This window comes from Empedobacter sp. UBA5924, assembly GCF_002431085.1.
GTDB classification, from domain to species: Bacteria; Bacteroidota; Bacteroidia; order Flavobacteriales; family Weeksellaceae; genus Empedobacter; species Empedobacter falsenii_B.
In genome coordinates this window covers 1-42,003 of the sequence record NZ_DJDM01000032.1, presented here as the reverse complement: position 1 = coordinate 42,003, position 42,003 = coordinate 1, and the positions used below count along the sequence as shown (strand labels likewise).

Below are 42,003 nucleotides of genomic sequence, written 5' to 3'. Positions count from 1 at the left end.
TTTATTTCTTGAGGCTTTTTTGTATTTATGGATTTCGCTTTAGGCTGAAGGCTGTAAGCTTAATGCATCTTCAAACTATGTTCTATGAAACAAGAAGCTTCCTTTCATCCAACAAGAAGCTTCTAATTAGTCAACGAGAAGCTTCTTCTTTATAAAAAGGAAGCTTCCTTTATAACTTACAACTCATAAATCGAAAAGCCCCTATTTCCCTCAAGTGGATATTTTAACTTCTACTTCTATTCCTGTAAGTCTTAAATCTTACGTCTTATAACTTATTACTCAAAACTCAGAACTTACAACCCGCGTTAGGGATAGTAGTGGAAATCCTTTTGTAGAAATTGGATTTTCCTGTAATCACTTCCAATTTTCTTCTACAAAAGATTGCAACGGATAGCCCGACCGAAGGGAACGCTATAATAATACGCATTTGAATGAAGAATTTTTATATATTTAGGTTTTAAAGTAAACAGGATATGAAACCATTTAATGTGCGTGTATATGCGTTATTGGAACACAAGGGAAAGGTATTGGTGATTCACGAGCCGTTTCAGGGAGAGTTAATTTATAAGTTTCCTGGCGGTGGATTGGAGTTTGGTGAAGGAACAAAAGATTGTATAAGGAGAGAGATAAAAGAGGAATTGAATTTGAAAGTAGAAGTTCATGAACATTTTTATACACAAGATTTTTTTGTGTTGAATGCTTTTGATCCGACAGAACAGGTTTTATTGATTTATTATAAAGCGACAATTACAGAGAAAGCATTGGATAAATTGAAAGTTTTGGATGCGGATATCAACGAATTGTTGTGGTTATCCAAAGAAGAATTGAATGTAGAGAAATTTACGTTAGACGCAGATAAAGTGGTAGTTGATTTGTATAAAAAAGAAAACTTCGAATCTTAAGACTCGAAGTTTATTATTTTTTGATCATCAAAATACTGTATAACGGCGTATTTCATTAACAAGGTTTGTTCATTTGTTTTGAGAGGTGGTAAATCTTCCAACAACTCAAAATGTGGCCAACCATCTGGATCTAATCCATCGAAACGATAAAAACCAAAAGGTTCTAACACGCGACAAACTGCAATGTGTAATAAATTGAGTTTATCATCTTTTTTGAATCGTTTTTTTCCTTGTCCTAATTCTTGAACACCGATCAAAAAAAGAATCGTATCTAAATCTGGTCTTTCACCGTCTGTGAAATTTTGTTGAAAGAATTCTTCAATCAGTTTCCACTTGTTGGTGTTTGATGATGATTCTTCTGTAATTTTTGATATATCCATTTAGAATTTACGTCCTTTGTGACGCATATGTGGGTTTTGTAATTGCGAATTACTTACGTTGAAACGTTTCATTTGATCATTCATCATTTTGATTTGATCTGTAAACATTCCTTTCGAATCGTTTTTCTTCGCTTCTTTAATGTAACCTTCCGCTTCTTTCTTTTTACCTTTTGACATTGCAGCTCCAGCCAAAGATAAATTAGCCATTGCTCTGTCATGATCAAACGATAAACCGTAGTTTAAGGCTTCTTTCATATATTTTTCTGAAACCCCTACATTGTCCTGCGCTTCAGTAATTCCCATCATGTAGTGGTAATATCCCATTTGTTTAGGAATTAATTCTGATGATGGATTTTTGATCTTTTGTAACCATTTTTTCGCTTTTGCCATATCCTCTTTACGTAAAAACCAGAAAGCTAACAAGATGTTTTCGTTTCTGAAATAGAATAAAATTGGAAATACAGTGACTAATAACGAAACAAATCCCCAACCGTATTCGCGAATGGTAAACAAAAAGATTGCTAAAACGATTAATACAGCGGCGATTACTAATTTAATGTATTTGTTCATCGATTATAAATATGATTTGATATTATCTGCAATTTCGATCATTTTCTCGGCAGATAATTGAAGTTTTGGATTTGAGAAATTGATATCTTGCATTGTATTTAGAGGAACCAAATGCACATGTACATGTGGTACCTCTAAACCAACAACAGCTACGCCAACGCGTAAACAAGGTATTGCTTTTTCTATAGCTTGTGCAATTTCGTAAGAAAAGTCCATTAAACCTAAATAGGTTTCTTTGTCTAAATCGAAGATTTTATCGACTTCTTTTTTCGGGATAACCAATACATGACCTTCTACCAAAGGAAAAGCGTCCAAAATAGCGATGTACTTATCGTTTTCGGCAATTTTGTATGATGGTATTTCTCCGTTTATAATTTTAGTGAAAATGCTTGCCATATGTTTTTAATTTTTGAAATCTTAGTCCAAAGATATTTCTAAAATTTCAAAATTTAAAGTCATTCCGTTAGGTAATGTAATTTCTGCAACTTCTCCAAGTGATTTTCCTAACAATCCTTTTGCGATTGGAGTATTCACAGAGATACGCATTTTAGCTAAATCAGCTTCAGATTCAGGTACCAAAGTGTACACTAATTCTTGTCCGTTCGCTGTATTTTTTATTTTAACTTTTGATAATATTGATACTTTAGAATGGTCTAATTTAGATTCATCAATTACGCGTGCATATGCTACAACTTCTTTCAATTTAGCAATTTGCATCTCTAACATTCCTTGAGCCTCTTTTGCAGCATCATATTCTGCATTTTCAGATAAATCTCCTTTATCACGCGCATCAGCAATTTGTTGCGAAATTTTTGGACGCTCAAAAGTTTCTAACTGATGAAGCTCTTCACGCAACTTTTCTAATCCCTCTTTCGTTACATATTGTATATTTGCCATAACAACAATGTTTAATTTTTTATTAAATAGATCTTATAAAATAAATAATCCTACACATATGTAATACTATGCGCAGGACTATTTAGTTATTGTACTACAAAGATAATAAAAAAAATACAGCAAATTAAAAATGAAACAATTTATTAAAACGATTCTAAATAAGGTTATTTTGGTTAGTGTTTTTGCTGGCTTATTTCAAGGCTGCAATTCAGATGATGGTACAGTAAGTTGTGTGCCAAATACAATTGTGAATGTATCAATCAATATCAATTTACCATTATATTCTAATCTTAATAATCCAGGAGGATGGGTATATGTTGAAGGAGCAACAGCAGGTTCTAGAGGTTTGATTGTGGTACGTACAGCTTCTAGTTTCAAAGCTTACGATCGCAATGCGCCGCATATTTGTCCTGGTGCAGAAACCACTCTGTATGTAAAGAATGACATCAGTATTGTGTGTGATGCAGATAATTCTGAATGGATTTTATTGACAGGACAACCTACAAAAGTAGCGAATAGAGCGCCAAGAACATACCAAGTGTATGTAAATGCAAATGGAACCCTTACAATAACAAATTAAATTTTTTATCTAAAGTTTTTTTAATTCACTCAAAAAATAATAATCTTTGCAGGCATCGAAATTATACTTCTTTATTATGCATGCATAAGTTTTTCGAATTGTTTTTGAATTAAATTATTTTTAAAAAAAGATAATTTCGTTGTAAAGATTACTCAAATCCATTATTTTTGGTAAATCAAAATTTTATCAATTAAAAAATATTAATAATGAGCATTATTTCGCATATCCATGCAAGACAAATTTTAGATTCTCGTGGTAACCCAACTGTAGAAGTAGACGTGTATACAGAATCAGGTGTTTTAGGTCGTGCAGCTGTTCCATCAGGAGCATCTACAGGAGAGTATGAAGCAGTAGAATTACGTGATGGTGGAGACTTGTACTTAGGTAAAGGAGTTTTGAAAGCTATCGAGAATGTAAATGAAGTGATTGCTCCAGAATTAATTGGTTTTTCTGTTTTTGAACAAAATTTAATCGATCAAGTAATGATTGATTTAGACGGAACTGAAAACAAAGCTAAATTGGGTGCTAATGCAATTTTGGGTGTTTCTTTGGCGGTTGCAAAAGCTGCAGCAGAAGAATTAGGTTTACCATTGTTTAGATACATCGGTGGAGTTAATGCAAACACATTACCAGTTCCAATGATGAATATCGTAAATGGAGGTTCTCACTCTGATGCGCCTATTGCGTTCCAAGAATTCATGATTATGCCAGTTCAGGCAGCATCTTTTTCTGACGCTTTACGCAAAGGAACAGAAGTTTTTCATGCATTAAAGAAAATTTTACACGACCGTGGTTTATCTACAGCAGTAGGTGACGAAGGTGGATTTGCACCAACTTTTGATGGCACAGAAGATGCTTTAGATACTGTAATTTCTGCAATAGAAAAAGCAGGTTACAAAGCAGGTGAAGAAATTATGATTGCATTAGATTGTGCATCATCAGAGTTTTATCACGATGGAAAATATGACTATACAAAATTTGAAGGAGAGAAAGGAGCTATCCGTACTTCTGCAGAGCAAGCAGCTTATTTAGCAGAATTGACAGAGAAATATCCAATTATTTCTATCGAAGATGGTATGGATGAAAACGATTGGGAAGGTTGGAAAATCTTAACAGATAAAATCGGTAAACGTGTTCAGATTGTTGGAGACGATTTATTGGTAACGAATGTAACTAAATTAGAAAAAGCAATTGATGTTGAAACAGCAAATTCTATCTTAGTAAAATTCAATCAAATTGGTACGTTAACAGAAACGATCAAAGCAGTACAAATGGCGCAAAATGCACGTTATACAGCAGTTATGTCTCACCGTTCTGGAGAAACAGAAGATGCTACAATTGCAGATTTAGCTGTTGCTTTGAACACAGGACAAATTAAAACTGGTTCTGCTTCTCGCTCTGATCGTATGGCGAAATACAACCAATTATTACGTATTGAAGAGATTCTTGGAGAAACTGCAATTTTTCCAGGGCTTAAGGCTTTTAAAGTTAAGCGATAAAATAATTTGAGACTGATATTTATCAGTCTCAAATTAATAAAAAAAGTGTAAATTACGCAATAAATAATATAAACTATAAAATGTCAGATAAGGTAATATTAAATTACAACGGAAATGAGTTGGAGCTACCTGTTACAACTGGTACAATGGATGAAAAATCTATTGATATTTCCAAGTTAAGAAGTGCTACTGGATTAATCACAATGGATCCAGGTTACAAAAATACAGGGGCATGCGAATCTAAAATTACATTTTTAGATGGTGAAGAAGGTAAGTTGATGTACCGTGGATATCCTATTGAACAATTAGCAGAGAAATCTTCTTTCGTAGAAGTAATGTATTTGTTAATCAAAGGAGAATTACCTACACAAGCTGAATTAGATAAATTTATCGCTGATATTAATGAGTATAACTATGTGTCAGAAGATTTAATCAAAATCTTAGATGCATTCCCAAGTTCTGCTCACCCAATGGGAGTATTAACATCTTTAACAGCTGCTTTATCAGCATTCAACCCAAAAGTTGTTGATGTTACTTCTCCAGATGATATGTACAAAGCGGCAGTTACTTTATTAGGTAAATTCCCAGTATTAGCGTCTTGGACACAAAGAAAAATTAAAGGATTACCAGTTAACTACTCTAACGATAAATTATCTTATGTAGAAAACTTTTATCAATTATTATTCAAAAAACCAGGTCAAGAATTAGACTTAGATCCAGTTATTATTGATGCAATTGACAAATTATTAATCTTACACGCAGATCATGAGCAAAACTGTTCTACATCAAGTGTACGTTTAGTAGGTTCTTCTCATGCAGGTTTATTTGCTTCTATCTCTGGAGGTATTTCTGCATTATGGGGACCATTACACGGAGGTGCTAACCAAGCAGTATTAGAAATGTTAGAAGCGATCAAAAATGATGGTGGAGATGTTGAAAAATACTTAGCTAAAGCAAAAGATAAAAACGATCCATTCCGTTTAATGGGATTCGGACACCGTGTTTATAAAAACTTTGACCCTCGTGCGAAAATCATCAAAGTAGCTGCGGATAACGTTTTAGAGAAATTAGGAATCAATGATCCTATTTTAGATATTGCGAAAAAATTAGAACAAGCTGCTTTAGAAGACGAGTATTTCAAATCAAGAAACTTATATCCAAACGTAGATTTCTATTCAGGAATTATCTACAAAGCGTTAGATATCCCAACTGAAATGTTTACAGTTATGTTTGCTGTTGGACGTCTACCAGGATGGATTGCACAATGGATGGAAATGCGCGAAACAAATCAACCAATTGGTCGCCCTCGTCAATTATACACAGGAGCACCATTACGTGATTACGTTGAAATTGAAAACAGATAAGAATTTTCTTATTTATCATATAATCCGAAAATCAAACTTTGATTTTCGGATTTTTTTTAACAATTAATTTTTAGAGATTGTTTGTTTAAAATATGTTAAAACCTTATTTTTAAGTAAATTAAATTTTGTAACCATGAAATTTGAGAAAATACATAATAAAGGTCAAGCGCAAATCTTCGAAAACAAATACCTCGAAATGTTGACAAAAGGTCATCCCGCAGTTATTTGGGGAATGTACATTCCTCTACTTTCCTATTGTATTTATTATGGAATTTCTAGTTACGATTTATCAGTCTTAACAGTTGTCAGTCTATTTTTTGGAGCGATGTTATTTTGGACCTTGTTCGAATATTTTGCGCATCGTTATCTTTTTCATTGGACAGCCGAACAACCAAGTCTAAAACGAATTGTTTACATTTTTCATGGAAATCATCATCATTATCCACGCGATAAACAACGTTTGTTTATGCCTCCAGTTCCAAGTATTCTTTTGGCGTCAATCATTTTCTTGATTCAATATTTAATTTTAGGGAAATACACCTTTGCTTTCTTTCCTGGTTTTATGATTGGCTATTTATTGTATGCGTCTATGCATTATTTGATTCATGCTGTTGCGCCGCCTTTCAAGTTTATGAAACCTCTTTGGCGCAATCATCATTTGCATCATTATAAAGACGAAGAATTAGGTTTTGGCGTTTCCAATACGTTTTGGGATCGTATTTTCGGAACAATGTTCGACCTAAAGAATGAAAAAGAAGACAAAGAAAAAGTAAAAGAATTGATGTTTGAGAAGAAAAGTTAATTTTTCGTATCTTCCGTCAAATTAATCACACATATAAAAATGAAAAAATATACTTTACTTGCAATTGGATTACTTGCTTTCAATCAAGCAAACGCGCAGTATTCTAAAGAAAATCAAAAGAAATATGTCGAAGAATTAGCCTCTGATGCTATGCAGGGTCGAAAATTTGGAACGCCCGAAAATCGATTGGCTGCTGAATTGATTGCTGAAAAATTCAAACAAAATAAATTAAAACCTTGTGTTGGTGATTCATATTTAATCGAATTTGAATATAAAGGCAAAACAGGACAAAATGTTTGCGGAATTAAAGAAGGTAAATCGTCTGATATTTACGCTGTAGGTGCGCATTTTGATCATGTTGGAACAGATGACAAAGGTGAGGATAAAATTTTTAATGGAGCAGATGATAATGCAAGTGGAACTTCGGCTGTAATGGCTTTGTCTGATTATTTCAAAAACAAAAAAGTTAAGCAAACTATGATGTTTATGGCTTTTGATGCTGAAGAAATTGGATTAATTGGCTCTAAAATGTTGGTAGAAAACACAGATTTTCAGTCTTATTTACCAAATATGAAAGTGATGTTGAATTTAGAAATGATTGGAACTGTTTCTGCTTTCGGTGAAGGAAAAGTATATATGACGGGTAGCGATCGTTCGGATTTGATGAATTTGATGAATAATAATTCTACTAAAACATTCAAAGTTGAAAACGACCCTTATTTGCAGCAACAATTATTTTATCGTTCGGATAATGTAAATTTTGTGAATCATAAAGTGGTATCGCATGCGCTTTCTTCTGTAAACATGGAGAATCAACATCATTATCATCAAAAAAACGATGAAGTTTCGGTGATTAATTTCGAAAATCTGTCAGAGATTACACAAGGAATTGGACATTCTTTATACGAAATGATGAAGAAAAATATTCAACCAAAATATAACAACTAATGGATAAAGCAATTAATATTGTTAGTATTGCAGTTATTGTAATTTTATTGTTAGCGTTTTTATCAGAAAAATTTTTCCCAATAAGAGGTCTTGAATTGTTTTATGAGAAAAAGTTTTATCTCGCAATTATCTATTTAATTTTAAGAGTTTCCAGAATTTATATTCTTAGAAAATCAAAATAAATTCTTAAATCCGTTCCAATTTCAGAACGGATTTTTTAGTACCTTTTATTTACTTAAAATAAATGTATGGAAGGTTATTTAGAAATTGTTTTGCGCTGTATTTCGGTGTATTTTTTTATGTTAATTGCACTTAGAATTTTTGGTAAACAGCAATTATCCCAATTAAATACGGCCGATGTAATCTTAATTTTATTAATTAGTAACGCTGTACAAAATGCAATGGTTGGTTCAGATTCGAGTTTGCAAGGAGGATTGATAGCAGCTTTTGTATTGTTTCTTTTAAATTTTATTGTTAAAAAAATAATGTTGAAAAATAAATTTTTAGGAAACTTAATTGAACAAAAATCTGAAATTTTAATCCGTAATGGAAAAGCTGATTTTACAATGTTGAGCAAATTGGGAATTAATTCGGAAGAATTGAATGAAGCAATGCGCGAACATGGGGTGGAACACATTAAAGATGTGAAATTGGCGATGATGGAGATTGATGGAAATATCTCAATAGTGACAACGGATAAAAATAAATTTAAGGAAACGCATTATAAACGCAAGCATAATCACAAAAATTTGCAAGGAACTAATTAACAGAATATGGAAAATAATTTAGTAAACGGGATTATCAAACAATTCCAGTATTATAAACATTTGGGTGAAAAAACATTTTCGCAATTAACGGATGAAGAATTGTTTTGGCAATACAATGAAAACTCAAATAGCATTGCGATTATCGTGAATCATCTTTCAGGAAATATGTTGTCGCGTTGGACTGATTTTTTGACAACAGATGGTGAAAAAGAGCGGCGAAATCGTGATGAAGAATTTGAAGATACAATCAAAACTAAAGAACAACTTTTAGATAAATGGGAGAAAGGTTGGAAGTGTTTGTTTGATGCTTTAGCACAAATCAAAACCGACGAAGATTTACAGCAAATTATTTATATCCGAAATGAAGAACATACAGTAATAGAAGCGATTAATCGTCAATTGGCGCATCATCCGTATCATGTTGGTCAAATTGTTTTTATAGGAAAATTAATAAAGGACAATGAATGGAATTCACTTTCGATTCCAAAAAATAAATCATCGGATTATAATCAAACAAAATTTTCTTCCGATATAAAAACTCAACATTTTACAGATGAGTTTTTGAAATAAATTTTAGTTAAAGTGTTTTTAATTGAATTATTTATCTTAACTTACATAAGAAACTTAGGTATATGAAAGATGTTCAATTTTATAAAGGAACTCTGCAACCGATTATTTTAAAACTATTACAAGATCATAAAAGAATGTATGGTTATGAAATCATTCAAAAAATTAGAATTTTAACGCAAGATGAATTTGAGTTAAAAGAGGGTGCATTGTATCCTATTTTACATAAGCTGGAAGCTGAGAATATAATTGAAGTGGAAGCTGAGCGAGTAGAAGGTCGAATAAGAAAATATTATAAGTTGACTGAGTTTGGAACTAAAGAATCTGTAAAAAGAATTCAATTGTTAACAGAAACAATGCTACAAATCCAAAAATTATTGAACCCTAAATTGATTTAATCATGAGAAAAATTTCTGCTTTTGAAGTTCAAAAATTAATCGATTTTACGCGTCAGCATTATGTTGAGTATTATGATTTGCAATTGGAATTAGCCGATCATTTGGCTTGTGGAATTGAAGAACAATGGGAAACAAATGAAACTATAACTTTTGAAGATGCTTTACAAAATGAATTTAAGAAGTTTGGAATATTTGGTTTTTCTGAAATTGTAGATAAAAGAAGGTTTGCGCTTCAAAAAAAATACAATAATTTAATTTGGAAAGTGATGAAAAGTCATTTACTTACTTTTCAGTATTTTATTTTTGTTATGAGTGGAATATTATTGTTTAATTTGATAGCTTTTAAATATAGTAAAATTGCTATTTTAAGTACGATTGTTTTATTTTTTGGATTATTTATTTATCGATATATAAGGTTACAAAAAAAATATCGTCAAAAATTAAGTGTGAAAAATAGAAAACTGATTTTACAAGAGCTTATTTTTAAAAATCTTTATATCATCTCGTTTGCATTTTCTTTGTTTAATCTAAGTTTGCAGGTTTTGATTCATCTTGATAATAACCAAATTATTTTAAATATTGTATTTTCGATTATATTTAGTTTTATCTTTTTACTTTTTTATGTAACCTGTTATTTTTTACCGAATAAAGAAGAAGAAATACTTAATGAATTTTATCCTGAATATCAGTTAATAAAATAAAAAAAGCTCCATTCGGAGCTTTTAGTTTATGCTTGACTTTCGTCTTTTTGTAATAATAATTTATAAATTAATCCACCTACAATTGCTCCAGCGATTGGTGCTACCCAGAATAACCATAATTGCGTTAAAGGTTCGCCGCCTACAAAAATAGCTTGTGATGTAGAACGGGCAGGATTTACAGATGTGTTAGTGATTGGAATAGAAATTAAATGAATTAATGTTAAAGCCAAACCAATTGCAATTCCAGCAAATTTTCCGTTTGCAAATTTATCTGTAGCACCTAAAATAACAATTAAGAAGAAGGCTGTTAAGACAAATTCAATTAGAAAAGCAGATAACATGCTATAACCATGTGGAGAAAAGGCTCCATATCCATTGGAAGCGAATGCACCAGCTTTGGTATTGTCAATTGCAAAATCTGAGTTTCCAGATGAGATTAAGTATAATACACCAGCTGCAGCAATTGCTCCGAGTACTTGTGAAATAATATAAGGAATAAGTTGTTTTCCATCAAATCGTCCTCCAGCAAATAATCCGAAAGAGACAGCAGGGTTGAAATGTCCTCCAGAAATATGACCAACTGCATAAGCCATTGTTAATACAGTAAGACCAAATGCTAATGCAACACCAGCGTAACCAATTCCTAATTCGGGAATACCAGCTGCAAAGATTGCACTACCACAACCTCCGAAAACTAACCAAAAAGTACCGAAAAACTCGGCAGCATAATTTTTCATAAATGTTTTAATATTAAAAGTTTAGTTAGAATGAATTTTAAAAAAAAATTAAGAAATACAAACATTTTAAACATTTAAATTATTTCAATAAAAAAAATCGCTCCGATTTCTCAGAGCGATTTGTATTTAAAAATATATTCTTTCTAGAATAATTAATCCATATAGGCTTCGATAGGAGCACACGTACAGATTAAGTTACGATCTCCGTAAGCATCATCAATACGAGAAACAGATGCAAAGAATTTACGTTCGCGAACCCATTCTGCTGGATATGCAGCTTTAGAACGAGAGTAAGGATATTCCCACTCGTCTGCTGTAATCAAGTGAATTGGGTGAGGCGCGTTGTGTAATACATTGTTGTCAACTGGATAATCTCCGTTTGCAACTTCGTCGATTTCTTGACGAATGGAAATTAATGCATCACAAAAACGATCTAATTCTGCTTTATTCTCAGATTCTGTTGGCTCAACCATCAATGTTCCAGCAACTGGGAAAGATACTGTTGGTGCGTGGAATCCGTAATCAATCAAACGTTTTGCAATATCAGTTACTTCAATTCCTGCTTTTTTGAATGGACGACAATCTAAGATAAATTCGTGCGCAACTACATTGTTTCCATTTGTATATAAGATATCAAAATGTTTCTCTAAACGAGTTTTCATGTAATTAGCATTCAAGATTGCACCTTGTGTCGCTTTCAATAAACCTTCTGCACCTAACATTAAAATGTAAGAGTAAGAAATAGGTAAAATGAATGCAGAACCATAAGGAGCTGCAGCAAATGTATTTGTCGCTTCTTTTCCTCCAGTTTCGATTAATGGAGAAGATCCTAAGAAAGGAGCTAAATGTGCTTTTACACAAATTGGTCCTACACCAGGTCCTCCACCTCCGTGAGGAATAGCGAATGTTTTGTGTAAGTTTAAGTGACAAACGTCTGCACCAATATTTCCTGGAGAAGTTAATCCAACTTGCGCATTCATGTTTGCACCGTCCATATAAACTTGACCTCCGTATGCGTGAATCATTTCAGTAACTTCTTCGATATTGCTATCAAAAGCGCCATAAGTTGATGGATAAGTAATCATCAATGCAGCTAAGTTATCTTTGTGTTTTTCACATTTTTCTTTCAAATCAACTAAATCTGTTTCACCAGATTCTAAGTTTTTCACAACAACAACTTGCATTCCAGCCATTGCAGCAGAAGCAGGGTTAGTTCCGTGAGCAGATTGTGGAATCAACGCTACATTTCTGTGTCCTTCTCCTTTTGCCTCAAAGTAAGAACGAATAACCATCAATCCTGCATATTCTCCTTGTGCACCAGAATTTGGTTGTAAAGAAGTAGCATCAAAACCTGTGATTACAGCTAAATAATCTTCTAAGTTTTGGATTAATGTTTGGTAACCTTCTACTTGATCTTTTGGAGTGAAAGGGTGAACATTCCCCATTCTTTCCCAAGACATGTGCAATAATTCTGTTGCAGCATTCAATTTCATTGTACAAGAACCTAATGCAATCATCGATTGGTTAAGAGCCAAATCTTTACGCTCTAAACGTTTGATGTAACGCATTAATTCTGTTTCTGTATGATATAAATTGAAGTTTTCGTGTGTTAAGAAATCAGAAGTTCTGATTAAATCTTGAGGTAAATAAGAGTCATCTACTTCAAATTCGAAACCATCTTCTGTATTTTTAATTGTAGCAAAAACACTTAAAATTTCGAAAATATCTTCTTCAGAAGTCATTTCATCAATTGTGATTGAAATTTTTCCGTTCTCGAATCCATTTACATTAATTTCTTCTTCTGCAAAAATCTTTACAATTTCGTCTGAGTTTTCAACTTCAATTTGAATTGTATCGAAGAAATTAGTATTTACTAATTTAAATCCTAAATGCTCTAAACCTCCGTGTAAAACAGCTGCTTTAGTATGAATTTGATCAGCGATATATTGTAAACCGTCTTTTCCGTGGTAAACCGCGTAGAAAGAAGCCATAACCGCTAACAATACTTGTGCAGTACAAATATTAGAAGTCGCTTTTTCACGTTTGATGTGTTGCTCACGTGTTTGTAAAGCCATACGTAATGCATAGTTTCCTAAACGATCTTGAGAAACTCCAATAATACGCCCTGGAATTACACGTTTGTATTCTTCTGTACAAGATAAGAAAGCTGCGTGCGGTCCACCGTATCCCATAGGAACACCAAAACGTTGAGAAGTACCAATTGCGATATCAGCTCCCCATTCACCTGGAGGTGTTAATAATGTTAAAGCTAATAAATCTGTTGCAACAGCAACTTTTACATTAACTGCATTTGCTTTTTCTACAAATGATCTATAATTATTGATTTGTCCTCCTTTCCCGATGTATTGTACAATCGCTCCGAAGAATTCTTCTGTTAATTCAGTTGTTTCAAAGTTTCCAACAACTAATTCAATTCCTAAACCATGTGCTTTAGTTTCTAAAACCGCTACAGATTGAGGGAATAAATTATCTGCTACAAAAAATTTGTTGACATTGTTTTTCTTTTGATCACGAGAACGAGATTCAAATAACATGTGCATTGCTTCACCACATGCAGTACCTTCGTCTAATAGAGAGGCATTTGCAATAGGTAAACCTGTTAAATCAGAAATAACAGTTTGGAAATTTAATAAAGCTTCTAAACGTCCTTGCGCAATTTCCGCTTGGTATGGTGTATAAGCTGTGTACCAACCAGCATTTTCTAATACATTACGTTGAATTGGCGCTGGTAAAATTGTACCATAATATCCATATCCAAGATAATTTTTTACTTTTTTATTTTTTGAAGCGATTTCAGCTAAATGATTAATAGCTTCAAATTCTGATAAAGCTTCTGGTAAATCTAAAGCATTTTTCAATCGAATGTTCTGAGGAACTGTTGCCTCAATTAAAGAATCAATAGAATCTTTCCCAATTACAGAAAGCATTTCAGCTGCTTGCTGCGCATTGTTTCCAATATGTCTAATGGAAAAATCGTTTGTGTTCATTGTGTTTGCGCTATGTTTATTTTCGCGTAAAAATACGTTTTTTTATCTTAAAATAAAAGTGAATAACAATGTTAAAAATTAATTGAATGAATAGATTAGAATTTTATTTTTTTAGAAATAAATGTGAATAAAATCTTTCTTTTTTTTCAAAAAATAGTAATATTGGCAATAGAATTGAGATAAATAATTCGGTAGAATTTCTTAAATTTATTCTACGTTTAAAAAAATCTATGAAAACAAACGATTTTATGGAACTTAATGAAAATACTTCTGAAGTCAAAGAAGAGAAAAAATTTCCATTCTTAAAGAAATTGGAAATAATGATGGAAGAGGCGAAATTAGAGGATGCGAAAAAATCTAAAATGAAACGTGTTCATAAAAAAGGTAATTCGCAAATCGCTAAAAAAATGGGAGAAGAAGCTGTAGAAATGGTTATTGCTTCGGAACAAGATAACGACGAAAACTTTTTGGAAGAATCGGCAGATGTTTTCTTTTATTACCTAATGGCTTTACATGCACGTGGTTTTGAATTGAAAGATGTTTTGGAGATTTTAAAGAAAAGGCACAAAAAATAATTAACACCTTACACTGATATGCAAAAGGGCGGAACGTCGATAAAATTAATAATTGCGACAGCAATTGTTATTTTTTCTGTTATAAAATATTTTTCTTCTTCTGAAGTCAATGAAATTACAGGCGAAAAGCAATATATTTCATTAACCAAAGATGATGAAATAGCGATGGGAATTAATTCGGCTCCGCAAATGGCTCAAGAGTTTGGTGGACTATCTCGCAATGCCCAATACCAAGAACTTGTAAAACGAGTAGGTGCGAAAGTGGTCAATAATAGTGATGCGCATAAAACGAATTATCCATTTCAGTTTTATGTGTTAGCAGATAATCGAACTGTAAATGCTTTTGCTTTGCCTGGTGGACCAATTTTTATTACCGAAGCCTTATTGACTCGTTTGCAAAATGAAGATCAATTGGCTGGCGTTTTGGGACACGAAGTTGGTCACGTTATAGCACGTCATAGTGCTGAACAAATGTCTAAACAAGAGCTTTCTCAAGGAATTGCAGGTGCGGCTGGCGTTGCAGCAGGAGATGCAAATTCGGCTTATTATGCACAAGTTGTGGCGAATATGGTAAATATGAAATATGGTCGTGATGATGAATTGGAGTCGGATGATTTGGGCGTTCGATTTATGATTCAGGCAGGATATAATCCAGAAGCATTGATTGGTGTAATGGATATTTTGGAAGAAGCTTCGGGAGGAAGCCAAGTTCCAGAATTTCAGAGTACGCATCCATCACCATCAAACCGTCGCGAAAAAATAAAAGCTGCTATAGAGAAATATAGAAGTCAGTAGAAATATATATGGTTTTAACTTATAGAGAAGCATCATTATCTGATGTTGAAAATCTTCGTACTCTTGGGATAGATTCTTATCAACAATTCGAACATGTTTTAAACCTTTTGAATTGGAATAAGATGTACTCTTTTTTAAGTGCATAACAATCGTATAGAGATTTACTTTCCAAATCTACTTGTTTTGTTTGCGAATTCGATAATCAGATTATTGGTATGGCTTTTTTAGTTTCGAAAGGAAATCCTACCGAAATATTCGAAAAAGATTGGACTTAATTGAGAATGGTTGGAGTCCATCCTAATTTTTTAGGAAAAGGAATAGGTAGAGAATTAATAAAAATTTGTATTTTATTTGCAAAAGAATCAGATGAAAAAATTATCGCACTTCATACATCAGAATTTATGAATTCAGCTCGACATCTTTATGAAGATTTAGGGTTTGTAATGAACAAAGAACAAAACCAATTTTTGATAAAAAATACTGGCTTTATTTGTTAAAGCTTTAAAATTTAATCTAAAAACTTCGCCTTCAATTCTGGACTAGGAAGCCAGCAACTTTCTTGTTTTCCAAACCAACGATAACGATTTTTCGCAATAAAACTATAAACCACATCGCGTAAAGGTTTTGGAACAATCATAAAAATAGTCAACCACGAAGTTATTCCGTCCAAATATTTCGAAATTTTAAGTGCTGCAGATGATTTGGTATAAAATTTATCATCTTCAATAAAAACGATAGAATCAAATTTTGTCGCATCCAGATTATTTTCTTTCAAGAAATTTTGTCCAAAATCAGATTGTAATGAAGCAAACTGAAATTGATTTTTTTTGTCATGTTCAATCACAAACTGAACAGATTGATTGCATAAATTGCAAATTCCATCAAACAAAATAATTTTCCTCGTTTTCATACAATAAATATACGCTAAAAGTAGCTAAACTCTAAAGGTTATTTTTAAATTAGCCAAAATTAACAATCAATCATGTTTAGCGAATATTTATTCCGAAAAGTTGATAATTCTCCACTTGTAATTTTCCGAATAATCTTTGGTTTATTAATTGTTGCAGAATGTTGGGGAGCCATTTTTACAGGTTGGGTACAAACAAATTTTGTTGAACCGCACATTACATTTTCGTTCATCGGATTCGAGTGGACAAATGTTTTCTTGGGACAAAATATGATTTATTTGTACGTGCTCATGGGAATTTTAGGCTGGTTTATCGTGTTTGGATTTGCTTACCGATTTTCGATTATCGTATTTTCGATCTTATGGTCGTTGACGTATTTCATGCAAAAAACAAGTTACAACAACCATTATTATCTGTTTATGCTAGTTTCTTGGATGATGACAATAATTCCTGCGCATCATTTCTTTTCGATTGATAGTTTGATTTTCCCGAAAATAAAACGTCTAACTATGCGCAATTGGGTGCCAACTTTATTCATTATTCAGTTATTGATTGTATACACTTTTGCTGCTTTCGCGAAGATTTATCCAGATTGGTTTAACGGTGTTTTTTTACAAATGAAATTTCACGAATATGGCGATTTATTAACAACAAAATATAATTTGATTGGATTAGGAAAAGTTGTAAGTAGTTTAGAGTTTGCACAAGTTTTTGCTTGGGGCGGATTCTTTTTCGATTTATTGATTATTCCTGCAATGTTGATGAATAGAACGCGTGGAATCGCTTTCAAATGTGCTGTAGCCTTTCATATTTTCAATTCTGCAGTTTTCGGGATTGGAATATTTCCTTTCTTTGCTTTGGCAATGTTAATTTTCTTTTATGATCCCGTTAAGATTCAGGAAGTTATTTTTCCTAAAAAATCATTTATGATGGATCGTTCAGATGATGATAATTTATTGACAACTCGTCGTGTCATGTTCTCTTATTTGATGTTTTTCTACGTAGTTTGGCAAATATATTTACCTGTTCGCCATTACTTTATTCCCGGAAATGTTTTTTGGACAGAGGAAGGTCATCGCATGGCTTGGCGAATGATGTTGCGTAACAAAGCGGGTGAAGTTGTGGTATATGTTTCGAAACCAGATCCACAGAAAAAAGGTAAATTCTTGAAACGCGAGAAAGTAGATTTGACAAAATATCTAACCTTCAAACAAATGTCAAAAATGGCGGTTAGCCCAGATATGATGTGGCAATTTGCACGTTATGTAAAATATGATTATGCGAAAAATGGTGTGAAAGATGTCAAAGTTTTTGTGGATGCAAAAGTTTCTGTCAATGGTAGCGATTATTATCAATTTACAAATCCAAATTACAATTTAGCTTATACAACTTGGAGTTATTTTGGTCATCAAAAATGGATTCAGCCAACACCAAAAGAGTTGAATTTATCTTATTTTGAATAAATTTATGTAACTTTATAGGACAACAATCAAAGAAATACAATTATGAAATATACATTATTCGCAATAGCTTTTTCGGTTTTATTATTTTCTTGTGGTAACAAAGAAAATGCTGGAGTAGAAGCTTATAAAGGTTTGGATAAGCAAAAGCAAGAACAAAAAGATTTGGATAGTATTGGGAAGGAAGCGCAACAAACGTTTGATGATTTCAAATTGGCGTTGTCGATGAAAGATACAACGACAACTAATTTTATTGTCAAACAAATGTATGATATTCCGAATGCGACACAAAAAGAGCATATTTGGATTCGTGATGTATATTCGGACAACGATCAATTAAAAGGAATTGTGGACAACGTACCTCAATACACAAAATTGGTTAAACACAATGATACAATTGTGATAGATCCAACTAAATTATCAGATTGGATGTATTATAAAGGTGATAAAATGATTGGTGGATTTACAATAAAATATATGCGTAGTAAAATGACTGATGCGCAGAAAAAAGAGTTTGATAAACAATATAAAGTAAAATTTGAGGATTAATTTCTGCTCAGAAAATAATAAAATCAAAAAGGCAATCTTTCGTTAGATTGCCTTTTAATTTTGAAATTATTTTCCTTAATCAATCAAAGACAATTGAATTTTACGTTTTTCTGTATCAATTCCAATTACGGTTACTTCAATTTGTTGACTCAAATGCACTTTTGAATTTACATCTGAAATAAATTCATTCGAAATTTTAGAAATATGAATCAAACCATTTTCTTTGATTCCTATATCTACAAAACAGCCAAAATTGGTAATATTATTAATAATTCCAGGAACTTTCATGCCCAATTGCAAATCTTCGAATTTCTTTAATCGTTGATCAAAACTAAAAACTTTTGCAGTAGAACGCGGATCTAAACCAGGTTTTTCAAGTTCTTTTTTAATATCTTCTAAAGTTGGTAAACCTACTTTTTCGGTAATATATTTGGTTAAATCAAGTTGATTAATCAATTCTTTATTTTGAATCAAATCTTTCAAATCAACTTTCAAATCTTTCGCCATTTTCTCTACAAGAGCATACGATTCTGGGTGAACAGCAGAATTATCTAACGGATTTTTTGCATTTGGAATTCGTAAAAAAGCAGAAGCTTGTAAGAATGCTTTTTCACCCAAACGAGGAACTTTTAGTAACTCTTTTCTCGAATTAAATGCACCATTTTCGCTTCGATATTCTACAATATTTTCAGCCATTTTTTCACCAATTCCTGCAACATAATTTAGTAAATGTTTGCTTGCTGTGTTCAGATTTACACCAACTTTGTTTACACAGAAAGAAACAACATCATCCAACTCATTTTTCAATAAAGTTTGATCGACATCATGTTGATACTGACCAACTCCAATCGATTTTGGCTCTATTTTTACTAATTCTGCCAAAGGATCTTGTAAACGGCGGCCTATAGAAACAGCACCGCGAACGGTAACATCTTTATCCGGAAATTCGTCGCGCGCAATTTTAGAAGCCGAATAAACCGAAGCACCAGCTTCATTTACAACAAAAACTTTTAGTGGACGATCAAATGCAATATTCTGAACCAAATTTTCAGTCTCGCGAGAAGCTGTTCCATTTCCTATCGAAATTGCATCGATATTATAAGCATTGATAAGCGATTTTAGTTTTTTGATGGCTTGTGTTTTTTCATTTTGAGGCGCATGCGGATAGATGTTTTCGTTGTGCAACAAATCACCTTGCTCATCTAATACAACCACTTTACAACCCGATTTGTAACCAGGATCTATCGCTAAAATTCGTTTTTCTCCCAGAGGTGGCGCCAAAAGCAATTGATTTAAGTTTTTCGAAAAAACATTTATTGATGTTTCATCTGCTTTTTGTTTTGCTTCTTTCAACACTTCATTTGAGATTGAAGGAGCTAAAAGTCGTTTGTAAGCATCTTTTATCGCTTCCTCAATAACCCAAGAAACTTCTGGTTGAATAGATTTGATTAAAGTGTATTCTAAAAATTTGAAGGCTTCTTTTTTATCAATTGATACATTTACTTTCAAAAAACCTTCATTTTCGCCGCGTAAAATAGCCAATAATCGGTGAGAAGCAATTTTTTTCAATAATTCTTCGTATTCAAAATAGTTCGAGTATTTAGCCGAATCTTCATCATCTATTTTAGATTTTACTAGTTTACTTTCAATCAAAGCAGATTTTCTGAAAATATCTCGCAATCGATGACGTACATATTCATTTTCATTTATCCATTCTGCAATAATATCTTGTACACCTGCAAAAGCATCTTCGATACTTGTCACATCTTCATTTAGATATTTTTTTGCTAAATCATCCAAATCAGGAATATTATTTTGCTTCATGATGATTTTTGCCAAAGGCTCTAAACCTTTTTCTTTTGCAATGGTTGCACGTGTTTTTTTCTTCTTTTTATAAGGAAGATATAAATCTTCTAATTGAACCAAATCAAAACTTTTCTGAATACGTTGTTGTAATTCATTGCTCAATTGATTCTGCTCTTCCAATGTTTTTAAAATAAATTCTTTTCGAGAAACAATTTCATTGTATTGATTTTGCAGTTTTTTTATAGCAGAAATTTGAACTTCATCAAGATTTCCTGTGACCTCTTTTCTATATCTCGCAATAAAGGGTATGGTATTATCTTCATTCAAACAATTTACTGTATTGTTGATTGATTTTTCTGAAATAGAATTAAGATGTTGATGAATGTATTGAATCAAATTCATGTTAAAAGTTTGGCCTTGCAAATTACTATTTTTCACAAACATAAAAAATAGCATGTTTTATTTATATAGGTCGTATTTAATAGAGTGCTTTTTTTATATAATAATCTAATATTTAGAGTTTTTAATATCAGTCTTATTTTAAATAAAAAAGAATAATAAAAATTTTCTAAAAAGTTTTGGTGTTTATTAAATTATTTCTAAATTTGACCTTAGGTAGTAGAGAGTAAGATTGATTTTTTTTAATGTTAAATTTATACTTACTAGTGTAAGTTTTTTTAAAAATCAATTGGGTTTAAGCTGAGGAGCTTAAACCCGTTTTTTTTTATACAACTTTCTTATCTTTGAGCAAATATATCTACAAAATGGCTCGTATAAAATTAGATTTTTCAGACAAATTTTTATTTTCAACAATAATACCAGTACGCATAACTGATCTCAATTATGGAAATCATTTGGCAAACGATAAAGTATTGTCCATTATACATGAATCGCGAATTCAGTTTTTTCAACATTATGGCTATTCGGAATTAGATTTTGGAGGTGTAAGTGTGATTATGGGTGGATGTTGCGATTGAGTATAAAAATCAAGCTTTTTATGGTGATGAATTGTTGATTGAGATTGGTGTGCAAGATTTTTCGCGTGTTAGTTTTGATGTAATCTATAAAATTTCTACAAAAGATAAATTAATTGCAAAAGCGAAAACAGGAATTGTGACCTTCGATTATCAGCAAAATAAAGTGGTTGAGGTTCCTCAAAAGATAAAAGATCTTTTTGAAGTTGTATAATCTTATAAATTAATTACGCTAATCATTTAAGTCTTTGTAAATTTGCACCGAGTTATGAAGATTTTACCATATAAAAATTTATTTGTCGGAATTACCGACACATTGCAACAAATTTTCTTCGAAGGAAAATATGCAGATAAAGAAGTTGAGCGAACATTGAAATCGAATAAGCAATGGGGAGCGCGCGATCGTGCTTTTATTGCCGAAACGGTTTACGATTTAGTTCGTTGGAAACGTTTGGTTGAAGGGGCAATGAGCCGTCCGCTTTCTCCTGATACAATTTGGGAGTTTGTTGGAACTTGGTTTGCTTTAGATCCAGAGCAAACGTTACCAAAATGGGAAGAATTTCAAAAAATCTATCCAAAAGAAGTCTTGAAAAGACATCACAATTCGTCTAAAAATATTGCGGTTGCAGAATCGTATCCAGATTGGATGTTCGAGTTAGGAGAGAAGTCGTTGGGAAATCGTTGGTTAGATGAAGTGCATGCAATGAACTCGCAAGCACCAACAGTTTTACGTGTGAATTCCTTGAAAACAGACCGTAAAACATTACAAAAAGCGTTGAAGGAGCGTAGAATAAAAACGAAAGTTTTATCGAAATATCAAGATGCTTTAGAGCTTGAAGAGAAAACAAATATTTTCCGTACAGATGAATTTCAGAATGGTTGGTTTGAAGTTCAAGACGCAGGATCGCAATTGATTGCGCCTTATTTACGTGTTCAGCCAGGAATGCGTGTGGTAGATGCTTGTGCTGGTGCCGGAGGAAAAACATTGCATTTAGCTGCTTTGATGGAAAACAAAGGGCAAATTATTGCAATGGATTTGTACGATTGGAAATTGAAAGAATTGAAACGTCGTGCAAAACGTAACAATGTTCAGAATGTACAAACAAAGGTGATTGAAGCAAAAACAATCAAGCGTATGGAGAATTCTGCTGATCGCTTATTGATTGATGCACCTTGTTCTGGAATGGGAGTTTTGAAACGTAATCCTGATGCAAAATGGAAATTAAGACCAGAATTTATTGACGAAATATTAGCAACACAAGAAAAAATATTAGCTGATTATTCTAAAATCATTAAAGTTGGTGGAATGATGGTTTATGCAACTTGTTCTATTTTACCACAAGAAAATGAGCAGCAAGTAGAAAAATTCTTGAAGAATAATCCAAATTATAAAATGGTTTCAGATAAAATGCATTATCCATCTCAAACTAATTATGATGGATTCTACATGGCTTTGATTGAAAGAATTTCTTAAGCTGTTAATTATTATAAGATACAAAAGACTAAGTGAAAGCTTGGTCTTTTTTTGTTACAATAATTATTTTATCTTAAATCTAACTCGTCTATTTTCAAAATTTTTCCAGTCAATACAATTTGCAGCAGGATTGCATTCTTTGTGTTTCAAGTCTGAAAAACCTTTAGCGGAAATTGAAAATCGATTTTTATTTAAGCCTTTTTCTATCAAATAATTCAACACAGCGTTTGCTCTTCGTTGTGATAAATCTATATTGTAAGATTCTGTTCCAACCGCATCTGTATGACCTTCGATAACAAAATGATGTGATGGATTTCGTTTCATAATTGCAACAACTTCATTCAATTTTGGATAATCAATAGCTCTGATTTCAGCTTTATCAAAATCAAATTCGACGGTTTCCATTAAATAATTTGAATAATCTTGAACATAATTTCCAATCTTTTTATCACTCAAATTGCTTTCTGGACAACCATTTCCAAAACGATTTCCTTTTATATACGGACATTCATCTTCGATATCCATCACGCCATCGCCATCTGTATCATAATCATTGTTGTAATTTTCTATATTTCCTTTCTGGATCAATAAATTATAAGGTGTTGAAATGTTAAATTCAGTTCCAATTTTCTCAATTTCTTTTCGATATCGTCCATCTTTTTTGCACATTTCACCGCAACGTTCCTCATCTTTTAAGAGATAATCAATTTTTTGTTTTGCCCAATAAAACTTAATTGCTTCGGTAAATTCACTTGGATTTGGTTGTTTGATTTCAAAATTTTGAGTGAAATTTTGGTTCGATTGATTACCAATAATTTCTATTTTTTTTGGATAACGACGATTACAATCGCGTGAAACAAAATTGACAGAATTTTGAGCTAAATACGTATTGAAATTCTTCGGAAACGTTTCGTTGAGGTTGATTTGGGATGATTGAACTTTAAGATGATAAATAGAAGAATTCAAAACAGCTTGCAGAAATTGTGTTATTTTCTGATTCAATTCTCTTGGTTCATTGACCGTAATCGGAAGCGTTCCTGTTGCTAAACTTATGAAATTCATCGCATGATAGTCCAATTCCTTTCCAATTCCTAATGTTATAAATTGAGTATCTTTTGCATAATTTCGGAGTGAATTGTAAACAGTTTCATTCAAATTCATCGCTCCATCAGAAATAATTGTAATGATTCGTTTATAATTTTTATCAAAAGGATTTTTCTGAATTTGTTTGATTGTTTCATCCAATAATTTTTCGCCAGTTCCATTCAAAGAATTAATTTTTTCTAAAGCTAAATTGATGTTTTCTTTCGTTGGAAATTGAGAAGAATTAAAAATTAATTCATTTTTCGTAGAATAAACCAACATATTAAATTTATCTGTTTCGTTTAGATTTGGAAGAAGTTGATACATCAATTTTTTGGTGGTTTCAATTGGTTGATTCATCATAGAACCAGAAGCATCCAAAACGAACAAAAATTCTCGTGGAGCATTATATTTAGAAGGATTATTTGCAGGTTCAATTGTTCCTAAAATATAATCGCAACCATTTTCAGTAAACGTTTCAATTCCGGTTTGTAGTTCATTTTTTGTATAAGCATATTGAAGAGTTGGAATCTTTTTATCGGAATTTTTTGAAACATAATTTCGATCATCTTCCTTTGAAAATTTTAAATCAGAAACAATTTTTGAAATCGGAAAATTTCCCGAAAGATGAATATCTGAATTTATGTTTTTCGGAAAACCATTCAATTGATTGTTCCAACGATGAATTTGGGTAAAAGATTCTGTTCGTTTCACGATAAATTCTAAAAACGAAACTTGATAATTCAAATTATTTTCTTCAACAATTTTCGAAACTTTTAGCTTAATTTTTAGTGTAGCATGTGCAGGAATTTTTCCTAAATCTAATTGTAAAACTTGATTGTTTTGTTGATTTTTAAAAATAGTTGAAGCATCAATATTTTTTAACTCTTTTCGAATATCTACAATCGATTTGGATTGAATTTCGAAAACTTTATCATTTACAAAAGCTTTTAATTCGTACACATTTTGAGAAGCTTGATAAGGATAAATAAATTTAGCCGAAATATCTTCCGAAGAATTGTTCTGAAAAGTAAAATTATGACTCAAATTACCCAATAAATGATGAAAATTATAGTCATTTTCGAGAGAAATTGCTTCTATTTTTTCAAAATCTTCTTCATTTTGAAGTTCCAAATACGGAAAAATTTGCTGTGCACAACAAAATGTATTCAGTAGAATAAAAAAAATGGAAAAAAATAGATTTTTTGTGTTCAACGAATCGATTTTAAAAATTCAATGTAAAGATAATGAAAGAATTGATGTGTTTTCTATCATCAGTTATAGTAAAGTTCAATGTATATTAAATAAATCATCAAATCAGAAATAATTATTAAATCATATTTAAAAAAGATTGGTTTAATAATTGCTTCTTTCAGATTTAACAAAAAAGTTAAGTAAATTTGCACTTTATTTTACATAAAAGATGAATTTTAATTTCACAGAAGTTGAAAGAGTAGAAAGTATTTCTGCAAAAGATTTTCAGAAATATTACGTTAAACCTCAAAAACCAGTTGTAGTAGAGCGAATTACAGAGGATTGGCCTGCGTACGAAAAGTGGAATTTTGAGTATATAAAACAAGTTGCAGGCAACAAGGTTGTCCCTTTATACAATAATGATCCGGTTGATTATACGAAGAAAGTAAATGAACCAGTAGCAAAGATGAAAATGTCTGAATATGTAGATTTGTTGCAAAGTGAGCCGACAGATTTGCGTATATTTTTGTACAATTTGATGAGTCAAGTTCCGCAATTGCAACAAGATTATAAAATGCCAGATTTGGGTTTGAATCTTTTCAAATCGATGCCAATGTTATTTTTTGGAGGTGAAGGATCGAATGTTTTTATGCATTATGATATCGATTTAGCGAATATTTTGCATTTCCATTTTGCAGGAAAAAAACGTTGTATTATTGTTCCGCCAAAGGATTCGAAATACATGTACAAAATTCCGCATTCGGTAATTTGTAGAGAAGATATTGATTTTGATAATCCTGATTTTGATAAATGGCCAGCGCTGAAAAATATAAATCCGATGGTTGCAGACCTAAAACACGGAGAAATGCTTTATATGCCAGAAGGTTGGTGGCATTATATGAAATATTTGACGCCAGGTTTTTCGATGAGTTTGCGTTCGTTGGCACATAAACCAAAAAATTTGTCCGAAGCGATTTATAACATATTTTTGATGCGTACATACGATAATGTGATGCGAAAAATAAAAGGTAAAACTTGGATTGAAGAAAAAAATGAGCGCGCAATTACACAAACAAATAAATTAATTGCGAAATAAAAATACAGTTTTTAGAAAATTTTTCTAAATGAAGGAATATCTTTCGAAAGATGTTCCTTTTTTTATTCTACTGTCCTAAAAACTTATAAATCAATAAATATTTGATTTTCATGTTTTAAAATTTCGATAGATATTTGCAGAATATTTTTCTGAATTTTTAGTAATATGATCATAAAAAAAGGAAATTTTTGGGCTTTATTGCCTTTAATCATTTTCATACTTGTCTATTTTTCGGCATCTATTTATCTGAACGATTTTTATTCTGTTCCAGCATTGGTTGTTTTCATGTTAGCATTAGTAATTGCATTTGTTCAATTCCCTAAGGTTTCATTTCATACGAAAGCCGAGGCTTTTTGTAAGAATGCGGGTGAAGAAACCATTATGTTGATGATTTTAATTTTTCTTCTCGCTGGAGCGTTTGGAAGTTTAGGATCTACAATTGGTGCTGTAGAATCAACAGTGAATTTATTTTTGAATTATCTTCCTTCTTCCTTTATTGTAGCAGGTTTCTTTTTGTTATCTTGTTTTATTGCGACGGCTTTGGGAACATCGGTTGGAACAATTGTAACTGTTGCGCCGATTGCAGTGCAAATGGATAAAATGATTCCAGGTTCTATGCCAATTTTGTTAGGAGCAGTAGTTGGTGGAGCGATGTTTGGCGATAATTTATCATTTATTTCTGATACAACAATTGCTGCAACACGTACGCAAGAAGTGAGCATGAAATCTAAATTTAAAACTAATTTTCGAATAGTAGTTCCAGCAGCTATTGTTTCGACGATTATATATTTTTCACTTTCTCAACATTTTGACACAACCAATTTTCAAGGAAAACAGTTAGATTTTGACTTGATTTTAATCTTACCTTATCTATTAGTTTTTGGACTAGCAATGTCTGGAATTAATGTGATTTGGGCTTTAATTGTAGGAATTCTTTCGTTTCTTGGAATTGGTTTGTTCTATTCTGGTGTTCCTTTACTAGACTTAGTTTCTTCTATTAATGAAGGTTTTAAAGGAATGTTTGAGTTGAGTATTATTTGTTTAATTATTGGTGGAATTGTTGGAATTATTCGTTTGAATGGTGGATTAGATTTTATCATTTATCATCTAACCAAAAATATTAAAACAAAACGTCAGGCTGAGATGAGTATTGCGTCGCTTACAGCTTTGGCGAATGCTTGTTTGGCAAATAACACGATTACAATTTTGATTTGTGGTAAAATTGCAAAAGATATTTCTGATCATCATGATTTAGAGGGAAAACGTGTGGCAAGTATTTTGGATACGGTTTCGTGTTTTGTACAAGGAATCTTACCTTATGGTGCGCAAGTTTTGGCAGCGGTTGCAGCTGCAAATACAATTTCAAGTGCAACAAAGGTTTCTTCGGTTGATGTGTTATCTAACTTATATTATCCATTTTTAACTGGAATTTGTACGCTTATTTTTATCTTATTTTTTCAGCCAAAATCATTCAAAAAATAGATTGATGTATGATATTCATTCGTCGAATATTATTTTATAACTTTGTAGACTGAAATTTTTTAAGATGAAAAGAGTTGTCGTAGGACTTTCTGGAGGAGTAGATTCAAGTGTTACAGCCTATTTGCTAAAAGAGCAAGGCTATGATGTGATCGGATTATTTATGCGTAATTGGAACGATGCATCGGTAACGTTGGAAGATGAATGCCCATGGATAGAAGATAGTGCAGACGCTTTGTTGGTAGCTAAAAAATTAGATATTCCTTTTCAGGTAATTGATATGTCTGATTCGTACAAAGAACGTATTGTAGATTATATGTTCAATGAATACGAGCAAGGAAGAACACCAAATCCTGATGTGTTGTGTAACCGAGAAATTAAGTTCGATTTGTTTTTGAAAACAGCTTTAGAACTTGGTGCAGATTATGTAGCAACAGGGCATTATGCACGAAAAACTTCTACAATTGATGAAAATGGAAAAGAGATTTTTCAATTGTTAAAAGGTAACGATAACAATAAAGATCAATCGTATTTCTTGTGTCAATTGTCGCAAGATCAATTAAGCAAAGCATTATTCCCAATTGGAGATATAGAAAAACCAGAAGTAAGAAGAATTGCGCAAGAGCAAGGCTTGGTTACAGCGAATAAGAAAGATTCGCAAGGTTTATGTTTTATTGGAAAAGTTAGTTTACCTGAATTTTTGCAACAACAATTAAAACCAAAAGAAGGTGTAATTGTAGAAATAGCCAAAGATTGGAACGGATATAAAAGAGAAATTCCAACTTTTGAAAATAAATATGAAGCATTAGATTTCGAAGCAAAAGGTTTCTCATACAAACAAGAAGACGGAGATATTGTAGGTAAACATCAAGGCGCACATTATTTCACTCGCGGTCAACGAAAAGGATTGGGAGTTGGAGGAAAAGTAGAACCTTTGTTTATTATTGATACAGATGTAGAGACTAATGTTATTTACACAGGTCAAGGCGCTGATCATTCAGGTTTATTGAAGAAAGCATTGTTTATAAAAGAAGAGGAAGTACATTGGGTTCGCGAAGATTTAACTTTGAAAACCGACGAAACAATGGAAGTGATGGCGCGTATTCGTTACCGCCAACCTTTGCAAAGAGCAATTTTACACAAAGCTGAAAACGGAATGTATGTTGAATTTGAAAACCCTCAATCTGCAATCACAGAAGGTCAATTCTGTGCTTGGTATGTTGAAGACGAACTTTTAGGCTCTGGTGTAATTAATAATTAAAAAATATAAACATCATTATTATATTGAACGCTCAAGATTTTCTTGAGCGTTTTATGTTAATATCATTTATAAAAAAAAATCCTTTTACTTTTTGTTGCTTTGGTAAACCATCTTGAAATCTCATCTAAGCATGTGTTCCATCACAAAAAGACTAATTAAAAGATTGTCCACAACGGCAAATTGTTTATCGATTTCCCACTTCGTAATATTCGCCATTCGCACTTTTTAGCGGAATTCCTCCCCATAACGCATAAGGACCGCTCAAATCATTCGCAACATCTTCAATAATTCCAATAGAAGCTGAGGTGTTATCGTTTTCAATTGGTTGATTATTTTCATCCCAAACAATCAATCGTCCAGAAGGACAATGATGCGCCATTTCAATACTCAAATTAACAGAGTTGTGTGTGGAATCTTGGACTTGATTCCAAATACGTTTTCCATTATCACAAAATCGAGCAAAAGCACATAATTTCTCGTCATCAGTAAGTGAAATAACAGGTTCTTCTATAACTTCTGCAGTTAATAATTCGGGATTAAAAGTTGCTCTTTCAGTTAAATCAACATTATTTTCTGCTGCTTTTTTATGCGAACCATCACAATAAGGTTTGTGTTGAGATAATCCACAACGGCAAAGATAAGTTGTATCTTTTGCTTCAAATTTTTCTCCTTCTTGGTAATTGACAGAAATTCCTTGCTGATTTGGAATGATAAACTGCTGAACAATTTTAGGTTTTCCGTGCAAGATATAAGATCCATTTTCTGTGATTTCTATATAGATACCATCTGTATTTTGACTTGTTCCTATTTGAATATTTAACTTGTTTTGATCATCCATAATTGTAGATTTAGACTGATATTTACTACAATTTAAAAACTATTTTGGTTAGAATGAGTTTAAATTTTGTGCAGTAATTGACTATAATTTAATAGATAAAGGTTGTTGTTTTTACATAGGATTTAGAATGTTTTGATTACTTTTATTTGAAAATAATGATTATGCCAACAATTCAACTCAAACATACAGAAATTAAACATCACAATGCTTTGTTATATCATTTACCAGAAGATCAAATTTCTTTTACAGCCTTACCTAGCGAGACTTTTGAGCGTTTGAAATTACGCACAGATGGACATGCAAAACCAATTACAATTTTGTTAGATGATGAACCAATTGGTTTTTTTGTGTTAGACTATGGTGACGATAAATTGGAGATGACGAATAATACGAATTCGTTGTTGTTGCGTTCTTTATCAATAAACCCTGAGTTTCAAGGAAAAGGTTACGGAAAAATTTCGATGAGTTTGATGGATGATTTTGTAAAAGATAATTTTCCAACAATTGATGAATTGGTTTTAGCGGTTAATTTCAAAAATAAATCAGCATATGATTTGTATCTAAAAGTTGGTTATATAGATGATGGTTCTCAACGAGAATGGTTCAATGGAATGCAACATTTATTGAGAAAGAAAATTTAATTGTTAAACTTTATCCTTTTCCAAGCGACAACTTGCACACCTTCTGAATAATGCATTAAATCTGGTCTCGAATCGATGAAAAATAAATACCAGATTTTCCATTTTTTGTGAGATATGTTCTCAAATTAATTTCGTCAAAATCAGAAGTAGGAGAGAATGCAGGAAAAAAGCGAGGTCTAATTTTTTCCATCGTAAAAGCGACAAGCGAAACCCAAGCAGAATCATTTATTTCATCAATTTCTAGATTTTTTGGAACTAATTCTCTCAAAATTTTTTTGTCAATTTTGTAATGAAAAAATAAAGCTTTGTTCCATTCTTGATAATATTTCCACGATTTTGAAGGATATTGCCAAGCACGATGATTTGTTTCGGCTAAAATTTGTTTGATTGTATATTTCACTTAAAACCTTGTTAAACTTATGGTTGAAGGTACAAAATCTATTGCGAAATAAAGAAAATTGTAGTTACTTCGCATACCAATTTTTATCATATGAAAAACTTGTTTTATGTCTTCGTGATTAGTTTTTTAACGTCATGTGCAGCAATACATAATGTGCCAACTTCTCAGAATCCAAATAATTTTATTCAACCGAATACAACAAGTTCTTTTGTGGATCAAAACGGAAATTTTTATCCAGATAATTGGTTGAAATCATATGGTAAACCTCCTAAAAATGCAAGTCGTAGAGATTATTCGTTGATGAAAATTGCGACTGAAAGTAACTTCCAAAATCAATTAACTTCTTATGAAAGTTTGCGTTTGAAAAATATCGAAAAAAGAGTTAAAAATAAGAAACGTGTCATCATTTTTGTGCATGGAATTGACAATGATTATTTGTTTAGCCTAAAAAATTACAATAAAGCCAAAACTTATATGAATATTAATTCTTCGAATGATGAGGTAATTAATTTTTATTGGGATGGATTGGTAAACGAAAGTCTTTTTGGAGCAGCAAAAGTTTGGGTAAGTGCAACGACAAATAGCCAAATGGCGGGCGTTTTTGGACTTCGTAGAATTTTGAATGTCATTCATAACAAAGATGTTTATTTGATTTCGCATAGTCGTGGTGCATCGGTTGTTTTGAGTTCACTTGTGAATCCTTCGTTGCGTGAAAGTGAGATAAAACGTGCTGAAAATGCGCATCATGTCGATTTTACGAATGCAGAAACGTTGTTAGAAAATAATAATAAAATTTACAGTATTATGTTGGCGCCTGCAATTGGAAAAGTTGATTTTACGTTGGATAATAATCAATTAAAAACCTTTACACCTCAGTTAAAACGCATGCATATCACGATAAATGACACGGATTATGTGTTAGGAAAAGGGAAGATCGGGTTTTTATCACGAAGTTTGATTGCGACAGATTTTGGTTACAAAAAAGATTTGTTTGATGAACTTTCTAAAAATTATACGTTTTTAGAAGAAACTGATTTTTCAGGACAAAATTCACACGAATTTAGAGAATATATTACTAATCCGAAGTTTATTACTATTCTGAAAGAATTCAAGTTAGCGAAATAAAACGAAATACGAACTTCGAATCTCGCACTTCGAGATTCGCAAAATCATTTCTTAAATTCAATTACTTCTAAATTCTCGATTCTTCCTTTATTTAATTCAAAACGTAACATCGTACGAACTTTCTGAAAACCGTGTTTACCAACAGCGCCTGGATTCATATGAATTAAACCCAATTGTTTATCAGGCATCACTTTTAGAATGTGTGAATGTCCACAAATAAATAATTTCGGAGGATTTTCTGTGATTTCTTTTCGAATTGCAGGATTATATTTTCCTGGATAACCACCAATATGCGTAATCCAAACATCAACATCTTCCAACGAAAATCTGTTGTTGAGCGGGAATTCTGCGCGCGCTTTATTATCATCAATATTTCCATAAACAGCACGCAAAGGTTTTATTTCAGCCAATTTATCGGTTACAGAAATATCGCCAATATCTCCAGCATGCCAAATTTCGTCTGCTTGTTGTGCATATTCCAAAATTCTATCGTCGATATAAGAATGCGTGTCCGAAAGTAAAAGAATTTTCTTCAAAAGGTTGTATTTTTGTTGCTCAAATTTACAACAATTGCGATATTTTTTAGAATTAGCATACAACGGGAAAAATTATTTTGGTTATCAAATTCAACCCAATCAAATTTCGGTTCAAGAAGTTATTGAAGATAGATTGTCTAAAATCTTAAGAAAAGAAATTTCGATTGTCGGTGCAGGGCGCACAGATTCTGGTGTTCATGCGAAAAAGATGTTTATTCATTTTGATTATGAAGATGAATTATCGATTGATTTAATCAAAAAATTAAATTCTTTTTTACCAAAAGACATCGCTGCTTATCGTTTATTTTTGATGGATGATGAAGCGCATGCGCGTTTTGATGCGACTTCGCGTTCGTACAATTATTTTATTTCACCTTTCAAAGATCCTTTTGCGTTTGATAGCGCTTGGATTTTTAATAGAGAATTGAATATTGAAAAAATGAATGAAGCAGCAAAATTGTTAATTAAGCAAGGAGATTTCGGAAGTTTTGCTAAATTACATACCGATGTGAAAACAAATATTTGCGATGTAAGAGAGGCGTTTTGGCGCAAAAATGAAAACGGACAATTGATTTTTCAAATCACTGCCGATCGTTTTTTGCGAAATATGGTGCGCGCAATTGTTGGAACATTGGTTGAGGTTGGATTAGGAAGAATTTCTATCCACGATTTTGAAGAAATTATTGAACAAAAACAACGTTCATCGGCAGGAGCTTCGGCTCCAGCGCAAGGATTATATTTGGTAGATGTTCAATATCCAAAAGAATTATTTAAAAATGAGTTCAAATAACGAAAATACATCGTTTGATTTTAATGGATTAAAACGTGTTTTACAAATCGGGGCGCAAAGCAAAGTGATGTTTTGGTCGGTGGTTTTTGTAGCAGTTTTTAGTGCGTGTTTTTCTGTATATCGTCCGTATTTAACGGGAAATATCATCGATGATTATATTCAGACAAAAGATTTACCAGGACTTCAAATGCAAATCGTGAAACTATCTTTGGTATTAGTTTTCGAAGGAATTTTGTCCTTTTTTATGGTTTACTTAGCGAATGTTGTTGCACAGCGAGTTATCCGTTTGTTGCGCGTTCGTTTGTATAATCATTTAATCAAATTCAAACTTGGTTATTTCGATAAAACGCCAAATGGAGTTTTGGTAACGCGTTCAGTTTCTGATATTGAAACGATTGCAGAGGTTTTCAACGACGGAATTTTAGTGATGTTAGGCGATGTATTGAAAATCGTTTTCATCGTTTTTGTGATGTATTGGATGAACTGGGTTTTGGCAACGGTTGTGATTGTGATTCTTCCGTTGATGATGATTATTACACGATTATTCCAAAAAGCATTGAAAAATGTATACCAAGAAGAACGTACAATTGTGGCGAAATTAAATACGTTTGTGCAAGAACGATTAACAGGAATGAATATTATTCAGGTTTTTAATCGTCAGCAAGCAGAATATGACAAATTCGTTTCGATTAATAATGATTTAAAGAAAAACTATCTAAAAACAGTTTTCTATTTTTCATTAATGTTTCCTGTTGTCGATATTATTTCGGCTTTAGCAACGGGAAGTTTGATTTGGTTTGGAGGGCTTAGAACTGCTGTTTATGGAGATGTTTCTGTCGGAGATTTGATTGCTTTTACACAATATGTTACGTTGTTAACTGCTCCAATGCGTGCAATAGCAGAGCGTTTCAATACGATTCAGCGTGGTTTGGTAGGAGCGGATCGTGTGTTCAAAATTATTGATGATGATCAAACTTTACCAGATAATGGAACAATAAAATTAGATCATGTAAAAGGTAAAATCGATTTTGAAAATGTGAAGTTTTCTTATGTTCCGAATAATTTGGTTTTGAAAGGAATTTCTTTTTCGACAAAACCAGGTGAAAAAATTGCAATTGTAGGTGCCACAGGTGCAGGAAAATCTACTATAATTAATTTATTGAGTCGTTTTTATGACATAGATTCTGGAACAATTAAAATAGATGATGTAAATATTCATGATATGGAATTGAAGAATTTACGTCAACACGTTGCAGTTGTTTTGCAGGATGTTTTCTTGTTTAATACAACGATTTATGACAATATTGTTTTAGGTAATAAAGATATTTCGTTGGAAGAAGTACAAAATGCTGCGAAAATTATTGGAATTGATAATTTTATCATGTCATTACCAAAAGGCTATTACAGTGAGGTAAGCGAGCGTGGTTCGACACTTTCTGTAGGTCAACGTCAATTGATTTCATTTTTGAGAGCATATATTTATAATCCAGAGATTTTGGTGTTGGACGAGGCTACTTCTTCTATTGATACAGAGTCGGAAGAATTGATACAAAAAGCAACGGATAAGCTAACACAAGGTAGAACTTCTATCATTATTGCACATCGTTTGGCGACGATTCAAAATGCAGATAAAATTATTGTGATGGATAATGGAATGATTGTTGAGCAAGGTACACATAGCGAATTGTTGGCTCAGAAAGGTTATTATGCCAATTTATATGAAGTCCAATTCTCGAAAGAAAATTAAAAATTTAACAGAAATAAATCGTTAGATTTGTTTAACTTGAACAATCAATAATATTAACTTTAAAACTCTAATTAAAAATGAAAAAATTATTTTTAGCTGCTGCAGTATTAGGTGTAGTTTCTTTATCTTCTTGTAAATCTGAAAAAGAAAAAGTAGATGCAAAAGTAGAAAATACGCAAGAAAATGTAGCAAATACAGTAGAAGAGCAAGTAGAAGCTGGAAAAGAGACAATGGATAAAGTTGCTGATGTAGCAAAAGATTTACCAACTTTCTCTGATCCAAAAATTACTGAATTTGTTGGAAAATACAACAAATGGGCTGCTGACATGAAATTAGCTGCAACTGCTGGTGATGCAAATAAATTAGCTGAATTGACAAAACAATCAGTAGATTTTCAAAAAGAATTACAAGGTTTTACTCAAACTTTGAAACCAGAAGATGCTAAAAAATTACAAGATTGGACAGCTGAAATTCAGAAACAATTAAACAAATAATTAAATTTATATTTAATGATAAGCTCGAATTTATTCGGGCTTTTTTTATGGATTAAATTATGATTTAAGATATAGATTGATAATATAATAATGTATATCTTTATCACAAAAATTTATAGATATCAATTTTTATATATGACATTAGTACAATTACAATATGTGCTGGCAGTGGCTGAGCATAAGAACTTTACAATTGCTGCTGATAAATCCTTTGTAACTCAACCAACATTGAGTATGCAGATTCAGAAATTGGAAAAAGAATTGAATATTGATATTTTCGATAGAACATCGCATCCAATCAAAATCACTCAAATTGGAGAGAAAATTGTTGCGCAAGCAAAAACAATTTTAATGGAAGCTAACCGAATGAAACACTTGGTAAACGAAGAAAAAGGTTTGTTAGAAGGTGATTTCATTATTGGTGTTATTCCTACTGTTTTACCTTCTTTGGTACCATTATTTTATAAAACATTTCAGAAAAATAATCCGAAATCGAATCTTATTATCAAAGAATTGCAAACGGATAAAATTATAAAAGGAATAAAAGATGGTTGGTTGGATTTTGGTATTGTGGTTTCGCCACTTTTCGAAGATCAAATTATCGAAAAACCTCTTTATTATGAACCATTGGTGGCTTATGTACCAAACGGGCATCGCTTATCTGACAAAGATAAAATCAATGAAGATGATCTAAACACTTCTGATTTATTAATCTTGCAAGAAGGACATTGTTTCAGAAATAATGTGTTGGCTTTATGTGATACTTCTAATCTGAAAAATCGTCCGATTAAGTTAGATTCAGGAAGTTTTGAAGCCTTAGTTAAATTAGCAAATGATGGATATGGAATGACCTTGTTGCCTGCTTTGGTTGCAGATGATTTGCCACAAGAGTATAAGAAATTTGTTAAAAACTTTGAGTCGCCAGTTCCAACACGAGAAGTTTCGTTAATTTTTCATCAATCTCAATTAAGAGATTCTTTCGAGAAAGAATTAATCAATACAATTCAAAGTATTTTGAGAGGAAAAATATTCTTAGAAAAAGATCAAAAGTTAGATTCGAATATGGTTTCTTTACCAAAAAAATAATAAAAAACGACTCAAAATTTAATTTTGAGTCGTTTTTTTATGTCTTTAAATTTCCTTTAAGGAACTATTGTTGTAAATAAATACGTAGCAAAAAGTGTTAATAAAACAATTCCTTGCTGAATATTTGTTCGACCAGAATTTAATGATAAATAAACAGTGAATAAGGATAATACTAATAAGATAGATGATTTTGCATCTATTCCTAATGTTACTTCTAGTCCTGTAAAATAACATACGATTGCTACAGCAGGAATTGTTAATCCAATTGATGCTAAAGCAGAGCCTAAAGCCAAGTTAAGGCTTGTTTGTAAACGGTCTTGTTTTGCGGCTTTATATGCGGCTAAACCTTCTGGTAATAAGATAACTACGGCAATTATAATTCCCACCAATGATTTTGGAGCACCTAAATCCATCACAATTGTTTCGATGGTTGGCGATAATTTTTTTGATAATAAAACAACTGCACACAAAGCAACTAATAATAAAACTAAACTCGAGATTGTAGTCAATAAATTTGGTTTTTCGACATGTAATTCTGATGTCACATTATCTTTGCTAGTTTGCGGTAAGAAATAATCGCGATGACGAATGGTTTGGACAGAAATAAATCCGCCATATAAAATAAGAGAAATAATTGCGACAAAGATTAACTGGGAAGAAGAGAATTCACCTCCTTTTTCTGATGTCAAAAAATTTGGTAAAACCAAGGTCAATATAGATATTGCAACTAAAGTAATTAAAGCAGTTGAAACACCTTGTTTGATAAAGTTCTGTTCTCTATAACGAACTCCTCCAGCCAATAAACAGATTCCGATAATTCCGGTAAGAATAATCATTACAGCAGCAAAAACGGTATCTCTTGCCAAAACAGAAGGGAAGCCGGTAGGTTCGGACATCATCAACGAAACAATAAGTGAAACTTCTATAACTGTAATGGCCAATGCTAAAATAATTGTTCCAAAAGGCTCTCCAACTTTGTGTGCAACAACTTCTGCGTGATGTACAGCAGCTAATACAGCAAAAATTAATATGGCTCCTAAAACACTTGAAAGCCATATTTGTTCTTTAAAATTATCGGCAAGTCCTAATGAAATTATGGCAAGAATTGGGCAAATAATTGTCCAATATGGTAATGCTAAATTGAATTTTTTTGAAATAAAATTGTCTACGTGCATTCAATATATGGTTTTAGATTAAGTACAAAAATAATAAGTATTATTGATAATTAATATGTTTAATTATCATAATTATTAATAATCAAGGTGTTTTTTATGTTAAAATAAAACATTTAGCTAATGGTTGTCATAAGTTCACTGTCAATAAAAAATTAAATTTGCAAAATGTTAAACGTATCTGACGAAAAGTTGAAAAAATGGTTTAGCACATCATGTGTGTGGGAAACGATAAGTTGTACGCTCTTATTTTTGGTCGCAATGCCAATAAAATATCAATTTGATTATGTGCTGCCAATGCCATTTGCTGGTTGTTTTCACGGTTTTTGGTTTACAGCTTATTTGATTTTACTTTTTAGAGTCAGAAGAATATATAAATGGGACGACGAAGACTTTATCATTTATGTGATGTACGCATTTATTCCGTTTGCAACTTTAGCGGTACATAAAGTAATAAAAGAGGATAAAAATAATAGATAAATAAAAAAAACGGTTTCTTTTTGAAACCGTTTTTTAATACCCATATATTTTACGCCATTTAGCTACAGTATTTCGACTGATTTTAAACTTATCAGCAGTAAAAGTATTGGTGTAATTATTTTTTTGCTGAATTTTTAAAATCTCTAAAACAGAATTCAAATCATAAGATTTAATTTTTTGGTAGGTATTTTTTATTCAATTATGAATAGTGTTTTAGGGATATTGTATTCATTCAAAATTTCTTAAATTTTCTTTTTTTTCTTCAGTGTATAAATTCAATACAAAATCTATAATCTCTTTTGTATACACACTTTTGCGATAATTTGTTAAAACATAGCTTTTAGAGGATGTTGAAGTTGTGGCGTTTTTTCCAACAGGAGCAACTAAAATAATTTGCTGCGTATAAATTCTAAAAAAAATCATATTTCAACAACTTCGACCATTTAATAAATCGTCTGTTTGTATACTTTTACTTAAATATTGAGCATTAATTTCTTTTTCAGAATAAGTTTTAAAGAAACCTTTGATACGGGATATATCAATTACAAGTTCGTCGACTTTTTTGATTAAAGAGCCTATCTGAATATCTTTCATAGGTTAGTAGGTTTTGAGTAATCGTAAATATAGGAAATTGAAATCAGTTTTCCTATTAATTATCTCAAAAATAGAATGATTTTATGTACAAAAAGATCGTTTCGTTATATAGAATTTATTTTATAAATTTATGCGACTAAATTAAGTATAATGATTATTCAACCAAGAACAAGAGGTTTTATTTGCATTACGACTCATCCTGAGGGAACTGCAAAAAATGTTCACAATCAAATTGAGTACGTAAAATCAAAAAATATTTCAGCCGAAGGACCAAAAAAAGTATTGGTAATTGGAGCTTCGACAGGTTTTGGTCTGTCATCTCGTATTACAGCTGCTTTTGGATATAATGCTGCAACAATAGGTGTTTTCTTTGAAAAACCTGCTGCGCCAAGAAAACCGGGGACTGCGGGTTGGTACAACACAGCTGCTTTTGAAAAAGAAGCACACGAAGCTGGTTTGTATGCAAAAAGTATTAATGGAGATGCTTTTTCTGATGAGATTAAACAACAAACGATTGATTTAATCAAACAAGATTTAGGTCAAGTAGATTTAGTAGTTTACAGTTTAGCTTCGCCTCGTCGTACACACCCAAAAACAGGTGTTGCGTATTCATCAGTTCTTAAACCAATTGGTGAACCATTTACAAATAAAACAGTAGATTTTCATACAGCAGAAGTTACAGATATTACAATTGATCCGATTGAATCTCAAGAAGAAATTGATAATACAATTGCTGTAATGGGAGGTGAGGATTGGAAATTTTGGATGGAAGATTTGAAAGCTGCTGGTGTTTTAGCTGAAGGCGTAAAAACTGTTGCTTATTCATACATAGGGCCAGAATTGACGCATAGAATCTACAAAGATGGATCGATTGGTATGGCTAAAAACGATTTAGAAAAAACGGTTCCTGTTATCAACGAATTATTAGCTGATTTGAATGGTGTTTCTTACGTTTCTGTAAACAAAGCTTTGGTAACACAGTCTAGTTCTGCGATTCCAGTTGTGCCATTATATATTTCGTTATTGTACAAAGTAATGAAAGCAAAAGGAATTCACGAAGGAACAATAGAGCAAATGCAACGTTTGTTTGCAGAGCGCTTGTATACTGTAAATGGAGAAGTTCCTTTGGATGAAAATGGACGTATTCGTATCGATGATTTAGAAATGCGCGAAGATGTACAAAAAGAAGTAGATGATTTATGGAAAATTGTAACTTCTGAGAACATCAAAGAAATTTCTGATATCAAAGGTTATCATGATGAGTTCTTACAATTGTTTGGATTTAGTTTTGATGAAATCGATTATGATGCTGATACAAACGAATTGATTTCAGTTCCAAGTATTGCAGAATAAGAAGATCATTTCAATAATAAATACAAAACCTCGAAAATTATTTTCGAGGTTTTTTTTGTCTCAATAAAATAAGTCAAAAATAATTTTATTCGTATTTGTTTGATTTAGTTTTATTAAAAATATGATTTAATTTTTATGAATAATTTAAAGTTGCGTTTTAATATTAATTTCTAATTATATTATTCTTAAATTTTAAGTTTTCTTTTAGAGATATATCCAAAAAATATGAAATTTATTTTTCGAATCTTAAAATATATCCGAAACACTTTACATTTCATTAAGTTTTAACACATGTATTTTTATGTCAATTTGGAAAATTAAACCATTAGCGAAGTTAATAGAAGATTCGCAAGAAACAGAAGGTGGTTTAAAAAGATCTTTATCTTCGGGAGCTTTAGTTGCTTTGGGTATTGGCGCTATCATCGGTGCCGGATTATTTAGTTTAACAGGAATAGCAGCGGCAGATCATGCTGGTCCAGCAGTTACTTTATCGTTTGTTTTAGCCGCGGTTGGTTGTGCGTTTGCAGGTCTTTGTTATGCCGAATTTGCTTCGATGATTCCTGTTGCAGGAAGCGCTTACACGTATTCTTATGCAACAATGGGTGAGTTTATAGCTTGGATTATTGGTTGGGATTTGGTGTTAGAATATGCTTTGGCAGCGGCAACCGTAAGTGTGAGTTGGTCGGCATACGTCGATAAATTTTTACAAGGAATTAATATTCATTTACCTCAAGAATTATTGCATGCTCCAGCCGATGGAGGAATGGTTAATTTACCAGCAATATTTATTGTGTGTTTATTGTCTTTAGTACTTATTAGAGGGACGAAAGAGTCTGCTATTATCAATAATATTCTTGTTATTTTAAAAGTTACAGTTGTAATTGTTTTTATTGTTTTAGGATGGAGTCATATTAATCCTGAAAATCATATACCATTTATTCCTAAAAATATTCCAGGAACTCAATTTGGAGGAATGCCAGGGATTGCAGCAGGAGCAGCAGTCGTTTTCTTTGCTTTTGTTGGTTTTGATGCGGTTTCTACTGCAGCACAAGAAGCTAAGAATCCACAAAAAGGAATGCCAATAGGAATCTTGGGGTCATTGGTTATTTGTACCATATTGTATGTGTTATTTTCATGGGTAATGACAGGTTTGGTACCATACGAAATCTTTAAGGGAGATGCTTCTCCAGCAGCGACAGCTTTTGCGGTAACAGGTTATACATTTTTACAAAGTGTGTTGATTTTGGCAATTATTGCAGGCTATACGTCGGTTATATTAGTGATGTTATTAGGACAAAGTCGTGTGTTTTATAGCATGAGTAATGACGGATTGTTACCTTCTTTCTTTTCAGATGTTCACAAAAAATTTCGCACGCCTTGGAAAACTAATTTATTCTTTTTGGTATTTGTAAGCATTTTTGCAGGTTTTGTTCCAATCAAAGATTTAGGGCATATGGTAAGTATCGGAACTTTATTCGCTTTTACATTGGTGTTTATTGGAATAATTGTAATGCGCAAAAAAATGCCAAATGCTGAGCGTAAGTTTAAAGTTCCATTGGTTCCTCTAGTTCCAATTTTAGGAATTATTGTATGTGTTTATTTAATGACATCATTAACGATGGAAAGTTGGTGGCGACTTTTAATTTGGTTAGTGATCGGAATTTGTATTTACTTTTTCTACGGAAAACAACATAGTAAGGTTGATGGTTAGAAAATTATCATTTTGAGTTTTTTTTAGAAATCCTTTGTCTTTTAGATGAAGGATTTTTTGTGGTGATAAGAAACCTAAAAAAAAGTTTGAACAATGTTTAAGCTTTTCGTGGGCTGACAGGTTGATCTTGCTACCTTTATTTGGACATAAGAATTATGGATTAAGCTGTAAAAATTAACTTAGAAAAATGAAGAAAAAATTTTATAGTAAAGAGTTTAAAGATCGCGCCGTTCAACAGAGCTACTGTAATCTTCCCCTTGTT

The 42,003-nt window shown here is 31.9% G+C and carries 44 protein-coding genes; 31 read left to right on the top strand and 13 right to left on the bottom strand.

Annotated elements, in window-relative coordinates:
- Positions 1-473: 473 nt before the first annotated feature.
- Positions 474-902: an NUDIX domain-containing protein gene (locus B3792_RS09080; RefSeq protein ID WP_280037508.1), complete on the top strand. Its 429-nt coding sequence runs from the start codon at positions 474-476 to the stop codon at positions 900-902.
- Here B3792_RS09080 and B3792_RS09075 read toward each other — a convergent pair.
- Genes B3792_RS09075 through greA form a run of 4 tightly spaced genes read right to left on the bottom strand, consistent with a single transcriptional unit; the run spans position 899 to position 2,749 of the window.
- On the bottom strand, positions 899-1,282 hold the full coding sequence (locus tag B3792_RS09075) for a hypothetical protein (RefSeq protein ID WP_219035367.1): 384 nt from the start codon (positions 1,280-1,282) through the stop codon (positions 899-901). The two genes, B3792_RS09080 and B3792_RS09075, sit on opposite strands and share 4 nt — an antisense overlap.
- Positions 1,283-1,852 (bottom strand): tetratricopeptide repeat protein, encoded by a 570-nt coding sequence (locus B3792_RS09070; protein WP_219035368.1) that lies wholly within the window; start codon positions 1,850-1,852, stop codon positions 1,283-1,285.
- Between the two features lie 3 nt (positions 1,853-1,855).
- Positions 1,856-2,248, bottom strand: coding sequence for an HIT family protein (locus tag B3792_RS09065; RefSeq protein ID WP_114999218.1), 393 nt, complete (start codon positions 2,246-2,248; stop codon positions 1,856-1,858).
- Between the two features lie 21 nt (positions 2,249-2,269).
- The gene (greA, locus tag B3792_RS09060) at positions 2,270-2,749 is read right to left on the bottom strand and encodes a transcription elongation factor GreA (protein WP_019976987.1); all 480 of its coding nucleotides are present in this window, start codon (positions 2,747-2,749) and stop codon (positions 2,270-2,272) included.
- Between the two features lie 130 nt (positions 2,750-2,879).
- Here greA and B3792_RS09055 point away from each other — a divergent pair, with 130 nt between their 5' ends.
- The 10 genes from B3792_RS09055 (at position 2,880) to B3792_RS09010 (ending at position 10,375) form a co-directional block, all read left to right on the top strand.
- Positions 2,880-3,329, top strand: coding sequence for a hypothetical protein (locus B3792_RS09055; RefSeq protein WP_221856625.1), 450 nt, complete (start codon positions 2,880-2,882; stop codon positions 3,327-3,329).
- 206 nt (positions 3,330-3,535) lie between these two features.
- Positions 3,536-4,828 carry a phosphopyruvate hydratase gene (gene eno, locus B3792_RS09050; RefSeq protein ID WP_280063426.1) on the top strand — a complete coding sequence of 431 codons (1,293 nt, stop codon included), beginning with the start codon at positions 3,536-3,538 and terminating at the stop codon, positions 4,826-4,828.
- 80 nt (positions 4,829-4,908) lie between these two features.
- Positions 4,909-6,192 (top strand): citrate synthase, encoded by a 1,284-nt coding sequence (locus B3792_RS09045; RefSeq protein ID WP_125350643.1) that lies wholly within the window; start codon positions 4,909-4,911, stop codon positions 6,190-6,192.
- A gap of 133 nt (positions 6,193-6,325) precedes the next feature.
- Complete coding sequence (locus B3792_RS09040) at positions 6,326-6,994, top strand: sterol desaturase family protein (RefSeq protein ID WP_221856622.1); 669 nt, start codon at positions 6,326-6,328, stop codon at positions 6,992-6,994.
- Positions 6,995-7,033: 39 nt separating this feature from the next.
- The gene (locus B3792_RS09035) at positions 7,034-7,942 is read left to right on the top strand and encodes a M28 family metallopeptidase (protein WP_219035372.1); all 909 of its coding nucleotides are present in this window, start codon (positions 7,034-7,036) and stop codon (positions 7,940-7,942) included.
- Positions 7,942-8,124: a hypothetical protein gene (locus B3792_RS09030; RefSeq protein WP_125350646.1), complete on the top strand. Its 183-nt coding sequence runs from the start codon at positions 7,942-7,944 to the stop codon at positions 8,122-8,124. Before B3792_RS09035 ends, B3792_RS09030 begins: the two co-directional genes overlap by 1 nt.
- A gap of 66 nt (positions 8,125-8,190) precedes the next feature.
- Complete coding sequence (locus B3792_RS09025; protein WP_221856620.1) at positions 8,191-8,709, top strand: DUF421 domain-containing protein; 519 nt, start codon at positions 8,191-8,193, stop codon at positions 8,707-8,709.
- Between the two features lie 6 nt (positions 8,710-8,715).
- Complete coding sequence (locus tag B3792_RS09020) at positions 8,716-9,279, top strand: DUF1572 family protein (RefSeq protein WP_221856618.1); 564 nt, start codon at positions 8,716-8,718, stop codon at positions 9,277-9,279.
- 62 nt (positions 9,280-9,341) lie between these two features.
- A complete protein-coding gene (locus B3792_RS09015; RefSeq protein ID WP_125350649.1) occupies positions 9,342-9,674 on the top strand; it encodes a PadR family transcriptional regulator in 333 nt (110 codons plus the stop codon).
- 2 nt (positions 9,675-9,676) lie between these two features.
- On the top strand, positions 9,677-10,375 hold the full coding sequence (locus B3792_RS09010; RefSeq protein ID WP_125350650.1) for a hypothetical protein: 699 nt from the start codon (positions 9,677-9,679) through the stop codon (positions 10,373-10,375).
- Between the two features lie 26 nt (positions 10,376-10,401).
- Here the strand turns inward: B3792_RS09010 and aqpZ are convergent, their stop codons facing one another.
- On the bottom strand, positions 10,402-11,112 hold the full coding sequence (aqpZ, locus tag B3792_RS09005; protein ID WP_125350651.1) for an aquaporin Z: 711 nt from the start codon (positions 11,110-11,112) through the stop codon (positions 10,402-10,404).
- Positions 11,113-11,264: 152 nt separating this feature from the next.
- Entirely contained in the window at positions 11,265-14,120 is a 2,856-nt protein-coding gene (gene gcvP, locus B3792_RS09000; RefSeq protein ID WP_291069415.1) for an aminomethyl-transferring glycine dehydrogenase, read from the bottom strand.
- A gap of 230 nt (positions 14,121-14,350) precedes the next feature.
- On the opposite strand from gcvP, the gene hisE reads away from it, so the two are divergent.
- From hisE to B3792_RS08985, 3 genes are all read left to right on the top strand, one after another.
- Positions 14,351-14,695 (top strand): phosphoribosyl-ATP diphosphatase, encoded by a 345-nt coding sequence (hisE, locus tag B3792_RS08995; RefSeq protein ID WP_135836004.1) that lies wholly within the window; start codon positions 14,351-14,353, stop codon positions 14,693-14,695.
- 18 nt (positions 14,696-14,713) lie between these two features.
- On the top strand, positions 14,714-15,490 hold the full coding sequence (locus tag B3792_RS08990; RefSeq protein ID WP_221856616.1) for a M48 family metalloprotease: 777 nt from the start codon (positions 14,714-14,716) through the stop codon (positions 15,488-15,490).
- Between the two features lie 281 nt (positions 15,491-15,771).
- Complete coding sequence (locus tag B3792_RS08985; RefSeq protein ID WP_260509645.1) at positions 15,772-15,987, top strand: GNAT family N-acetyltransferase; 216 nt, start codon at positions 15,772-15,774, stop codon at positions 15,985-15,987.
- Between the two features lie 11 nt (positions 15,988-15,998).
- Here B3792_RS08985 and B3792_RS08980 read toward each other — a convergent pair whose 3' ends face one another.
- Positions 15,999-16,400 (bottom strand): thiol-disulfide oxidoreductase DCC family protein, encoded by a 402-nt coding sequence (locus tag B3792_RS08980; RefSeq protein WP_221856678.1) that lies wholly within the window; start codon positions 16,398-16,400, stop codon positions 15,999-16,001.
- A gap of 72 nt (positions 16,401-16,472) precedes the next feature.
- On the opposite strand from B3792_RS08980, the gene B3792_RS08975 reads away from it, so the two are divergent.
- Both B3792_RS08975 and B3792_RS08970 read left to right on the top strand, forming a co-directional pair.
- Positions 16,473-17,861 (top strand): HTTM domain-containing protein, encoded by a 1,389-nt coding sequence (locus B3792_RS08975; RefSeq protein WP_291069410.1) that lies wholly within the window; start codon positions 16,473-16,475, stop codon positions 17,859-17,861.
- Between the two features lie 42 nt (positions 17,862-17,903).
- A complete protein-coding gene (locus B3792_RS08970; protein WP_219034560.1) occupies positions 17,904-18,407 on the top strand; it encodes a DUF2314 domain-containing protein in 504 nt (167 codons plus the stop codon).
- Between the two features lie 75 nt (positions 18,408-18,482).
- Here B3792_RS08970 and B3792_RS08965 read toward each other — a convergent pair whose 3' ends face one another.
- Positions 18,483-20,615, bottom strand: a complete 2,133-nt coding sequence (locus B3792_RS08965) for a Tex family protein (protein ID WP_291046986.1) — start codon at positions 20,613-20,615, stop codon at positions 18,483-18,485.
- 362 nt (positions 20,616-20,977) lie between these two features.
- Between B3792_RS08965 and B3792_RS08960 the strand changes: the two genes are divergently transcribed.
- Genes B3792_RS08960 through B3792_RS08950 form a run of 3 tightly spaced genes read left to right on the top strand, consistent with a single transcriptional unit; the run spans position 20,978 to position 22,661 of the window.
- Positions 20,978-21,190, top strand: a complete 213-nt coding sequence (locus B3792_RS08960) for a hypothetical protein (protein WP_291069408.1) — start codon at positions 20,978-20,980, stop codon at positions 21,188-21,190.
- On the top strand, positions 21,174-21,401 hold the full coding sequence (locus B3792_RS08955; RefSeq protein ID WP_291069406.1) for an acyl-CoA thioesterase: 228 nt from the start codon (positions 21,174-21,176) through the stop codon (positions 21,399-21,401). Before B3792_RS08960 ends, B3792_RS08955 begins: the two co-directional genes overlap by 17 nt.
- Before the next feature lie 54 nt (positions 21,402-21,455).
- Complete coding sequence (locus tag B3792_RS08950; RefSeq protein WP_038333863.1) at positions 21,456-22,661, top strand: RsmB/NOP family class I SAM-dependent RNA methyltransferase; 1,206 nt, start codon at positions 21,456-21,458, stop codon at positions 22,659-22,661.
- Between the two features lie 63 nt (positions 22,662-22,724).
- On the opposite strand, the gene B3792_RS08945 is transcribed toward B3792_RS08950, so the two are convergent.
- Positions 22,725-24,878, bottom strand: coding sequence for an OmpA family protein (locus B3792_RS08945; RefSeq protein WP_291066367.1), 2,154 nt, complete (start codon positions 24,876-24,878; stop codon positions 22,725-22,727).
- A gap of 289 nt (positions 24,879-25,167) precedes the next feature.
- Here B3792_RS08945 and B3792_RS08940 point away from each other — a divergent pair, with 289 nt between their 5' ends.
- The 3 genes from B3792_RS08940 to mnmA all read left to right on the top strand — a co-directional run bounded on the left by B3792_RS08940 (position 25,168) and on the right by mnmA (position 28,774).
- On the top strand, positions 25,168-26,034 hold the full coding sequence (locus B3792_RS08940; protein ID WP_125350158.1) for a cupin-like domain-containing protein: 867 nt from the start codon (positions 25,168-25,170) through the stop codon (positions 26,032-26,034).
- Between the two features lie 165 nt (positions 26,035-26,199).
- Complete coding sequence (locus B3792_RS08935) at positions 26,200-27,516, top strand: Na+/H+ antiporter NhaC family protein (protein ID WP_219034557.1); 1,317 nt, start codon at positions 26,200-26,202, stop codon at positions 27,514-27,516.
- A gap of 64 nt (positions 27,517-27,580) precedes the next feature.
- Positions 27,581-28,774, top strand: coding sequence for a tRNA 2-thiouridine(34) synthase MnmA (gene mnmA / locus B3792_RS08930; RefSeq protein ID WP_219034556.1), 1,194 nt, complete (start codon positions 27,581-27,583; stop codon positions 28,772-28,774).
- Between the two features lie 184 nt (positions 28,775-28,958).
- On the opposite strand, the gene B3792_RS08925 is transcribed toward mnmA, so the two are convergent.
- Positions 28,959-29,612, bottom strand: coding sequence for a CDGSH iron-sulfur domain-containing protein (locus B3792_RS08925; protein ID WP_219034555.1), 654 nt, complete (start codon positions 29,610-29,612; stop codon positions 28,959-28,961).
- 161 nt (positions 29,613-29,773) lie between these two features.
- On the opposite strand from B3792_RS08925, the gene B3792_RS08920 reads away from it, so the two are divergent.
- A complete protein-coding gene (locus B3792_RS08920; protein WP_219034554.1) occupies positions 29,774-30,253 on the top strand; it encodes a GNAT family N-acetyltransferase in 480 nt (159 codons plus the stop codon).
- 55 nt (positions 30,254-30,308) lie between these two features.
- Here B3792_RS08920 and B3792_RS08915 read toward each other — a convergent pair whose 3' ends face one another.
- The gene (locus B3792_RS08915) at positions 30,309-30,653 is read right to left on the bottom strand and encodes a DUF2071 domain-containing protein (protein ID WP_291069404.1); all 345 of its coding nucleotides are present in this window, start codon (positions 30,651-30,653) and stop codon (positions 30,309-30,311) included.
- A 90-nt stretch (positions 30,654-30,743) separates the two neighbouring features.
- On the opposite strand from B3792_RS08915, the gene B3792_RS08910 reads away from it, so the two are divergent.
- Positions 30,744-31,778 (top strand): alpha/beta hydrolase, encoded by a 1,035-nt coding sequence (locus B3792_RS08910; RefSeq protein ID WP_180906016.1) that lies wholly within the window; start codon positions 30,744-30,746, stop codon positions 31,776-31,778.
- 44 nt (positions 31,779-31,822) lie between these two features.
- Here B3792_RS08910 and B3792_RS08905 read toward each other — a convergent pair whose 3' ends face one another.
- Positions 31,823-32,314 (bottom strand): metallophosphoesterase family protein, encoded by a 492-nt coding sequence (locus B3792_RS08905; protein ID WP_180906017.1) that lies wholly within the window; start codon positions 32,312-32,314, stop codon positions 31,823-31,825.
- Positions 32,315-32,348: 34 nt separating this feature from the next.
- On the opposite strand from B3792_RS08905, the gene truA reads away from it, so the two are divergent.
- The 4 genes from truA (at position 32,349) to B3792_RS08885 (ending at position 36,431) form a co-directional block, all read left to right on the top strand.
- Positions 32,349-33,104 (top strand): tRNA pseudouridine(38-40) synthase TruA, encoded by a 756-nt coding sequence (gene truA / locus B3792_RS08900; RefSeq protein ID WP_180906018.1) that lies wholly within the window; start codon positions 32,349-32,351, stop codon positions 33,102-33,104.
- Positions 33,091-34,851: an ABC transporter ATP-binding protein gene (locus tag B3792_RS08895; RefSeq protein ID WP_286479684.1), complete on the top strand. Its 1,761-nt coding sequence runs from the start codon at positions 33,091-33,093 to the stop codon at positions 34,849-34,851. Before truA ends, B3792_RS08895 begins: the two co-directional genes overlap by 14 nt.
- A 77-nt stretch (positions 34,852-34,928) precedes the next feature.
- On the top strand, positions 34,929-35,345 hold the full coding sequence (locus B3792_RS08890) for a hypothetical protein (protein WP_280062513.1): 417 nt from the start codon (positions 34,929-34,931) through the stop codon (positions 35,343-35,345).
- 135 nt (positions 35,346-35,480) lie between these two features.
- The gene (locus B3792_RS08885) at positions 35,481-36,431 is read left to right on the top strand and encodes a LysR substrate-binding domain-containing protein (protein ID WP_291069400.1); all 951 of its coding nucleotides are present in this window, start codon (positions 35,481-35,483) and stop codon (positions 36,429-36,431) included.
- 56 nt (positions 36,432-36,487) lie between these two features.
- Here B3792_RS08885 and B3792_RS08880 read toward each other — a convergent pair whose 3' ends face one another.
- Positions 36,488-37,606 carry a calcium:proton antiporter gene (locus B3792_RS08880; RefSeq protein ID WP_291069398.1) on the bottom strand — a complete coding sequence of 373 codons (1,119 nt, stop codon included), beginning with the start codon at positions 37,604-37,606 and terminating at the stop codon, positions 36,488-36,490.
- A gap of 165 nt (positions 37,607-37,771) precedes the next feature.
- On the opposite strand from B3792_RS08880, the gene B3792_RS08875 reads away from it, so the two are divergent.
- From B3792_RS08875 to B3792_RS08865, 3 genes are all read left to right on the top strand, one after another.
- Entirely contained in the window at positions 37,772-38,083 is a 312-nt protein-coding gene (locus B3792_RS08875) for a DUF3817 domain-containing protein (protein ID WP_038333915.1), read from the top strand.
- 744 nt (positions 38,084-38,827) lie between these two features.
- Positions 38,828-40,030, top strand: a complete 1,203-nt coding sequence (fabV, locus tag B3792_RS08870) for an enoyl-ACP reductase FabV (protein ID WP_291069396.1) — start codon at positions 38,828-38,830, stop codon at positions 40,028-40,030.
- A gap of 301 nt (positions 40,031-40,331) precedes the next feature.
- Positions 40,332-41,741 carry an amino acid permease gene (locus tag B3792_RS08865; RefSeq protein WP_291064835.1) on the top strand — a complete coding sequence of 470 codons (1,410 nt, stop codon included), beginning with the start codon at positions 40,332-40,334 and terminating at the stop codon, positions 41,739-41,741.
- Positions 41,742-42,003: the final 262 nt, after the last annotated feature.

Bases quoted from the DNA above. Each gene is read 5' to 3' on its own strand.
- B3792_RS09080 (WP_280037508.1), top strand. From the start codon at position 474: ATGAAACCATTTAATGTGCGTGTATATGCGTTATTGGAACACAAGGGA.
- B3792_RS09075 (WP_219035367.1), bottom strand. From the start codon at position 1,282: ATGGATATATCAAAAATTACAGAAGAATCATCATCAAACACCAACAAG.
- B3792_RS09070 (WP_219035368.1), bottom strand. From the start codon at position 1,852: ATGAACAAATACATTAAATTAGTAATCGCCGCTGTATTAATCGTTTTA.
- B3792_RS09065 (WP_114999218.1), bottom strand. From the start codon at position 2,248: ATGGCAAGCATTTTCACTAAAATTATAAACGGAGAAATACCATCATAC.
- greA (WP_019976987.1), bottom strand. From the start codon at position 2,749: ATGGCAAATATACAATATGTAACGAAAGAGGGATTAGAAAAGTTGCGT.
- B3792_RS09055 (WP_221856625.1), top strand. From the start codon at position 2,880: ATGAAACAATTTATTAAAACGATTCTAAATAAGGTTATTTTGGTTAGT.
- eno (WP_280063426.1), top strand. From the start codon at position 3,536: ATGAGCATTATTTCGCATATCCATGCAAGACAAATTTTAGATTCTCGT.
- B3792_RS09045 (WP_125350643.1), top strand. From the start codon at position 4,909: ATGTCAGATAAGGTAATATTAAATTACAACGGAAATGAGTTGGAGCTA.
- B3792_RS09040 (WP_221856622.1), top strand. From the start codon at position 6,326: ATGAAATTTGAGAAAATACATAATAAAGGTCAAGCGCAAATCTTCGAA.
- B3792_RS09035 (WP_219035372.1), top strand. From the start codon at position 7,034: ATGAAAAAATATACTTTACTTGCAATTGGATTACTTGCTTTCAATCAA.
- B3792_RS09030 (WP_125350646.1), top strand. From the start codon at position 7,942: ATGGATAAAGCAATTAATATTGTTAGTATTGCAGTTATTGTAATTTTA.
- B3792_RS09025 (WP_221856620.1), top strand. From the start codon at position 8,191: ATGGAAGGTTATTTAGAAATTGTTTTGCGCTGTATTTCGGTGTATTTT.
- B3792_RS09020 (WP_221856618.1), top strand. From the start codon at position 8,716: ATGGAAAATAATTTAGTAAACGGGATTATCAAACAATTCCAGTATTAT.
- B3792_RS09015 (WP_125350649.1), top strand. From the start codon at position 9,342: ATGAAAGATGTTCAATTTTATAAAGGAACTCTGCAACCGATTATTTTA.
- B3792_RS09010 (WP_125350650.1), top strand. From the start codon at position 9,677: ATGAGAAAAATTTCTGCTTTTGAAGTTCAAAAATTAATCGATTTTACG.
- aqpZ (WP_125350651.1), bottom strand. From the start codon at position 11,112: ATGAAAAATTATGCTGCCGAGTTTTTCGGTACTTTTTGGTTAGTTTTC.
- gcvP (WP_291069415.1), bottom strand. From the start codon at position 14,120: ATGAACACAAACGATTTTTCCATTAGACATATTGGAAACAATGCGCAG.
- hisE (WP_135836004.1), top strand. From the start codon at position 14,351: ATGAAAACAAACGATTTTATGGAACTTAATGAAAATACTTCTGAAGTC.
- B3792_RS08990 (WP_221856616.1), top strand. From the start codon at position 14,714: ATGCAAAAGGGCGGAACGTCGATAAAATTAATAATTGCGACAGCAATT.
- B3792_RS08985 (WP_260509645.1), top strand. From the start codon at position 15,772: ATGGTTGGAGTCCATCCTAATTTTTTAGGAAAAGGAATAGGTAGAGAA.
- B3792_RS08980 (WP_221856678.1), bottom strand. From the start codon at position 16,400: ATGAAAACGAGGAAAATTATTTTGTTTGATGGAATTTGCAATTTATGC.
- B3792_RS08975 (WP_291069410.1), top strand. From the start codon at position 16,473: ATGTTTAGCGAATATTTATTCCGAAAAGTTGATAATTCTCCACTTGTA.
- B3792_RS08970 (WP_219034560.1), top strand. From the start codon at position 17,904: ATGAAATATACATTATTCGCAATAGCTTTTTCGGTTTTATTATTTTCT.
- B3792_RS08965 (WP_291046986.1), bottom strand. From the start codon at position 20,615: ATGAATTTGATTCAATACATTCATCAACATCTTAATTCTATTTCAGAA.
- B3792_RS08960 (WP_291069408.1), top strand. From the start codon at position 20,978: ATGGCTCGTATAAAATTAGATTTTTCAGACAAATTTTTATTTTCAACA.
- B3792_RS08950 (WP_038333863.1), top strand. From the start codon at position 21,456: ATGAAGATTTTACCATATAAAAATTTATTTGTCGGAATTACCGACACA.
- B3792_RS08940 (WP_125350158.1), top strand. From the start codon at position 25,168: ATGAATTTTAATTTCACAGAAGTTGAAAGAGTAGAAAGTATTTCTGCA.
- B3792_RS08935 (WP_219034557.1), top strand. From the start codon at position 26,200: ATGATCATAAAAAAAGGAAATTTTTGGGCTTTATTGCCTTTAATCATT.
- mnmA (WP_219034556.1), top strand. From the start codon at position 27,581: ATGAAAAGAGTTGTCGTAGGACTTTCTGGAGGAGTAGATTCAAGTGTT.
- B3792_RS08925 (WP_219034555.1), bottom strand. From the start codon at position 29,612: ATGGATGATCAAAACAAGTTAAATATTCAAATAGGAACAAGTCAAAAT.
- B3792_RS08920 (WP_219034554.1), top strand. From the start codon at position 29,774: ATGCCAACAATTCAACTCAAACATACAGAAATTAAACATCACAATGCT.
- B3792_RS08910 (WP_180906016.1), top strand. From the start codon at position 30,744: ATGAAAAACTTGTTTTATGTCTTCGTGATTAGTTTTTTAACGTCATGT.
- B3792_RS08895 (WP_286479684.1), top strand. From the start codon at position 33,091: ATGAGTTCAAATAACGAAAATACATCGTTTGATTTTAATGGATTAAAA.
- B3792_RS08890 (WP_280062513.1), top strand. From the start codon at position 34,929: ATGAAAAAATTATTTTTAGCTGCTGCAGTATTAGGTGTAGTTTCTTTA.
- B3792_RS08885 (WP_291069400.1), top strand. From the start codon at position 35,481: ATGACATTAGTACAATTACAATATGTGCTGGCAGTGGCTGAGCATAAG.
- B3792_RS08880 (WP_291069398.1), bottom strand. From the start codon at position 37,606: ATGCACGTAGACAATTTTATTTCAAAAAAATTCAATTTAGCATTACCA.
- B3792_RS08875 (WP_038333915.1), top strand. From the start codon at position 37,772: ATGTTAAACGTATCTGACGAAAAGTTGAAAAAATGGTTTAGCACATCA.
- fabV (WP_291069396.1), top strand. From the start codon at position 38,828: ATGATTATTCAACCAAGAACAAGAGGTTTTATTTGCATTACGACTCAT.
- B3792_RS08865 (WP_291064835.1), top strand. From the start codon at position 40,332: ATGTCAATTTGGAAAATTAAACCATTAGCGAAGTTAATAGAAGATTCG.